Below are 56,951 nucleotides of genomic sequence, written 5' to 3' on the forward strand. Positions count from 1 at the left end.
TGCCCGTGGTCAGCGGCTCCGCCCCGGGCGCGGCGGCGCCCGGCGCCCTCGACGCGGTCGCCGCGGCCGTGCTGCCGAGCGTGGTGTCGGTCGAGGTCCGCGGCGCCCGTGGGGCCGCGGGCGGCTCCGGCTTCGTGATCGACGCCGACGGGCACGTGCTCACCAACGCCCACGTCGTGGAGGGTGGGGCGGTCGTGGAGGTCGTCTACGCCGACGCGCGCCGGGTGAGCGCGCGCGTCGTCGGCACCGACCCGGCGACCGACGTCGCGGTGCTGCGGGTGCCGGCCGAGGGCGCCCCTGCGCCGCTGCCGCTGCGCACCTCCGCCGACCTGCGGGTGGGGGAGACCGTGCTCGCCGTCGGCTCACCGCTCGGCCTGGCCGGCACCGTCACCGCCGGGATCGTCAGCGCCGTCGACCGCGAGGCCCGACTGGGCGACGAGCGCAACCGGCAGACCGCGATCCAGACCGACGCCCCGATCAACCCGGGCAACTCGGGCGGACCGCTGATCGACGCGGCCGGGCAGGTCGTCGGGATCAACACGGCGATCGCGAGCCTCGGCTCGGGCAGCATCGGCATCGGGTTCGCCATCCCGGCCGAGCGGGCCGCCGAGGTCGCCCGCCGCATCGTCGCGCAACGGTGAGCGGCGGCCCCGAGCACGCCCGCGCCGACGCGCCAATACCCTTGTCGGCGCACAGTCCCGACCCAAGGAAAGGGTGTCGTCACCGATGTCGACGGAGACGATCGAGTTCCAGGCGCAGGCCCGCCAGCTGCTCCAGCTGATGATCCACTCGATCTACTCGACGAAGGACGTGTTCCTGCGCGAGCTGATCTCGAACGCCTCGGACGCGCTCGACAAGCTCCGGCTGGCCGCGTACCAGGACAAGGACCTCGAGGTCGACACGACCGACCTGTACATCGCGCTGGAGACCGACCCGGCCGAGCGGACGCTGACCGTCCGCGACAACGGCATCGGCATGACCCGCGAGGAGGTCGTCGACCTGATCGGCACGATCGCCAAGTCGGGCACCGCGGAGATGCTGGGCAGGCTGCAGCAGGCGCGGGAGTCCGGGGCGGCGTCGGAGCAGGCGACCGCGGAGCTGATCGGGCAGTTCGGCGTCGGCTTCTACTCCAGCTTCATGGTGGCCGACCGGGTCGTGCTGGTCACCCGCAAGGCGGGCGCCGGGTCGGGCGTGCGCTGGGAGTCCGACGGCCAGGGCACCTACACCGTCTCCGACGAGCCGGACGCGCCGCAGGGCACCGCGGTGACCCTGCACCTCAAGCCAGAGGACAGCGAGGACGCGCTGCACGACTACGCGAACCCGGCCACGGTCAGGGACATCGTCAAGCGCTACTCCGACTTCATCACCTGGCCGATCCGGATGGCGCCGCAGAGCGGCGAGGGCGACGCGGAGACCGTCAACTCGCGCAAGGCGCTGTGGGCGCGGTCGCCGAAGGACGTCTCCGAGGAGGAGTACGCCGAGTTCTACCGCCACGTCAGCCACGACTGGCGCGAGCCGCTGCAGACGATCCGGCTGTCCGCGGAGGGCACGTTCGAGTACCAGGCGCTGCTGTTCCTGCCCTCGCACGCGCCGATGGACCTGTTCATGCGCGAGTCCAGGCGCGGGGTCCAGCTCTACGTCAAGCGCGTGTTCATCATGGACGACTGCGAGGCGCTCGTCCCGGAGTACCTGCGCTTCGTCAAGGGCGTCGTGGACGCCAACGACCTCTCGCTGAACATCTCCCGGGAGATCCTGCAGCAGGACCGCCAGATCCAGCTGATCCGCAAGCGGCTGGTCAAGAAGGTGCTCTCCACGGTCCGGTCCATGATGGACGACGAGCCGGAGAAGTACGCGACGTTCTGGTCGGAGCTGGGCCGGGCGGTCAAGGAGGGCCTGCTCTCCGACCACGACAACCGCCAGGCGATCCTGGAGATCTGCTCGTTCGCCTCCACCCACGACCCGGAGAAGCCGACCACGCTGCGCGAGTACATCGGGCGGATGCCCGAGGGCCAGGAGGCGATCTACTACGCGACCGGCGAGTCGCGCGCGGCGCTGGAGAACTCCCCGCACCTGGAGGCGTTCCGGGCCAAGGGCTACGAGGTGCTGCTGCTGACCGACCCGGTCGACGAGGTGTGGGTCGACATGGTGCCGGCCTTCGAGGACAAGGCGCTCACCTCGGTCGCGAAGGGCGAGGTCGACCTCGGCGGCGACGACGTCGACGACGACACGAAGAAGGGCTTCGAGGCCCTGCTCGGCTGGCTCGCCACCGCCCTGGAGGACGACGTCAAGGAGGTGCGGCTCTCCCACCGGCTCACGACCTCGGCGGCCTGCCTGGTCGGCGACCCCGGGGACCTCACCCCGACGCTGGAGAAGATGTACCGGGCGATGGGGCAGGAGCCCCCGAAGGTCAAGCGGATCCTGGAGCTGAACCCGGGCCACGCCCTGGTCACCGGCCTGCGCGACGCCCACGAGCAGCGCCCCGACGACGCCGGCCTGCGCGAGACGGCCCAGCTGCTGCACGGCATGGCGCTGCTGGCCGAGGGCGGCGAGCTGGCCGACCCGGCGTCGTTCGTGGCGATCCTGTCGCGGCGGTTGGAGCGGGCGCTGGGCTGATCCGCCCGGTTCCCGGCGGCGCGGCGCCTCCCTGCGGAGTAGGCGCACAACCACCCGTGGGGGGATCCGCCGGCCCCCGGCGCGCGCGAGGATCGGGGGACTCGGGGCGGACGGAGGGCGGAATGCGGGTCGTCGTGGTGGGGGCGGGTATCGCGGGGCTGACGACCGCGCTGATGCTGGACGCGGCCGGGGTCGAGTGCGAGGTGCACGAGCGCAGCGCGTCGGTCGAGGAGCTCGGCGTCGGCATCAACCTGCTGCCGCACGCGGTCGCGCCGCTGGCCGGGCTGGGCCTGCTCGACCGGCTGCGCGAGGTCGGCGTGGAGACGGGGACGCTGGTCTACGCCCACCGGCTGGGCCAGGAGATCCTGCGCCGGCCGTGCGGGCTGGCCGCGGGGGCGGCGCACCCGCAGTTCTCGATCCACCGCGGGGCGCTGGCCGGCCTGCTGCACGCGGCGGTCCGCGAGCGCCTGGGGGAGGGGGCGGTGCACACCGGCCACCGGCTGGTCGACGTCACCCAGGGCGACGACGGCGTCACCGCCACCTTCGTCGACCCGGAGGGCCGCCCGGCCGGCACCGCCACCGGCGACGTGCTCGTCGGGGCCGACGGCATCTGGTCGTCGGTGCGCGCGGCGCTGTACCCGGGGGAGGGCCTGCCGCGCTGGAACGGGGTGCTGATGTGGCGCGGCGCGGCCGACTGGCCGCTCTTCCGCGACGGGCGCACCGTCGTGATCGCCGGTGGCACCGCGGCCAAGCTGGTGCTCTACCCCATCGCGCCGGGCTCCGACCCCGGGCGGCGGCTGACCAACTGGGCGGTGTGCATCGCCGCGGGCCGGGCGGGCGATCCGCCGCCGCGGGTGGTCGACTGGTCGACCCCCGGCAAGCGCGCCGAGCTGGAGCCGCACCTGGCCCGCTTCGGCTGCCCCGACCTCGACCTGCCCGACCTGGTCGCGGCCACCCCGGCGCCACTGGAGTACCCGATGTGCGACCGCGACCCGCTGCCGCGCTGGTCGCACGGGCGCATCACGCTGCTGGGCGACTCGGCCCACCCGATGTACCCGATGGGCTCCAACGGCGCCGCCCAGGCGATCCTGGACGCCGTCGTGCTGGCCCGGTGCCTGTCCTCGGGCATCGATCCGGTGGCCGCGCTGCGCAGCTACGACGACCAGCGCCGCCCCCAGGTCAACCAGGTCGTCCTGCAGAACCGCATCGGCGGACCCGAGCGGGTGATCGACGAGGTGGAGCGCCGGGCGCCGGAGGGCTTCACCCACCGCTCGGACGTCATGGACGACGCCGAGCTGGAGAGCGTGCTCGCCGAGTACGCGCGGGCGTCGGCGGGGCCCGTTCCCCGCTGAGGGGTTTCGAGTCCGCCCGGTGGGCGACTCCGGCGTCGTCCCGCCCACGCGTCGGAGGTGCCGATGACCGCCAAGAAGCCCCCCGAGATCGCCGCCGCGGCCGTCGAGAGCGGGACGGAGAAGGCCCACCTGCGGTGGGACAAGGTGCTGGTCGGCGGCTTCCTGGCCGGGGCGTACATCGCGTTCGGCGGGCTGGTCGCCATCACCGTCTCCTCCGGCCTGGACCCGCGCACCTGGGGCACGCTGCCGACGCTGTTCATGGGCGCGGCGTTCACCCTCGGGCTCGTCCTGGTGCTCATCGCGGGGTCGCACCTGCTGACCGGCAACATGCTGCTGGTGCCGATCAGCGCCATGCAGGGCAGGCTCACCGTGGGCGAGGTGGTCCGCAACCTCACCCTGGTGCTGGTCGGCAACCTGCTGGGGGCGCTGTTCGTGGCCTACTTCCTGGCCGTGCAGACCGGGGTCATCGGCGATGTGGACTCCGAGGCCGGCGCCACGGGCGCGCTGACCTACGAGCGGCTGGCCTCGATCGTGGAGGCCAAGGGCCTGCACGAGACGTCGTGGCAGATCTTCCTGCGGGCCGTGGGCTGCAACTGGCTGGTCTGCCTGGGGGTGTGGCTCTCGCTGGCCGCCGACAGCGTGGGCAGCAAGATCCTCGGGATCTTCTTCCCGATCATGGCGTTCGTGGCGATGGGCTTCGACCACGTCGTGGCCAACATGTTCTTCCTGCCGGCCGGCATCTTCGCCGGCGTGCCCGGCCTCGGGTGGGGCGACACCCTGCACAACTGGGTGTTCGCGTTCCTGGGCAACCTGGTCGGCGCGGTCGTGTTCGTGGCGACGTCGTACTGGTACCTGTTCCTGCGAGAGGACGACGGCGGCGGGCGCGCGCCCGCCGACCGGCGCTGATCGTCGGTCACCGGGTTTGGCCCGGCGGGCCATGGGAAGTAGCGCTAGGGTCCGCCTTGATCGGTCCCGGGGAAAACGGGGAGTGCGCAGTGGGTGTACGGCAGTGGCTGGAGAGCTGGCCGGTCTACCGGCAGCTGACCGGTCCCGACCCGTTGGGCCGGGGCGCTGCGGCGCAGTCGCCGCGGTACGCCGCGATGCGTCCGCGCACCGAGTCCGCCGACCGCGTCGCCGACTCCGTCTGCCCGTTCTGCGCGGTCGGGTGCGGCCAGCGCGTGTTCGTCCGCGACGAGAAGGTCGTGCAGATCGAGGGCGACCCCGACTCGCCGATCTCGCGCGGGCGGCTGTGCCCCAAGGGTTCGGCGAGCCTGCAGCTGGTCACCGGTCCGCAGCGCCAGGAGAAGGTCCGCTACCGGGCGCCCTACGCCACCGAGTGGACCGACCTCGACCTCGACACCGCCATGGACATGGTCGTCGACCGGGTCCTGGACGCCCGCGAGCGCGGCTGGCAGGAGCACGACGAGCACGGCAACCGGCTGCGCCGGACGATGGGCCTGGCCAGCCTGGGCGGCGCGACGCTGGACAACGAGGAGAACTTCCTCATCAAGAAGCTGTTCACCGCGCTGGGCGCGATCCAGATCGAGAACCAGGCCCGTATTTGACACTCCGCCACGGTTCCCGGTCTGGGGACCTCCTTCGGTCGCGGCGGCGCGACGGACTACCAGCAGGACCTGGCCAACTCCGACTGCATCATCATCATGGGCTCGAACATGGCCGAGGCCCATCCGGTGGGGTTCCAGTGGGTGGTGGAGGCGAAGGCGCGCGGCGCCCGCGTGATCCACATCGATCCGCGGTTCACCCGGACCAGCGCGCTGGCCGACACCTACGTGCCGATCCGCGCGGGTAGCGACATCGCCTTCCTCGGCGGCGTCATCAACCACGTGCTGAGCAACGACCTGGACTTCCGCGAGTACGTGGCTGCCTATACCAACGCCTCGTTCCTGGTGCGCGAGGGCTTCCAGGACACCGAGGACCTCGACGGGCTGTTCAGCGGCTACGACGCCGAGACCGGCACCTACGAGCGCGACTGCTGGCAGTACCAGGGCGCCGACGAGGAGCGCGAGGAGCCGGAGGGGGCCAGCCCGGACTCCCCGGCCGGCGACGACGACTCGGGGATGGACAAGGAGCGCACCTCGCCGCTGGGCCACGGCGCGTCCGGCGCCCCGCTGCGCGGGGTCTCCAACATCGCCACCGACCCCACGCTGGAGCACCCGCGGTGCGTGTTCCAGATCCTCAAGCGCCACTACGCCCGCTACACCCCGGAGATGGTGGCCCGGATCTGCGGCACCCCGCTGGAGAAGTTCCGGGCCGTGTGCGAGGCGTGGACGGCCAACTCCAACCGGGAGCGCACCTCGGCGCTGGTCTACAGCGTCGGCTGGACCCAGCACAGCGTGGGCGCGCAGTACATCCGGGCGGGCGCGATCGTGCAGTTGCTGCTGGGCAACGTCGGCCGCCCCGGCGGCGGGGTGTTCGCGCTGCGCGGGCACGCCAGCATCCAGGGCTCCACCGACGTGCCCACGCTGTTCAACCTGCTGCCCGGCTACCTGCCGATGCCGACCGCCGGCTCGCACGAGTCGCTCGACGCCTACCTCGACGACCTGCGCAGCCCGACCCAGAAGGGGTACTGGACCGGCGCCGACGCCTACCTGGTCTCGCTGCTCAAGGAGTACTTCGGCGACAACGCGACCGCGGAGAACGACTTCGGCTACGACTGGCTGCCCAAGATCGACGGCGACCACGGCACGTACCGCACGGTCATGGACATGGTCGACGGCGGCAAGGTGTTCGGCTACTTCCTGCTCGGCCAGAACCCCGCCGTCGGCTCGGCGCACGGCAAGCTGCAGCGCCTGGGCATGGCCAACCTGGACTGGGTGGTCGTGCGCGACCTGGCGATGATCGAGAGCGCCACGTTCTGGAAGGACTCCCCGGAGATCGAGACCGGCGAGATCAGCCCGCAGACCTGCCGCACCGAGGTGTTCTTCTTCCCGGCCGCCTCGCACGTGGAGAAGGAGGGCACCTTCACCCAGACCCAGCGCATGCTGCAGTGGCGGGAGAAGGCCGTCGAGCCGACCGGCGACCAGCGCTCGGAGCTGTGGTTCTTCTACCACCTGGGGCGCAGGCTGCGGGAGCGGCTGGCCGGCTCGACCGACCCGCGCGACGAGCCCGTGCAGAAGCTGGACTGGGACTACCAGGTGCACGGGGACGAGCCCGCGGCGGAGGACGTGCTGCGCCGCATCAACGGCTACGACACCACGACCGGCGAGGCGGTGGACTCCTACCTCGACCTCAAGGCCGACGGCAGCACCGCCTGCGGCTGCTGGATCTACAGCGGCGTCTACGCCGGGGGCGTCAACCAGGCCGCCCGGCGCAAGCCGCACGACGCTCAGGGCGCCTACGACCGCCAGTGGGGCTGGACCTGGCCGGCCAACCGGCGGGTGCTCTACAACCGCTGCTCGGCCGACCTGGAGGGCCGGCCGTGGAGCGAGCGCAAGAAGCTGGTCTGGTGGGACGCCGACGAGGGGAAGTGGACCGGCGACGACGTGCCGGACTTCCCGGCCACCACGCCGCCGGGCTACGAACCGCCGCCCGAAGCGGTCGGCCCGGAGGCGCTGCGCGGCGACGACGCGTTCATCATGCAGGCCGACGGGAAGGCGTGGCTGTTCGCGCCGCACGGGCTGCTCGACGGCCCGATGCCCACGCACTACGAGCCGCACGAGTCGCCGGTGCCCAACATGCTCTACGGCCAGCAGGGCAACCCGACCCGCAAGGTCTACGGCCGCACCGACAACCCGTCGAACCCGGCGCCGCCCGAACAGCACCGCGAGGTGTTCCCGTTCGTGCTGACCGCGGCGCGGCTCACCGAGCACCACACCGCGGGCGGGATGAGCCGCCAGCTGCCCTACCTGGCCGAGCTGCAGCCGGAACTGACCGTCGAGGTGTCGCCGGAGCTGGCCAGGATCCGCGGGCTGACCCACCTCGGCACCGCGCACGTGGTCACCAGCCGTGCCGCCGTGCAGGCCCGGGTCATGGTCACCGACCGGATGGCTCCACTGCACATCGACGGGCAGGTCGTGCACCAGGTGTGGATGCCCTACCACTGGGGCGGCTCTGGCCTGGTCACCGGCGACGTGGTCAACGACCTGCTCGGCGTGGTCGCCGACTCCAACGTGTTCATCCAGGAGAGCAAGGTGGCCACCTGCGACGTCCGGCCGGGCCCGCGACCCCGCGGGGCGGCGCTCACCGCGATGCTGGCCGAGACCCGGGCCAGGGCCGGTGTCACCGTGGAGACCGGCACCCGCATCGCGACCGCGAGTGGCGTGCCGCACGTGGCGCACACCGACGACGACACCGACGACACCGACGACACCGACGACACCGACGACACCGACGACACCGACGACACCGACGACTCCGACGACTCCGACACCGACGGCGACACCGACGAGACCGCCGGGAACAGCGCAGGGGAGCAGCCATGACCGGCAACCGGATCTCCGGACCGCTCCACGACGTCGCGGGCGAGGCCGGGCACGACGACCACCCGCCGCGGGTCGGATTCTTCACCGACACCTCGGTCTGCATCGGCTGCAAGGCCTGCGAGGTGGCCTGCAAGGAGTGGAACGCCGTCCCCGAGGACGGCCTGGACATGCTCGGCATGTCCTACGACAACACCGGCTCGCTGGGCGCCAACTCCTGGCGCCACGTCGCGTTCATCGAGCAGCCGCGCTCGACCGGCCGGCAGGACCCGGGGTTCCTCGGGCTGCCCACCGGCCCCACCGGGACCTCGATCATGGCCGAGGCGGTCGGGCCGCGGCTGCGCGACTCCGAGCGCGGCGGCTCCGAGCTGGGCACCGGCCCGCTGGACGCCCCGAAGGCCGAGTCGGAGCACCCGGTCCAGGAGCTGGGCATGCCGGCGTTCGCCCGCCCCGGCGACGCGACCGGCGCCGAGGGGCGCACCGACTTCCGCTGGCTCATGGCCTCCGACGTGTGCAAGCACTGCACCCACGCCGGTTGCCTCGACGTCTGCCCGACCGGGGCCCTGTTCCGCACCGAGTTCGGCACCGTCGTCGTCCAGCAGGACATCTGCAACGGCTGCGGGTACTGCGTGTCCGGCTGCCCGTACGGGGTGATCGACCGCCGCCCGCACGACGGCCGCGCGCAGAAGTGCACGCTCTGCTACGACCGGCTGCACGGCGGGCTGGAACCTGCCTGCGCGAAGGCCTGCCCGACCGACTCCATCCAGTTCGGCGAGCTCGACGAGCTGCGCGAGCGGGCCGACCGCAGGCTCGCCCAGCTGCACGAGCTGGGCGTCGGCGAGGCGCGGCTCTACGGCCGCGACCCCGACGACGGGGTGGGCGGCGACGGCGCGTTCTTCCTGCTGCTCGACGAGCCCGAGGTCTACGGCCTGCCGCCGGACCCGGTGGTGCCCACCCGCGACGCGCCGTCGATGTGGCGGCGGGCGGGAGCGGCGGCCGCGGCGTTCGCGCTGGCCGGTGTGGGCGCGTTCGTCTCCGCCGCGATCGGGGCCCGCCGGTGACCGAGCGGGAGGGGACCTCGCACTCCGACACCGAGCGGGTCGGCGAGGCGGCCGCGCAGGCCGAGAACCGCGACATCGACCAGCGCGTGGCCCCGCCCGCGGAGCCGCCCGAGCAGTCCAGCGAGGAGGGCTCGATCGGCCGCGAGGCGCAGCTGTTCCAGGGCAGCGGCCTGGGCCGGCGCCGTCGGCGCGGCGGGCGCGGGCGCGGCGAGCCCACGGTGGTGCCGGACGCCGAGTTCCGCTCGTACTACGGCCGCCCGGTGCTCAAGGCGCCGGTGTGGGAGTGGAAGATCGCGGCCTACCTCTTCGCCGGCGGGCTGGCCGCCGGCTCGTCGGTGGTGGCCGCGGGCGCCGACCTCACCGGGCGCCCCGCGCTGCGCCGGGCAGGCTGGCTCGGCTCCTTCGCCGCCCTGCTGGCCAGCCTGTACTTCCTGGTCAGCGACCTGGGCCGGCCGGAGCGGTTCCACCACATGCTGCGGGTGCTCAAGCCGACCTCGCCGATGAGCGTCGGCACCTGGATCCTCAGCGTCTTCGGTCCCGGCGTGGGTGCCGCGGCGGTGCGCGAGCTCGTGCCCCGCCGCTGGCGGCGCACCTGGCCCGCGCGCCTGCTCGACCGGCTGGCCCGCCCGCTCGGGCTCTCCGCCGCGGTCACGGCGCCCGGTGTCGCGTCCTACACCGCGGTGCTGCTGTCGCACACCGCGGTGCCGGGCTGGAACGAGGTCCGCGACGAGCTGCCGTTCGTCTTCGCCGGGTCCGCCGCGGCCAGTGGGGGCGGCTTCGGGATGCTCTGCGCCCCGGTCGAGGAGGCGGCGCCCGCCCGTGTGTTCGCCGCCGTCGGGGCGGCGGGCGAGCTGCTCGCCGCCAAGCGCATGGAGCAGCGCATGGGGCTGATCGGCGAGGTCTACCGGCACGGGAAGGTGCACCGGCTGCGGCGCGCCTCGGAGGTGCTCACGCTGGCCGGGCTGGCCGGGACGGTCCTGGTCGCCGGGCGCAGCCGGTCCGGCGCGGCCGCCTCCGGCCTGGCCCTGCTGGCCGGCAGCGCCCTGCAGCGGTTCGGGGTGTTCGAGGCCGGCATGGAGTCCACGAAGGACCCGAGGTACGTGGTGGTGCCGCAGCGCGAGCGGCTGGCGGCGCGGGAGGCCCGCGCGGCCGTCGCGCCGCCGGACCCCGGCTGATCCCGCACTCGTCGCGCGCCTCGCCGATCGTCGCGAGCAGACCGGGCGTGACGAGGGTGCGCGGTCGGCGTCGGCGCGGACCGGGACTCAGCGGGTGCCGTACTCCAGCACCTCGACGGTCGTCGCCTGTGCCTCGGGCGGCTGGCCGGCCACCGAGGCCACGGTGAACACGCCGGCGACGCCGATGGCGATGCCGAGCGCGACCGCGGTGATGGCGCTGATCAGCAGGCTCCCCCTGGCGGGTGCGGCGTTCATGTCGGGTCCGCTCCTCTCGTCGGGCGCTCGGCGTCGTCGGTGCGCGCCGGGAATGCTACGGGCTCCCGGCCGCCTTTCCGCAATGGAATCCGCGGAAGAGACTCCGAATGCCGATATCGATTGCTCTGCGGTGTTCGCGGGGCGTTCCGGTCAGTGGGATGGGCTCTATTGGAGGGGACTTGCGCGCCGTAACGTGACCGGCCGGTAGGGGACGCGTCGAATAGCGGATGATCATTTCCTACGAGGGGTCGAAAGCATGCGCGCACGGATGGCGGCACTGGCGCTGCTGGTGGTCGGGGCGCTCGCGGTGACGGTCGCGGTCGCGCTGCCGACGTTCCTCGCGCCCGCGCTGGTCAAGCTCCCGCTCGACCAGAAGGCCAGGTCGACGGCCATCGGCCACGACCTCACCGTCTTCTACCCCGGCGACCTCGAGGAGCGCAGCGGCGTCACCGCCACGTCGGTCCGCAACATCGCCGGCGACGCCGGTGCCCCGGAGGCCGGCGCGGACACCGCGGTGTGGACCGTGGGCAACGTGGTCACCGACAGCGAGGGGGTGCTGATCGGGGTCACCGAGATCACCGCCTGCTTCGACCGGCGCACCGGGCTCGCGGTCAACCCGTGCGCCTCCGCGCGGCTCAACGGCGACAACCGGATCACCTACGCGGGTCAGGTCTTCAGCTTTCCGTTCGGCACCGAGCAGCGCGACTACGAATTCTTCGACCCGAACGTGAAGGCGCCGTTCCCCGCGCGATTCGTCGGCGTCGAGGAGATCGAGGGCCTCGAGGTCTACCGCTTCGAGGAGACGATCCCGGAGACGGTCACCATGACCCGCGAGGTCCCCGGGGAACTCGCCGGCGGCGAGGAGGGCACGACCGTCACCGCCGAGGCCGTCTACAGCAACACCCGCACCCTGTGGATCGAGCCGACCGTGGGCAGCATCGTCAACGGCCAGGAGCAGATCCGCCAGGTGTTCCGCGGCCCGGACGGCGAGGAGGGCGTCACGCTGCTGGCCGGCACGCTCGACTTCACCCCGGAGGCGGTCAGCTCCAACGCCGCGCTCGCCCGCGACGGCCGCGCGCTCATCGTGCTGCTCACCGTCACGCTGCCGATCGTGCTCGGGATCGTCGGGCTGCTGCTGCTCGCCGGCGGGGTGTTCCTGCTGGTGCGGCGCCCCGCCGGAGCCGAGCCGGCCACGGCGCCGCTGACCAGGATCGATGCCGGGCCGCGGGCCGCGCAGCGCGGCTGATCCGGCCGGCCCGGCACAACGGCGGGAGCGGGCGTGATCCTCGACCGGTTCTCCGTGCGCGACCGCGTCGCGATCGTCACCGGCGCGGGTCGCGGCATCGGCGCCGCGACCGCGCTGGCGCTGGCCGAGGCCGGCGCCGACGTCGTGCTGTCGGCGCGCACGACCGACGAGCTGGAGAAGGTGGCGGCGCGGATCGAGGCGCTGGGCCGGCGCGCCCTGGTGGTGCCGGCCGACCTGCGCCACCTCGACGCGGTCACGGCGCTGGCCGCGGCCGCCGCCGGGCGCTTCGGCCGGCTCGACGTCGTGGTCAACAACGTCGGCGGCACGTTCCCCAGGGCGCTGCTCGACACCGACGCCGCCTACCTGGAGAAGGCGTTCCACTTCAACGTCAGCACGGCCCACGAGCTCGTGCGGGCCGCGGTCCCGGTCCTGCTCGACAGCGGTGGCGGGGCCGTGGTCAACATCAGCTCGGTGATGGGGCGGGTCTCCGGGCGCGGCTACCTCGCCTACGGCACGGCCAAGGCGGCCCTGGCGCACTACACCCGGCTGGCCGCCCGCGACCTGTCCCCGACCATCAGGGTGAACGCCGTCGCCGTCGGCTCCGTGCGCACCTCGGCGCTGGAGGCGGTGCTGTCCGACGACGCGACCCGCGAGCGGATGGAGGCCGGCACCCCCCTCGGGGTCATCGGCGACCCCGAGGACGTCGCGGCCGCCGTGCTCTACCTCGCCTCGCCGGCCGGGCGGTACGTGACCGGCAAGGTGCTGGAGGTCGACGGCGGCCTCGACCAGCCCAACCTCGACCTCGGACTGCCCGACCTGGGCCGGGAGCGGTGACCCCGCCGGGCCGTCGGGCCCGCCCGGCCCGGCCGCGGCGCAGCGCCGACGTCGGGGCGTGGGCGGGCGAGGCCGACGTGGTGGTCGTCGGGTACGGGGTGGCCGGGGCGAGCGCGGCCGCGGAGGCCGCCGCCCAGGGCGCCGATGTCCTGGTGCTCGAACACACCGGCGGTTGGGGCGGCGCGGCCGCGATGGCGGGCGGCTTCATCTACCTCGGCGGCGGCACCGGGCTGCAGCGCGCCTGCGGGTTCACCGACACCCCGCAGGACATGCACGCCTACCTGCTCGCGGCCATGGGCGACGGCGCCGACGCCGACAAGCTCGCGCTCTACGCCGAGCGCAGCGTGGAGCACTTCGACTGGCTGGTCGCGTGCGGGGTGCCGTTCCGCGCCGCCTTCTTCGACCGGCCCGGCTGGGAGCCGCACGCCGACGAGGGCCTGATGTACTCCGGCGGGGAGAACGCCCACCCGTTCGCCGAGCTGGTGGCCCCTGCCCCGCGCGGGCACCTGCCGCGGATGGCCGACAAGCGCACCGGCGAGCGCGGCGGCGGCTGGATGCTGATGCGCCCCCTGGTCGACACGGCGCGGGCCCGCGGCGTGCGGGTGCGCTACGACACCCGCTTCGAGGCGCTGGTCGTCGAACCCGACGGGCGGGTCCGCGGGGTCGTGGCGCGCAACTACGGCGAGGAGGTCGCCGTCCGGGCCCGGCGGGCGGTGGTGCTGGCCACCGGCAGCTTCGCCTACGACGACGCCATGGTGGCCCGGCACGTCCCGCTGCTGATCGGGCGCCCGGGAGCGTCGGTGGAGCAGCACGACGGCCAGGGCCTGCGCGCCGCCCAGGCGGTCGGCGCCGACGTCGCGCACCTGCACGCCTGCGAGGCGGCGCTGCTGGCCGACCCCGGGCTGATGGTGCGCGGCATCGTGGTCGACGCGCTGGGCCGCAGGGTGATCAACGAGGACACCTACCCGGGGCGGATCGGGCACGCGCTGCTCTCGCACCACGGCAGCCGGGGGTTCCTGGTCGCCGACGAGCCGGCCGTGGACGAGGCCAGGGCCCAGGGCGGACCGCTCGCGCTGCTCATCCCGCCCCGCCCGACCTGGGTCGGCGACGACGTCGGCGAACTGGAGCGCGAGGCCGGGATCCCGCCCGGTGCCCTGGCCGCCACCCTCGGGCTCTACAACTGCCACGCCGAGCGCGGCGAGGACCCGGTGCACCGCAAGGCCGCCCGCTGGGTCCGCCCGCTGCGCGCCCCGTGGGGTGTGTTCGACCTGCGCGAGCACACGGTGGGCTTCCCGCTCGGTGGCCTGCGCACCGACGTCGACGGGGCGGTCCTCGACGTCGACTCCGAGCCGATCCCCGGCCTGCGCGCCGCCGGCCGGGTCGCCGCGGGCCTGTCGGCCGGCGGCTACGCCAGCGGCATCTCCCTCGGCGAGGGCAGCTTCTTCGGCCGCCGGGCCGGGCGCGCCGCGGCCCTGGACGAGCTCAGCTGACCCGGGGAGCGGTCGAGCCGGCCAGCTGCAGGGCCACGTCGATGATCATGTCCTCCTGGCCGCCGACCAGCCCCAGCTCCCCGCAGCGGCGCAGGATCGCGTGCGCGGGCACGCCGTAGCGCTCGGCGGCGGCCTCGGCGTGCAGCAGGAACGACGAGTAGACCCCCGCCCAGCCCTGAACGATCGCGTTGCGGTCGAGCTTCGGCCACCGGGTCAGGTAGGGACGCACCACCTCCTCGGCCGCGTGCAGCAACGCCATCACGTCGAGCCCGGTGCCGATGCCGAGGCGGTCGAAGACCGCGGCGAGCACCTCGGTGGGGGAGTTGCCCGCGCCCGCGCCCAGCGCGCACAGCGAGCCGTCGACGTAGCGCACGCCGACCTCGTGGGCGATGACCGAGTTCGCCACGCCGAAGGACAGGTTCTGGTGGCCGTGGTAGCCCACCCAGGCCTCGTCGCCGACCTCGGCGACCAGCGCCTCGAACCGGGCCCTCGCCTCGTGCATGAGCAGTGCCCCCGCCGAGTCGGTCACGTAGGGGACCTGGCAGCCGGCGTCGACCATGATCCGGGCCTGCTTGGCCAGGTCCTCCGGCGACGTGCGGTGGGCCATCATCAGGAACCCGACGGTCTCCATGCCCAGCTCGCGCGCGGCCGCGAAGTGCTGCGGGGAGACGTCGGCCTCGGTGCAGTGGGTGGCCACCCGGACCACGTCGGCGCCGGCGTCGCGGGCGCGCCGCAGGTCGTCCACGGTGCCGATGCCCGGCACCAGCAGCACCGCGATCCTGGCCCGCGCCGCCTCCTCGCGGGCCGCGGCGATCAGGGTCATCTCGTCGGTGTGCGAGAAGCCGTAGTTGAACGAGGAGCCGCCGAGCCCGTCGCCGTGGGTCACCTCGATGACCTCCACCCCGGCCCGGTCGAGCGCGCGGACGGTGTCGCGCACCTGGGTCTCGGTGAACCGGTGGGCCATGGCGTGGCTGCCGTCGCGCAGCGTGGTGTCGACGATCCGGACGTCGTGGGCCAGCGGCGGGCGGGTCACGCCGACACCTCCCGCCCGGTCCTGACGGGTGCGTCGAGCCGGCGCGCGGCGATGAGCTCGCCGACCCGCGCGGCCGCCGCGGTCATGATGTCCAGGTTGCCGGCGTAGCGCGGCAGGTGGTCGCCGTTGCCCGCGACCTCCAGGAACACCGCGACCCGCGCGCACTGCGCACCGGTGGCGTCGCGCCAGGACGGGCGGGGATCGTCGAACTGCGGTTCGGCGCGCAGGGTGTAGCCGGGCACGTACCGCCGGACCTCGGCGACGACCTCGTGCACCGAGCGGGAGACCGCCTCGCGGTCGGCGTCCGCGCCGATCATGCAGAACACCGTGTCGCGCATGATCATCGGTGGCTCCACCGGGTTCAGGATGATGATCGCCTTGCCCCGGTCGGCCCCGCCGACCTCGGCCACCGCCCGCCCCGTGGTGCGGGTGAACTCGTCGATGTTGGCCCGGGTGCCGGGCCCGGCGCTGCGCGAGGACACCGACGCGACGATCTCGGCGTAGGGGACCGGGGTCACCCGCGACACCGCGTGCACGACCGGGATGGTGGCCTGCCCGCCGCAGGTGATCATCGAGATGTTCGGGGCGTCGACGTGCTCGCCGAGGTTCACCGGCGGGCACACCATCGGGCCCAGGTGCGCCGGGGTGAGGTCGACGGCCTGGATGCCCGCCGCGGCGTAGCGCGGCGCGTTGGCCGCGTGCGCCTTCGCCGAGGTCGCCTCGAACACGATCCGCGGCGGCGGGTCCTGGGCCAGCAGCCAGTCCACGCCCCCGGTGCTGGTGGCGATGCCCAGCTCGCGGGCCGCCGCCAGGCCGGTGGACTCCACCACGCCGACGACGTGGCGCACGTCGATCAGGTCGCTGCGGCGCAGCTTGGCCAGCAGGTCGGTGCCGATGTGGCCCGGTCCGACGATCGCCGCGGGCAGCTTCTTCGTGGGCTTCTTGGCGGGCATGACAACCTCGCGGGCGAGAAGGGTCAGGCGTGGGTGCCGCCGTCGACGCGGATGCCGGTGCCGGTGATGAACCGGCCGTCGTCGGAGACGAGCATGGCCACCACCGCGGCGACCACGCCCGGGTCGGCCATGCCCTTCCCGAGCAGCGGCATCAGCCGGCCGAACAGGGTCCAGTCGACGTCGGTGGGCAGGTCGTCGGCGGTGGCGCGGGTGATCCCGCTGTCGATGCTGCCGGGTTGCAGCGCGACCGCGCGCAGCCCGCGCTTGGCGTACTCGACGGCCAGCGAGTGCGTGAACGCGTCGATCCCGCCCTTGCTGGCCGCGTAGGCCGCCATGTAGGGGTGCCCGAAGTCGGCCGAGGTGGAGCTGAAGTTGACCACCACACCCCTGGCCTCCAGCAAAGCGGGCAGCGCGGCCCTGGTCGTCAGGAACGTCCCGGTCAGGTTGACCGCGATGATCCGCTCCCAGCTGTCGAGCGCGAAGTCGTGGGTGTGCCCGGCGCGCAGGATGCCGGCCGCGTTGACCAGCGCGTCGAGCCCGCCGAGCCGGGCGAGCACCGCCCCGGTGGTCGCGCCCACCGCGGCCTCGTCCGACACGTCGAGCCGCTCGGTGCTCAACCGCGCGCCGGTGCCCGCGACCTCGGCGAGCGCCGCGGTCTCCGTCAGCCCGGTTTCGACGACGTCGGCCCCGCAGACGGTGGCGCCCTCGTCGAGCAGGCGCAGCGCGCAGGCCCGCCCGATCCCGGACGCCGCGCCGGTGACCAGGACCCGGCGCCCGTCGAGCCTGCCGCTCACACCTCCCTGCCGGCGAAGTCCCAGCGGTGCCCCCAGTAGCTGTCGGCGGTGATCTCCTCGGCCGAGTAGTGCTCGTCGTCGACGAGGGCGCCGTCGCAGCCGACCTCCAGGTCCCAACCTCCGGGGGTGCGCACGTAGAACGACACCATCTTGTCGTTGGTGTGGCGCCCCAGCGTCGACGACAGGTGGTAGCGCTTGGCGGTCAGCCGGTCGAGCGCCCGGCCGACCTCGTCGAGCGTCTCGCACTCGACCATGATGTGGACCAGCGCCGGCGGCTTCAGCCCGGGCGACGGCATGATCGCCAGGCTGTGGTGGCGGGGGTTGACGCCCATGAACCGCAGCCGGATCGGCCCGTACTCCGGCGGGGCCGGCAGCCGGAACGCACCGCGGCTGCGGAAGCCGAGGGTGTCGGTGTAGAAGTCGAACGCACCGTTGATGTCGTCGACCGGGACGACGACGTGGCCCAGGCCGAGCTCCCCCGCGACGAACCGGTTGCCGAACGGCGTGGCCAGCGGGGAGTGGTCCAGCGCGGCGCCGTGGAAGACCTCGGTGGGGGTGGAGCCGGGCGCCTCGAAGGCGAACCCGGCCTCGACGCGCCGGACGCCGGTCTCCTCCGCGGTCAGCGCCTTGGCCGCGAGCCCGGCGCCCTCGACCGCGGCCTGCACCCTGGCCAGCGCGGCCCGGTCGCCGACCTCCCAGCCGACGGCCTCGACCCGGTCCTCGTCGCCGGGCAGGATCACCAACCGCGCCGGCCGCTCGTCGATCCGCAGGTAGAGCGCCCCCTCCTCGGGGCCGTCGCCGAGCGCGAAGCCGATGACCTCGCCGGCGAACTCCTTCCAGGCGGTCATGTCGGTGGCGCGCACCCGGACGTACCCGAGTGCCCGGACGTCGCTCATCAGGTCTCCTCCTTGGTGGCCTCGCGGCCGAGGAACTCCAGCACCACCCGCTCGAACTCGACCTGGCGCTCCTGCATGGCCCAGTGCCCGCAGCCGCCGAAGACGTGCAGCTCCGCGTCGCGGATGGCGCGCAGCGGGTGCAGCGCGGTCTCCAGCGGTGTCACCCGGTCGTCGCGGCCGTAGGTGAGCAGCGTCGGCTGCCGGATCTCGCCCAGCCGCGCCCAGACCGGCACCCCCGGCACCCGGTTCGAGCGCATCGCGGCCATGGCCGCGCGGTAGAAGTCGCGCACGAAGTCGACGCCGCCGGGCGCCGACGCCGCGCGCCAGCGCTCCTCGATGCGCTCCTCGGTGAGGAAGCGCTGGTCGCCGACCATCGCCCGCATCCAGCCGACCAGCCGCTCGCGGGTCGGGTCCTCGCAGAACTCGACCAGCAGCCGGATGCCCTCGGTGGGCTGGGGCGCCAGCAGCGGCGGCGCGATGCCGCCGGGCCCCATGAGCACGAGCCGGCGGACGCGGTCGGGGTGGGTCAGGGCGAGCTCGACGGCCACCGACCCGCCCAGCGAGTTGCCCACCACGTCCACCCGGTCGAGCCCCTCGGCGTCGAGCACCCGCAGCGCGGCCGCCGCGGAGGTCCGCATGTACGGGGTGGTCAGGTCGGGGCGGTAGCTGGCGCCGAAGCCGGGCTGGTCGGGGATGACGACGGTGCGCTCGCGGGCGAACGCCGTGACGTTCGGGCCGAAGTTGGCCCAGCCGCTCACCCCCGGCCCGGAGCCGTGCAGCAGCAGCACGCCCGGCGCGGTGCCGCTCTCCGAGCCGGCGCGGTGGTAGTGCATGCGCTCCGGCCCGTCGAGAGTGCGGCTGGTCCCTTCCCGGTCGAGGCCGGGGGCGGTGGTGGAGGTCATCGGCTCTCCGGCGGTCAGGTGGTGATGCGCTGGTGCGGGGCGGGCTCGACGCCCATCCCGACCAACGCCGCGAGGTGGTAGGCCGGGCCGGGCACGTGGATGGCGTGGTGCAGCCCGGCGTGCGAGTCGCGCCAGAACCGCTGCATCGGCTTGTCCAGGCGCAGCGCGTTGCCGCCGGAGCGGGCGAAGATCTCGTCGCCGGCCCGCACCGCCCGCCAGGCGCTGCGCGTCTGGTTGCGCCGGATGATCGCGCGCTGCTCGAAGGTGACCGGTTTGCCCGCCTCGGCCACGTCGTAGGCCCGGGAGATGCCGTCGAGCAGCTGGGTGCGCGCCGCGGCGATCTCGGCCGCCGCTTCGCCGATGGCGTAGAGCGTGTACGGGTCCTCCTTGATCCTGGTCCCGTACACCGAGACGCGGTCGCGCTGGTAGGCGTAGTGCTCGCGCAGCAGGCCCTCGGTGATGCCGATGACCGCGGCGGTGATGCCCAGCGGGAACATCGACCAGAACGGCAGCCGGTACACCGTGTCGGTGCGCCCGGCGCGCTCGGCGGCCAGCTCGCCCTCGGCCACCTCGGCCGCGCTGATGGTGCGGTAGCCGGGGACGAACGCGCCGTCGACGACGACGTCCTTGCTGCCCGTGCCGGAAAGCCCCACAACGTTCCAGGAGTCCTCGACGATCGTGTAATCCGCGCGGGGCAGCACCACGTGCAGCACCTTCGGCGGCCGCAGCGGCTTGCCCTCCGCGTCGCCGACCGCGGCCCCCAGGAAGATCCAGTCGCAGTGGTCGGTGCCGGAGGAGAACTGCCAGTGCCCGGTGAGGAGGTAGCCGCCGTCGGTGGGCACGGCGACCCCGCTGGGCATGTACGGCGAGGCGATCCAGGTGTCCGGGTCGGTGCCCCAGACCTCCTCCTGCAGCCTGCGGTCGCACAGCGCCATCTCCCACGGGTGCAGCCCGCCGACCCCGCACACCCAGCCGGTCGAGCCGCAGTGCGCGGCCACCGCCATGACGGCCTCGGCGAAGTCGCGCGGGTGCGCGGCGAAGCCGCCGAAGTCCTTGGGCTGCAGCAGGCGCATGACGCCCGCCTCCTTGACCACCGCGACCGAGTCGGCCGAGAGCCTGCCCAGCCGTTCGGTCTCGGCGGCGGCCGCGGCCAGGCGGGGGGCGAGTGCCTCCACCTGGTGCACGACTTCGTGCGTCATCGGTGCCTCCCTGCCCGATCCGCGCTCCGGTGCGCCCGCGACGGTCCGGGCGCGGCGGGCGGCGCGACCGACGTTAGGGACCCGCCGCGGGCGAACCCACCGGCGCTCCCACTGACCGGGAGGCCGGATGGCCGCGGTCGAGCGGGGCTCCCTAGCGTCGAGCCGTGACCACGACCCCCGAGCAGGCCGGTACCGCCGGTGTCCGCGGGGGCTGCCGGCTGCGGGTGCGCGAGGTCGTCGTGGAGACGGCCGACGCGCGCTCGGTCGTGCTGGAGGTGCCGCCGGAGCACGCCGAGCGCTTCCGCTACGCCCCCGGCCAGTTCCTCACGGTGCGCGTGCCCGGCAGCGGCGGGCGCACGGCGGCCCGCTGCTACTCGCTGGCCGGCGTGCCCGGGCTCGACGAGCACCTGACCGTCACGGTCAAGCGGGTGGCCGGCGGCGCGGTGTCCAACTGGATCTGCGACAACCTGCGTCCCGGCCACGAGCTGGAGGCACTGCCGCCGGCCGGGCGCTTCACCCCGGCCTCGCTCGACGCCGACCTGCTGCTGTTCGCCGGGGGCAGCGGCATCACGCCGATCATGTCGATCGCCCGGTCGGTGCTGGAGCGCGGCTCCGGGACGGTGGTGCTCTGCTACGCCAACCGCGACGAGCAGTCGGTGATCTTCGCCGACCGGCTGCGGGAGCTGGCCGCGCGCTACCCGGGGCGGATGGTGCTGCGGCACCTGCTGGAGAGCGCGGAGGGGCTGCCCACCGTCGCCCGGCTGCGCGATCTCGCCGAGCCCCACCGCGACCGCGAGGCCGCGTTCGTCTGCGGGCCCGCCCCGTTCATGGCGGCCGTGGTCGCGGCGCTCGCCGAGGCGGGCGTGCCGGCGGACCGGGTGGTCCTGGAGCGGTACCTGTCGCTGTCGTCGGACCCGTTCGCCGAACCGGCCGAGGCCCAGGAGATCGACGCGGCCGCCGACCCCACCGCCCGCCTCGTCGTGACGATCGACGGCGGGCGCCACGAGCTGGACTGGCCGCGCTCGACCCTCCTGCTCGACCTGCTGCGCGAGGCCGGCCTGGACGCCCCCTACTCCTGCCGGGAGGGCGCGTGCAGCGCCTGCTCCTGCAGGCTGCGCTCCGGTGCGGTCGCGATGGCCCACAACGAGGTGCTGGAGCAGGAGGACCTCGACGACGGCTGGGTGCTGGCGTGCCAGTCGAGGCCGGTGTCCGACGAGGTCGAGGTGACCTACGACGACTGAGGCACGCCGCTGCGGGCGCCCCGGCGCCGCTCGGTGAGCCGCCGGGACTTCGCCCGGGTGCCGCAGTCGCCCATCGAGCACCAGCGCCGCGAGCCGTTGCGGCTGCGGTCCAGGAACAGCCAGCCGCAGCCGCCCTCGTCGAGCGGGCACGCCTTGAGCTGGCGGACGTCCAGGGTGCGCAGCAGCGCCACCGCGGCGTGCGCGAGGCGGTCGGGGACGACCAGCTCCGGGTCGGTGCCCACCCGCAGGCGGTCGTCGGTGCTTGCGAAGGACAGCGTCGAGCGCCCCATCGCCCGGCGCCAGTGCCCGACCAGCACGTCGAGCGCGGCGTTCGCCCCGTCGGCGGCACCGAGCTGGGTGAGCAGCACGGCGTAGGTCGCCTCGCGGATCTCCAGGGTCGCCGCGTGGGCGCGGGCGCCGCCGTCGCCGTCCGTCCAGGCCCGGCGCACGCGCTCGGCCTCCTCGTCGTCGAGCAGCGCCCCCCGCACTGCCCACCGCGCCAGGTCGTCGGGGGTCCCGAGGTGGTCCGTGCCCACCGTTCCGCCGGGCACGCGCGGCTCGACGGTGTTCACCAGGTCGAGCGCCACGTGCCCGCCGACGACGTTCAACGGACCCACCCCCAGAAGCTACCACCATGAAACCCCCATGGCGGTAGTGGATTGTCGGTGCTCCCCGGTAACGTCCGAGCTACCATCAAAACGCCATCAAGGGGGAAGCATGTCGCTCGGTCCCGCCCGGTCGGTGATCACGCTGTTCGCGTTGGCGCTGTCCACGTTCGTCTTCGTCACCACCGAGACCCTGCCCATCGGCCTGCTGCCGCTGATGGCCTCCGACCTCGACGTCGCACAGGCCGCCGTGGGGCTGCTGGTCACCGGCTACGGCCTGGTCGTGGTGGTCGCCACGATCCCGCTCACCCGCTGGACCCGGCGCATCCGCCGGCGCCGGCTGCTGGCCGTGCTGCTCGGCGTCTCCGCGGTCGGCACGACCGTGAGCGCGCTCGCCGACGCCTACCCGCTGCTGCTGGCCTCCCGGCTGGTCGTCGCGCTCAGCCAGGCCCTGTTCTGGTCGACGGTCACCCCGACGGCGGCCGCACTGGTCCCGGCGCCTGCCCGCGGCCGCGCGCTGTCGATCCTCTACGCCGGCAGCTCGCTGGCCGCGGTCGTCGGGGTCCCGGCGGGCACGTGGCTCGGGCAGGTGGTCGACTGGCGCGCCGCGTTCCTGGCCGTGGCCGCGCTCGGCCTGGTCCCGCTGCTGGTCGTGGCCACGCTGCTGCCCGACACCGCCCGCGGTGGCGGGTCGGCCGACCGCGGGACGGACCCGGACCGGGGCCGCTACCTCGCCCTGCTGGCCTCCACGGCGCTCGCCGTCGCGGGCGCGCTCACCGCGTTCACCTACGTCAGCCCGTTCCTGGTCGAGGTCGGCGGCTTCGCGCTCGCCGCCGTCGGGCCGCTGCTGCTCGTGCGCGGGGTCTGCGGCGTGCTCGGCGTGCTGGCCGTCGGCGCGGTCGTCGACCGGAACCCGTGGCTGACGATGACCGCCGTGGTCGGCCTGCAGGCGGTCGCGCTCGGCGCGCAGTTCCTGCTGGGGGCGGTGCCCGTCGTCGCGGCGGCGGCCGTCGCGGTCGCCGGCCTGAGCCTGTCGGCGCTGACGGCGGTGCTGGGGGCCCGGGTGCTGGCCGTCGCCCCGGACGGCACGGACATGGCCTCCGCGGGCATGTCGACGGCGTTCAACGTCGGGATCGCCGGCGGCGCCCTGCTCGGCGCCGCGCTCCTGCCGCTCGGGGTGCGTGGCACGGCCCTGGCCGGCGCGCTGCTCAGCCTGGGCGCCCTCGCCGTGCTGCTCGCCGAGCCGCGCCTGTCCTCGGCCCGCCGCCGCGCGCGCCTCGGCGGGCCGGTCCGCGGGTACCCGGCGGTTCAGCCCACCGGTTGAGTCGCCTCCCGCATGGCGGTCGCCGCCCGGTAGGCGAAGACCATGCCGGACCCGAGCGGCACCCCCGGGCCGGGGTAGACGTGCCCGGCGACCGACGCCGCGGAGTTGCCCGCCGCGTACAGCCCGGGGATGGGCCGCCCCTCGCCGTCGAGCACCCGCCCGGAGGGGTCGATGCGGGCCCCGCCCTTCGAGCCGAGGTCGCCGAGCACGATCCGGACCGCGTGCAGCGGGCCCCGCTCCAGCGGCACCAGGGCGGGGTTGGGGCCGGTGCCGGTGGCGAAGAACCGGTCGTAGTCGTCCTCGCCGCGGTGGAAGTCGGCGTCGGCGCCGGCGCGGGCGAAACCGTTGAACCGCTCGACGGTCCCCCGCAGTGCATCCGCCGGCACGCCGATCGCCGCGGCCAGCTCGTGCGCGGTGCCGGCGCTGTGCCACAGGCCCGCGGCCCGGAACCGCTCCGGGTCGGGCATCGGCTGGCAGATCCCGGGCACGCTCGGGGTCCGCGAGTCGAACACCCACCAGAACCCGGCGTCCGGGCCGTGCCGGCGCATCCGCTCGTGCAGCAGGTGGCCCATGCGGTCGTAGGGCAGCGACTCGTTGCCGAAGCGCGCGCCGTCGGGGCCGACGAAGATGCCGCCCTGCAGGCCGAGGGTGAACGCGGCGCGCCCGTTCGGGAACAGCGTCGCCGGGCACCACCAGGCCTCGTCGAGCAGGTCGACGGCGGCCCCGACGCCCTGCAGCGCGGCCAGCGCGTCACCGGTGTTCGACCCCGGGGCGGCGGAGGTCCAGTCCGCGCCGGGCAGGCCGTGCAGCGCCCGGCGGCGCTCGGGATCGCACTCGTAGCCGCCGGCCGCGACGAGCACACCGACCCGGGCGCCGACCGACCCCGCGCCGTCCGGCCCGACGCGCACGCCGGTGACACGTCCGTGGTCCAGGACCAATGAGTGCAGCGCCGCACCGGTGCGGATCGCGGCGTTGCCGGTGCGGTCGAGGGCGAGCAGGAGCCGCCCGACCAGCGCCTGCCCGCCGAACAGCGTGCCGCGCTTGACCGGCTGGTCGTACTGGTCGGCGGCGATCGTGGGGCGCAGCTGGTCGAGCCGGTCGCCGAGGCGGTCGCCGCGCAGGGGCAGCGGGCAGATCCCGCGCCCCATCGGCAGGCCCCGGCCGGGGGCGTCGAAGTAGTCCGGGAAGGCCAGCGCCTCGAACTCGACGTCCGGGTCGCGCTCCAGGAACTCGACGAGCTCGGGCCCGGTGCGCACGTAGGCCTCCCGCAGCTCGGCGGGGGTGCGGTCGCCGACGGTGTGGCGCAGGTACTCCAGGCCGTCCTCGACGGTGTCGGCCACGCCCGAGCGGACCAGCACGCCGTTGCCCGGCAGCCAGATCGTCGCGCCCGAGTAGGCGCTGGTGCCGCCGAGGTACCCGGTCTTCTCCACCACCAGCACCCGCAGGCCCCGCGCGGCCGCGGTGTAGGCGCCGGTCAGGGCGGCGGCCCCGGAGCCGACGACCACGACGTCGGTCTCGGTGGGCAGCGCGACGGTGTCGGCGGAACGGTCCGGCATGGGAGGCCTCTCGTCGTCCGGCCGCGCCCGGTCCGCGGGCGCCATCTGGCCGGGACGCTAGCCAGCCCCGCCCGCCACCGGTACGGGCCGTTCCGCTGAGCAGGACGGGACAGCGCTCAGCCGAGGATCAGCGCGCGCCACCGGGCCAGGTCGTCGTCGGTGGCGCCGTGGCGGCGCAGGTACTCCGCGCTCCCGCCCTCCCCGCGCACGGCGCCCAGCACGGCCCGGATCGGCGCCTCGTCCAGCGGCGCCGACTCGCCGGTGACCGGGATGTTCGCGTACCCGCCGCGGGCCAGCATCGCCCGCCGCACCCGCACCATCCGCAGCCCGGTCGCCGCGTAGTCGGCGGCGATGTCGTCCTCGTCGACGCCGGCCGCGGCCAGCAGCAGCGCCACCGCGATCCCGGTGCGGTCCTTGCCGGCCGCGCAGTGCACGAGCACCGGCACCCGTCCGGGCGCCACGACGAACCGCAGGATCTCGACCAGCGCGGGCCCGGCCCCGGCGAGCATCCGCCCGTAGGCCGCGGTGAAGTCGATCCCGCCGTCCGGGCGCTGCAGCGGCGCGTCGGCGCTGACCCGGGTCAGGTCGACCAGCGGCAGGTGCAGCCGCTCCACCGCCCGCCCCGCCATCCAGCCCCCCGGCTCCGGCCCCTCCTCGACCGCACGCAGGTCGACGACCGCCCGCAGCCCGGTGGCGTCGCACAGCTGGGCGGCCGCGGCGGGCGAGAGGTCTTCGAGGTGGTCGCCGCGCAGGAGTACCCCCGGTCGGACGGTGTGCTGGCCGGCGCGGAGGCCGCCGACGTCGCGGACGTTGTGGGCTCCGTCGAGGTCGAGCCACAGCGGGGGTACCGGTTCGGCGGCGGTGCTCACCGGCGGACGATAACTCGGGGAGGTTGCCGCGGGGGTCTCCGGTTGGGCCGGTGTTCCAGGGGCCTCCGGCGGCTCCTACGCGGAGGGCGACCTCTGATCGAGCAGGGGGCGTGGGGAGGTTCCGGGCTTCCCGTTCGGTCCCGGGCTGGGCTCGGGTTCGTCTTCGCAGGGGCGGTGGGGTCTTCGCAGGTGCTGTGGACTCTGCTCAGACCATGGCGACTCTGCGAAGACGGTCCGCGGAGGTGGGGGCCGGTCCTCGCAGCGCTGGGTGGGTGGCGCAGCGTTGGGTGGGTTGTCGCAGGGCGCCGGCGGGCTGCGAGGACACCGCTGGGTCTGTGAGAACACGCCAGGGCTGCGAGGTACGCCGGGCGGACCGGGCCGCGGCCGGGGCGGCGGGCTAGGAGGTCAGTCCTCGAACGCCGCGTAGCCGTCCAGGAAGATCGAGGCGCAGTCGGCCGCGAGCTGCGAGACGGTGTAGGGCCCCTCGGCCCGGTACCACCGCACCGACAGCCACACGGCATCGCGCACGAACCGGTAGAACACCCGCGGGTCGATGTCGTCGCGGAACGTCCCGTCCGCCCGCCCCTGCTCGATCACCGTCATCCACGTCTGCTGCACCTCGGCCGCGGCCGCCTTCACGGCCTCGTACTGCGGCAGCTCGCGGATGTAGCTCATCTCGTTCTGGTAGATGAGCGTGGCGCTCGGCTCGCTTTCCGCGGTGAGCAGCGACGCGGCGATGAGCTGCTCCAGGCGTTCCCGGGGGGCCCGTTCGCCCCGCATGACCTCGCGGTAGCGGCTCAGGAGCTGGTCGAGGTAGGCGGTCACGATCTCGTTGACGATCGCGTCCTTGGACGGGAAGTGGTGGTAGAGGCTGCCGGAGAGCACTCCCACCTCGTCGGCGATCTGGCGGACCGTCGTGGAGGCCACGCCCTGCTTGGCGAACAGATCGGCGGAGCACCGCAGGATCGCCGACCGGCGGTCCCCCTGTGCTGCCACGGATGCTCCTCGTCGACGGTTGCCAAGCGCTTGCTCGTCGCCGAGGCTACACGGGACCGTCGGGCCGGTGATCGCGCGGCGCTCCAACCAAGCGCTTGCTCGTGTACAGTCCGGCCGACGTCGTCGCGGGGGACGGGGTGGTGGCATGGTCGACAAGCTCATGACCGAGGCGGACGTCGTCGCGCGGCTGAGGTCCGGGATGACGATCGGCATCGGCGGCTGGGGGTCGCGGCGCAAGCCGATGTCGTTGGTCAGGGCACTGCTGCGGTCCGACGTCAGCGACCTCACCCTGGTCACCTACGGCGGCCCGGACGCCGGGCTGCTGCTGGCCGCGGGCAAGGTGCGCCACCTGGTCTACGGCTTCGTGTCGCTGGACTCGATCCCCCTCGAACCGCACTTCCGCGCCGCCCGCGAGCGCGGCGGCGTGCGCTTCACGGAGTACGACGAGGGCATGCTGCAGTGGGGGCTGCGGGCGGCGGCCAACCGGCTGCCCTTCCTGCCGACGCGCGCCGGGCTCGCCTCGGACGTGCGCCGCTTCAACCCCGACCTGCGCACCGTGCGCTCGCCCTACGGCGACGAGGAGCTGCTGGCCATGCCGGCGCTGCGGCTCGACGCCGCGCTGGTCCACATGAACCGCGCCGACGCCGCGGGCAACGCCCAGTACCTGGGCCCCGACCCGTACTTCGACGACCTGTTCTGCCAGGCGGCGGAGCGGGCCTACGTCTCGGCCGAACGGGTCGTGCCGACCGCGGAGCTGATGGCCGGCGGTCCGCCGCAGAGCGTGCTGATCCAGCGCTGGCACACCCACGGGGTGGTGCACGCCCCGCACGGGGCGCACTTCACCTCCTGCGCGCCCGACTACGGCCGCGACGAGGCGTTCCAGAAGGCCTACGCCGACGCGGCGGGCGACCCGGCGGCGTGGGCGGCGTTCGTCGAGCGCTACCTGGCCGGCGACGAGCAGCGCTACCAGCGCGCGGTGGGGGCGACGGCATGACCGACGTCGTGGAGGCCGGTGCCGCCACCGCGACGCTCGCGGAGGTCTGCGCCGTCGCGTGCGCGCGGGCGTGGCGGGACGACGGGGAGATCCTGGCCAGCCCGATCACCGTGATCCCGTCCATCGGTGCCCGGTTGGCCCGCGCCACCACCGACCCCGACCTGCTGCTCACCGACGGCGAGGCGGCGCTGGCGGCGGGCGTGTGGGCGGTCGATGCCGCCCCGGACGAGCTGGAGGGCTGGCTGCCCTACCGGGCGGTGTTCGACATCTGCTGGGCCGGGCGGCGCCACGTCATGATGGGCCCGGTCCAGGTCGACCGCTTCGGCAACGCGAACCTGTCCGCGATCGGCCCGTTCGACCGGCCCACGCGCGCGCTGCTGGGCATGCGCGGTGCGCCGGGCAACACGACCAACCACGCCACCAGCTACTGGGTGCGCCGGCACAGCCCGCGGGTGTTCGTCGAGCGGGTCGACGTCGTGTGCGGCATCGGTCACGACCGCGCCGCGCAGGCCGGGCCGACCGCGGCGGAGTTCCTCGACCTGCGCCGCGTCGTCAGCGACCTCGCGGTGCTCGACTTCGCCGGTCCGGACGGGGCGATGCGGCTGGTCTCGACGCACCCGGGCGTGGGTGTCGACGAGGTCGTCGCGGCCACCGGGTTCGACCTCGCGCTGGCCGAGGACGTGACGACCACCCCGCTGCCCACGGCGGCGGAGCTGGCGCTGATCCGCGAGGTCATCGACCCCCGCGGGTTGCGCGAGCGCGAGGTGCGTCCCCGGTGAGGGCCCTGCGCACCCGCCTCACCGAGCTGGTCGGGGTCCGGTACCCGATCGTGCAGACCGGGATGGGCTGGGTGTCCGGGCCGGAGCTGACCGCGGCGACGGCGAACGCGGGTGCGCTGGGCATCCTGGCCAGCGGCACGATCTCGCGCGCGGAGATGGTCGAGGGCATCCGGGCGGTGCGGGAGCGCACCGGGGCCCCGTTCGGGGTGAACCTGGTGGGCACCGCGCCGGACGTCGAGGAGCGGGCGCGGGCCCTGGTCGAGCACGGGGTGGCGGTGGCCTCGTTCGCGATGGCCCCGAAGCGGCACGTGTTCGGCCTGCTCAAGGACGCCGGGGTCGTGGTCGTCCCGTCGGTCGGGGCGCGCCGGCACGCGGAGAAGGTCGCCGCGTGGGGAGCCGACGCGGTGCTCGTGCAGGGCGGCGAGGGCGGCGGGCACACCGGGCGGGTGCCGACCAGCCTGCTGCTGCCCCAGGTCGTCGACGCCGTCGACATCCCGGTGATCGCCGCCGGCGGGTTCTTCGACGGGCGGGGCCTGGTCGCCGCCCTCGCCTACGGCGCGGACGCGGTCGCGATGGGCACCCGGTTCCTGCTCACCTCCGACAGCACCGTCCCGCCCCGGGTCAAGCAGGCCTACCTGGACGCGGGGATGGACGGCACGGTGGTGACCGACCGGATCGACGGGGTGCCGCAGCGGGTCCTGCGCACCCCGATGGTCGAGCGGCTCATCGCGGGCGGCCGCCCGGGTCCGCGGGCGGTGGTCCGGTCGGTGCGCAGCGCAGTGCAGCTCAAGCGCGCGGTCGGCGCCAGCTGGCCCGAGGTGGTGCGCCAGGGCCTGGCCCTCCGCCGCCGGCGCGACCTGGGCTGGGCGGGCGTGCTGATGGCCGCCAACACGCCGATGATGATCCGCACGGGCATGGTCGAGGGCCGGGTCGAGGTCGGCAGCCTGGCCAGCGGGCAGGTCACCGGCCTGATCGACGAGCTGCCCTCCTGCGCCGAGCTGGTCGAGCGCATCGTGGCCGAGGCCGGCGCGACCCTGGCCCGGCTCGGTGCGACGGGCGCGACGCCATGACCGCGCCCGCGGGCCACGGGTTGCTCACCGGCAAGACCGTGCTGGTCACCGCGGCCGCCGGCACCGGGATCGGGTCGGCCACCGCGCGGCGCTGCCTGCAGGAGGGCGCCCGGGTCGCGATCAGCGACCGGCACGAGCGCCGGCTGGCCGAGACCGCCGAGGCGCTCGCCGAGGTGACCGGGGAGGAGCCCTTCGCGGTCGCCTGCGACGTCACGATCGAGGACCAGGTGCAGCGGATGGTCGCGGCGACCGTGGACACCTTCGGCCGGCTCGACGTCCTGGTCAACAACGCCGGGCTCGGCGGCAGCGCCAGCGTGCTGGAGATGACCGACGAGCAGTGGTCCCGGGTGCTGGACGTGACGCTGACGGGCACGTTCCGCTGCACGCGGGCCGCGCTGCGGGTGATGGCCGAGCAGCGCTCGGGGGTGGTCGTCAACAACTCCTCGGTCGTCGGCTGGCGGGCCCAGAAGGACCAGGCCCACTACGCCGCGGCCAAGGCCGGGGTGATGGCGCTGACCCGCTGCTCCGCGCTCGACGTCGCCCACCTTGGCATCCGGGTCAACGCGGTGGCGCCGAGCATCGCCGCGCACCCGTTCCTGTCGCGGACGGCGTCGCCGGAGCTGCTCGACGAGCTCGCGGCCCGCGAGGCGTTCGGCCGCGCCGCCGAGCCGTGGGAGGTCGCCACCGTGATCGCGTTCCTGGCCAGCGACTACTCGACGTACCTGACCGGGGAGGTCGTCTCGGTCTCCAGCCAGCACCCCTGAGAGGAGACGGCCGTGCACGGGATCAGCACGCGGACCGGCGACAGCGGCATCGAGGGCGGCATCGAGGGCGTCATCGAGGGCGTCGTCGAGGTGGTCATGGACGCGCCCCCGGTCAACGCCCTCACCGCGGCCGGCTGGTTCGCCCTCGCCGACGCGCTCACCGCCGCCGGCGCGGACCCGGCCACCCGCGTCGTCGTGCTGCGCGCGGAGGGTCGCGGCTTCAACGCCGGCGTGGACATCAAGGAGTTGCAGGCCTGCCCGGACGCCTCGGCCATCATCGGGGTGAACCGGGGTTGCGCCGCCGCGTTCGCCGCGGTCTACGAGTGCCCCGTCCCGGTGATCGCGGCGGTGCACGGCTACTGCCTGGGCGGCGGGATCGGGCTGGTCGGCAACGCGGACGTGATCGTGGCCAGCACCGACGCCACCTTCGGGCTGCCCGAGGTCGACCGGGGCGCGCTCGGCGCCGCGACCCACCTGTCGCGGCTGGTGCCCCAGCACCTCGCGCGGGCGATGGTCTACACCGCCAAGCCGGCGACGGCGGCGCAGTTGCACGCCTTCGGGTCGGTGCACAGCGTCGTCGACCGCGCGGAGCTGCGCGCGACCGCGCTCGCCCTGGCCGGGGAGATCGCGGCCAAGTCGCCGGTGATCATCCGCGCGGCCAAGGAGTCGCTCAACGGCATCGACCCGTGGGACGTGCGGCGCAGCTACCGCTACGAGCAGGGCTTCACCTTCGAGCTGAACCTCTCCGGCGTCGCCGACGAGGTCCGCGACACGTTCGGGCGGTGAGCGGTGGACCCGACCTGCAACGGCACGCGACGCGGTGCCGGGAGCCCCGACGAGGAGAGCCGATGACCGCCACCGAACCCGTCGTCCGGTACGAGACCGCCGGTGCCGTCGCGCTGGTCACGATGAACCGCCCGCGCTACGGCAACGCGCAGAACTCGGCGATGACCTACGCCCTCGACGAGGCCTTCTACCGGGCCGCCGAGGACGACGAGGTCCGCGCGATCGTCCTGCGCGGTGCCGGCAAGCACTTCAGCGCCGGGCACGACATCGGCACCCCCGACCGCGACACCGACACCTCGTTCCCGCGCCGGGCCGGGCTGTGGTGGGACCACGTCGGCAAGCCCGGCGCCGAGTCCCGGCTGGCCCGCGAGTCCGAGGTCTACCTCGGCATGTGCCGGCGGTGGCGGGAGCTGCCCAAGCCGGTGATCGCCCAGGTGCACGGGGCCTGCATCGCGGGCGGGTTGATGCTGGCCTGGGTCTGCGACTTCATCGTCGCGGCCGACGACGCCTTCTTCGCCGACCCGGTGGTGCGGATGGGCATCCCCGGCGTCGAGTACTTCGCCCACCCGTGGGTGATGGGGCCGCGCCGGGCCAAGGAGTTCCTGTACCTGGGGGAGCGGATCGACGCGCAGCGGGCGCTGTCCTGGGGGATGGTCAACCACGTCGTGCCGCGCGCCGATCTGGAGGAGTACACGCTCTCGACCGCGCAGCGGATCGCCGCGATGCCCCGGCTGGGGCTGGCGCTGACCAAGAAGGCGGTCAACCAGGCCGAGGACCTGATGGGCCAGGCGGCCGGGATGGACTCGGTGTTCGGGCTGCACCACCTCGCGCACGCGCACAACGCCGAGGTCGGCGCCGACTCGCTGGCCGGGCAGGACGCGCGCAGCATGCGCGACGCCCGGCGCGACTCCGAGGGGGGTTCCTGATGGGCCGGGTCGTCGTCGTCACGGGCGCCGGCCAGGGACTGGGCCGCGCGCACGCGCGCGCCTTCGCGGCCGAGGGCTACGACGTCGTGGTCAACGACGTCGGCCCGGCGGCCGAGGCCGTCGCCGCCGCGATCACCGGGGACGGCGGCTCGGCGATCGCCTCGGTCGGTGACGTGGCCGACTGGGACTACGCCGAAGCGCTCGTCGGGACGGCCGTGGAGCGCTTCGGCGACCTGCACGTCCTGGTCAACAACGCCGGGCTGGTGCGCGACCGGATGCTCGTCGGGATGAGCGAGCGGGAGTGGGACGAGGTCCTTCGGGTCGACCTCAAGGGCCACTTCTGCCCGCTGCGCCACGCCGCCGCGCACTGGCGGGCGCAGGCCAAGGCCGGCCGACCGGTCAGCGGGCGGATCATCAACACCAGCTCCGGAGCGGGCCTCATGGGCAGCGTCGGGCAGGGCAACTACTCGGCGGCCAAGGCCGGGGTGCTCGGGCTGACCTGTGTCGCGGCGGCCGAGCTCGCCCGCTACGGGGTCACCGCCAACGCGCTGGCGCCCTCGGCGCGCACCCCGATGACCGAGACCGTGTTCGCCGAGATGATGGCTCCGCGCGCGGACGGGTTCGACGCGATGGCGCCGGAGAACGTCTCCCCGCTGGTCGTGTGGCTCGGCTCGGAGGAGGCGGGCGGGGTCACCGGTCGGGTCTTCGAGGTCGAGGGCGGGCGCATCGGGCTGGCCGACGGGTGGCGCTACGGCCCGCGCCGCGAGCGGGGGCGGCGCTGGGAGGTCGCCGAGGCGGGCAAGGCGGTTCTCGATCTGATCGCCGAGGCCGAGCCGCCCACCCCGGTCTACGGGGCGGGCTGAGGTGGACCCGCGCTTCGACGACGCCGACGAGGCCTTCCGCCGCGAGGTCGCCGGCTGGCTGGTCCGCGAGCTGGGCGGGGAGTTCGCCGAGCTGGTCGACGCGGGCGGGCCCGGCCGCGAGCACGAGCACGTCGAGGCCCGCAAGGCCTGGGAGCGCCGGCTCGGGCGCGACGGGTGGATCGGGCTCGGCTGGCCGGAGGCCGACGGCGGGCGGGGGCTGTCCTGGCAGCGCCAGGTGATCTTCCACGAGGAGTACGCCCGGGCCGGCGCGCCCGGCCGCGTCGGGCACATCGGCGAGCAGTTGCTCGGACCCACCCTGCTGATGTTCGGCACACCGGGGCAGAAGGCCCACTTCCTGCCCGGGATCCTGGACGGCACGCAGCTGTGGTGCCAGGGCTACTCCGAACCCGGCGCCGGGTCGGACCTGGCCGCGGTGTCGACCCGCGCCGAGCTGCGCGCCGACGGCTGGCACGTCGACGGGCAGAAGGTGTGGACGTCGCTGGCCACCGAGGCCGACCGGTGCTTCGTGCTGGCCCGCACCGAGCCCGGCTCCACCCGGCACCGCGGGCTGTCCTACCTGCTGGTGCCGATGCGCCAGCCCGGCGTCGACGTCCGCCCGATCGTGCAGCTCACCGGCACCTCGGAGTTCAACGAGGTGTTCTTCGACGACGCCCGCGCCCCGGCCGAGGACGTCGTCGGGGCGCCGGGGGAGGGCTGGAAGGTCGCGATGGGCACGCTCGCGGTCGAGCGCGGGGTGTCGACGTTCGGCCAGCAGATGGGCTTCGCGCGGGAGTTCGAACGGGTCCTGGCGGCGGCGCGGGCCGGCGGCGCCGCGGACGACCCGGTGATCGCCGACCGGCTGCTGGACTCCTGGATGCAGCTGCAGGTGCTGCGGCACACCGCCGTCATGACGTTGGGCGCGCCCGCCGGCAGCACCCCCGGCACCGAGGCGAACGTCGCCAAGCTGATGTGGGCGCCATGGCACCGGCGGTTGGGCGAGCTGGCCGTCGACGTCCTCGGTGCCGCGGGCACGGTGACCGCCGGCCCCGAGGTGGACGAGCTGACCCCGGCCCAGCGGCTGTACCTGTTCACCCGCGCCGACACGATCTACGGCGGCTCGGACGAGGTGCAGCGCACCGTCATCGCCCAGCGGATGCTGGGCCTGCCCCGCGGGCCGGCCTGATGGACGCCCTGTTCGGCGACGAGCAGCGCGACCTGCAGCGCACCGTGCGCGACCTGCTGACCCGGGAGGACCCCGGCCCGGCGGTGTGGCAGCGGCTCTGCGGCGAGCTCGGGCTGACCGGGATCACCGTCGGCGAGCGGCACGGCGGGGCGGGCGCCACGACCGTCGAACTCGGGATCGTGCTGGCCGAGCTGGGCCGCGCGCTGACCCCGGTGCCGTTCCTGCAGACGGCCGTGGCGGCGACCGTCCTCGACCGCTCTGACGCGCCGCCGGCGGCCGAGGTGCTGCCGGCGCTCGTCGCGGGCGGTCTCGTCGCCGGCCTCGCGACCCCGGCCCCGCCGACCCGCTGGCCGACCGGGTCGGGCCCCGCGCTGACCGGCGTCCTCGACAACGTCGTCGACGGCCCGCACCTCGACCTGCTGCTCACCCCCGCCGTCGTCGACGGCGCGGCCGTGCTCGTCGCGGTCCGCACCGACGCGCCCGGCGTCACCCGCACGACCCTGCCCACCCTCGACCGCAGCCGCCCGCAGGCCCGGTTCGCGCTGCGGGGCGCCCCGGCCGTGGAGATCGGCGACGCGGCATCGGCCTCCCGTGCGACCGACCTGCTGCTCGCGGCCGTCGCGGTGGAGAGCGCGGGCGCGGCGCGGTTCTGCCTCGACACCACCCTCGCCCACCTGCGGACCCGGGAGCAGTTCGGCCGCCCCCTGGGCACCTTCCAGGCGCTGCAGCACCGCTGCGCCGACCTCGCCGTGCTCGTCGAGTCCGCCTGGGCCACGGCCCGGCACGCGATGTGGGCCGCCGACGCCGACCCCGCCGGTGCCGCCGTCTCGGCCCCGTTGGCCAAGGCCTACTGCGCGGACGCGTTCCGGACGGTGGCCGGGGAGATGATCCAGCTGCACGGGGGGATCGGCTTCACCTGGGAGCACCCGGCGCACCGGTACTTCAAGCGGGCCACGTCGACGGACCTGCTGTTCGGGGGGCGGGCCTGGGTGCGGTCGGTGGTGGCGGAGCGGGCGGGGTTGCCGGCGGTTCGGTGAGGTCCTCGGCCACGTCGCAGGGTTTGCGTACTCCGCGCAGGGTCCCCGGACCTTGCGAGGAGTGGGCAGACTCTGCGAGGACGCGCAGCCGCCGTCAGTCAGCGGCGTCCACCGGCGAAGCGGCCAGGTGGCGGGCCGGGAACTCGCCACCCCCGGTGACGGCGAGATCGGCGCCGCTGACGTAGCCGGCCAGCGGCGACGCCAGGTACAGGCACGCCGCGGCGACGTCGGCGGGGGAGGCCATCCGCCCGGCGGGGATGGTGCGGTCCAGGCGCGCCAGCACCGCCTCCCCGGACTCCGCCGCCGAGGCGTACCAGTCGACCATGCCCGGCGTCGCGACCTGCCCGACGGTCACGTGGTTGACCCGGACCGCGGGCGCCCACTCCAGCGCCAGCGCCCGGGTGAGCATCAGCAGCCCCGCCTTGGCCACCGAGTAGGCGGCGGTGCCGGGGCTGGGGTCGTGGGCGCTGATCGTGCCGATGTTGACGATGCAGCCGCCGCGTTCGTGCATCACCGCGTTCGCGGCCTGGGATGCGTAGAAGGCGCCGTGCAGGTTGAGGGCCAGGACGCGGTCGAAGAAGCGGGTCGACATGGTGGCCGCGGCGGCGGCCGGCGAGCCCCCGGCGTTGTTGACCAGCACGTCGAGCGCGCCGAAGGCCTCGACGGTGCCGTGCACCGCGGCGGCGGCCTGCGCGGCCTCGCGGACGTCGGCGGTGACGAACCGGGCCGTGCGCCCGTCCGCCTCGGGCAGGGTCTCCGGCCGCGAGCGCCCGCAGACCATGACGTGCGCGCCGGCGGCCAGGAAGCGCGTGGCGATGGCGCGGCCGATGCCGCGGCCGCCGCCGGTGACCAGCACCGCGCGTCCGGTGAGGTCCAGGGGGTCGGACGGGTCGGTCACAGGCGCTCGATGATCGTGACGTTGGCCTGGCCGCCGCCCTCGCACATGGTCTGCAGGCCGTAGCGGCCGCCGGTGCGCTCCAGTTCGTGCAGCAGGGTCGTCATCAGGCGGGCGCCGGTGGCGCCCAGGGGGTGGCCGAGCGCGATGGCGCCGCCGTTGACGTTGACCCGCTGCGGGTCGGCGCCCGTCTCGTCCAGCCAGGCCAGCACGACCGGCGCGAACGCCTCGTTGATCTCCACGAGGTCGATCTCGTCCAGCGCCAGCCCGGTGCGCGCCAGCGCGTGGGCGGTGGCCGGGATCGGCGCGGTGAGCATCCAGACGGGGTCGGCGCCGCGGGCGGAGAGGTGGTGGACGCGGGCGCGCGGGGTGAGGCCGTGGCGGCGCACCGCGTCCTCGGACGCGACGAGCAGGGCGGCGGCGCCGTCGGAGATCTGGCTGGACGCGGCCGCGGTGACGGTGCCGCCCTCGCGCACCGGCCGCAGCGAGCGGATCTTGTCCAGGTCGGGCTCCCGCGGGCCCTCGTCGTGCTCGACGCCGGCGACCGGCACGATCTCCCGGTCGAAGCGGCCCTCGGCGCGCGCCCGCAGGGCGCGCTCGTGCGAGGTGACGGCGAAGGCCTCCATGTCGGCCCGGGAGATGCCCCACTTCGCGGCGATCATCTCGGCCGACCGGATCTGGTCGATCTCCTGGTCGCCGTAGCGCTCGCGCCAGCCGGTCGAGCCGGAGAACGGGTCGGCGAAGCCGAGCGGCCGGGCCAGGGTCATCGCGGAGCCGATCGGGATGGCGCTCATGCTCTGCATGCCCCCGGCGACGACGAGATCGGCGGTGCCGCTCATGACGGCCTGGGCGGCGAAGTGCACGGCCTGCTGGGAGGAGCCGCACTGGCGGTCCACCGTGACGCCGGGGACCTCTTCGGGCAGCCCGGCGGCCAGCCAGCAGGTGCGCGCAACGTCGCCGGCCTGCGGGCCGACGGTGTCGACGCAGCCGAGGACCACGTCGTCGACGGCGGCCGGGTCGATCCCGGACCGTTCGACGAGCGCGGTCAGGACGGCGGCCCCGAGGTCGGCCGGGTGCACGCCCGCCAGCCCGCCGCCGCGCCGTCCGACGGGCGACCGCACCGCCTCCACCAGGTACGCCTGCGCCACTGGTCCTCCTCCGGGTCGGGTGGTCGGCCGGGAACGTCAGGGTGTCGCCGGGGCGCGCAGCGCGTCCTTGGCGACCTTGCCGGTGGCCCCCTTGGGCAGTTCGGGCAGCACGACGACCGAGCGCGGAACCTTGAAGTTCGCCAGCCGCTCCCGGCACCACCCGAGCAGCTCCCGCTCGGACCGCCGGCCCGCGCCGTGGCGCAGCACCACGAACGCCCGCCCGACCTCGCCGAGGCGCTCGTCGGGGACCCCGACGACGGCGGCCTCGGACACCGCGGGGTGGCGGCACAGCACCTGCTCCACCTCGGCGGGGGCGACGTTGAAGCCGCCGACGATGAACATGTCGCCCAGCCGGCCGGTGATGTGCAGGTTGCCGGCCCGGTCGAGGTGGCCGACGTCGCCGGTGTGCAGCCAGCCGTCGGCGTCGATCGCGGCGGCGGTGGCGGCGGGGTCGTCGACGTAGCCGGCCATGACGTTGTAGCCGCGGACCAGGATCTCCCCGGCGCCGTCGGCCCCGGCGATCGGGGCGATGTCGACCTCGACGCCCTCGACCGGGCGGCCGCTGGTCGCCTCGATGACCTCGTCCGGGTCGCCGTGGCGGCACATCGTCACGACGCCGGTGGACTCGGTCAGCCCGTAGGCGGTGAGGATCTCGCGCAGGCCCAGGTCGGTGCGCATGCGGCGGATCAGCTCGGAGGGGACGGCGGTGGCCCCGGTGATGGCCAGGCGCAGCGACGACAGGTCGCGGCCGGGGCGGCTCGGGTCGTTCATCAGCGTGGCGTAGAGCGTGGGCGGGCCGGGGATGCCGCTCACCCGCTCGCGCTCGACGAGCTCCAGCACCGCCGGGGCGTCCAGGCGCCGCACCGGCAGCGCGGTGGCGCCGCGCAGCAGGCACGACAGCAGCCCGGCCAGCAGCCCGAAGCTGTGGAAGAAGGGGTTGACCAGCAGGTACCGGTCGCCGGCGCGCAGCCCGAGGTGGCCGGTGTAGGTGGTGTAGAGGCGCACCACCTGCCCGTGCGTGTGCGGCACGGCCTTGGGACGGCCGGTGGTGCCGGAGGTGAACATGACCTGCAGGAGCGTGTCCGGGGTGACCGCGTCGCGGGCCGCCGCGACGCCCGTGGTCCCGGCGGCGCGGAACGCCTCCCAGCCGTCGGGGCCGCTCCCGGCGAGGTCGACCGTCGTGCGCAGGTGCGGCAGCGGACCCGCGGCGCGCAGCTCGGCGGCGGGGTCGCGGTCGAGGAAGCCGCCCTCGACGAACAGCGCGGCCGCGCGGCTGCGCGCCAGCACGTGGTGGGCCTCCTCGCCCAGGTAGCGGGTGTTGACCGGCACCAGGGTGAGGCCGACGTGCAGGCAGCCCAGCGCGGCCAGCGCCCAGCGCGCCGAGTTCGGCGCCCACACGGCCACCGCGTCGCCGGCGCGCAGGCCGCGCGCGAGCAGTGCCGCCGCGACGCGCTCGACCTCGTCGAGCAGCGCGGCGTAGGTCAGGCGCAGCTCGCCGTCGACGACCGCCTCCCGGTCGCGGTGGCGTTCGGCGGCGTCCCGCAGCACCTCGGGCACCGTCGCCGGTGCGGTCATCGCGCCCTCCTCCCCGACGTGCGCGTGGTCAGCCCGTCGAGGACCAGCGCGCTGACGGTCTCGGCGAGGTCCGCGCCCGGGCCGGGCGGCGGGCCGCAGTGGAAGAGCCCGTCGCGGATGAGGCGGTAGGCCACCGGGGCGGGGACGTCGGTGCGGAAGCTGCCGTCGGCGCGCCCGCGCTCCAGCGCGACGAGCCAGCTGCGGGTGACCTCGGCGGCGGCCGCGTCGAGCCGGTCGGCCCCGCCGAACTGGTGGCGGCGCCTGCGCTCGCGGCGGTAGATGTCGGCGGCGTGCGGGTGGCGGGTGGTCGCCGCGACGGACGCGGCAACCAGCTGGCGGACCATCTCGCGCGGCGGCGGATCGCGGCGCAGCACGTCGCGGTAGGCGGCGAGCAGGTCGTCGAGGTAGCCGTCGACGACCTCGTCGACGATCGCGTCCTTGGACGGGAAGTGGTGGTAGAGGCTGCCGGAGAGCACGCCGACGCTGTCGGCGATCTCGCGGACGGTGGTGGCCGCGAAGCCCTTGCGGGCGAACAGCCGGGCGGCGCTGTCCAGGATCACCGCGCGGCGCTGCTGCGCGTCGGTCACGCCGCACCCCCGCAGCGGCGGCGCACTCAGGCGCCGATCGGCTGGCGGGGCGCGGCGGCCCCGTGCAGGCTGCTCGGCGGCGCGGTGCGCCCCGCGCTGAACGACGCCCAGACGGCCTGCGCGGTCGCGCGGACCGGGGCGACCAGGTGCTCCAGGTTGACCCGGGTGATCGGACCGCAGACCGACACCGCGGCCTCGGGGGAGCCGGGCGTGCCGATCGGGGCCGCGACGCAGCCGAGCCCCCACGCGGACTCCTCGCGGTCGAAGGAGATGCCGCGGTCCTGCACGCTGACCAGCTCGGCGCGCAGCCTGCGCTCGGTGCCGATGCTGGCCGGGGTCGGGCGGGGCAGTGGCCGGCGCAGCAGCGCCTCGACGGCGGGCTCGCCGGCGTAGGCGAGCAGCACCTTGCCCACCGCGGTGCAGGTGGCCGGGGCGCGCCCGCCGATGCGGGAGGGCACACGCAGCGAGGACCGGCCGCCGAGCTTGTCCAGGTAGACGATCTCGGGGCCGTCGAGCACGGCCAGGTGCACGGTCATCCCGGTGCTGTGCGCGAGCTCGTAGAGGTGCGCCGACGCCGCCCCACGCAGCTGGTGCTGGTAGCAGGCCAGCGTGCCGAGCTCGAGGATCCGCAGCCCGAGGTGGTAGTGCAGCTGGTCGCGGCGCAGCCAGCCGACCTTGACCAGGTGCTCGAGGATCCGGTGGGCCGACGACCGGGGCAGCCCGGTGCGCGCGACGACCTGGGCCAGCGTGAAGCCCTGCGGCTCGTCGAACGAGTCGAGGATCGTGACGATCCGGTCGATCATCGATGCCGGAGCGGGTGACGCCGTCGTCATGGTCCGACCCTTCCGTCGGGGCGGTTCGGATCGGACACTACGACCGGACCGCCACTTGGTCAAGCGCTTGGTCAAGCTGGTCGGGGCGTCAATCGAGCCACCGGTTCAGGGTCTCCACGACGCAGGCGGGGCGGTCGCGGCCCTCGATCTCGGCGGTGACCAGGATCGTGGCCTGGACGCCGCCGTGGACGTCGGCGCAGGCGGTGATCTCGCCGCGGCCGCGGATCCGGGAGCCCGCCGGCAGCGGCGCCGGGAAGCGCACCCTGTTGGCGCCGTAGTTGATCCCCATGCCCACGTCCTCGACGGTGAGCAGCAGGGGCAGGAAGTAGTTGCACAGCGACAGCGTCAGGTAGCCGTGGGCGATGGTGGAGCCGAACGCCGAGGCGCCGGCGCGCTCCGGGTCGACGTGGATCCACTGGTGGTCGCCGGTGACCTCGGCGAACGCGTCGATGCGGCGCTGGTCGACCCGCAGCCAGTCGGTGGGGCCGAGCACCGCGCCGACGGCGGCCCGCAGCCCCGCCGAGCCGCGCACGACCAGCCGGTCTGCGCGCCCGGTCGGGGCCGGCGGGAGGGTCACCGGTCGCGCGCCGACAGCAGCAGCCGCACGGTGAGCGCGAGGCGGTTCTCCACGTCCTCGGCCGAGGCGCGGTGGGTCACCCAGGCCACCAGGTTGGACAGCCACACGTCGCCGATGACCCGGGCGATGTCCTTGTCCTCCTCGGAGGCCTCCTCGACGCCCATCGCGTGCGTGAGCATCCGCTCGGTGAGCCGACTGACCTGGCGCACCTCCTCGGCCACCGACGTGTCGGCGAACATGAAGGCGCGGGTCATGGCCTCGGTGAGGTGGGGGTCGCGCTGGAGGGCGACGGTGTTGCGGTGCAGCACGAGCAGCACGCGGTCGGCGGCGGTGTCGCCGGCGACGGGCGCGCGTTCGATGCGCTCCAGCACCCTGCCCAGCTCCAGGGCCAGGCCGGCGACCAGCAGGTGCACCTTGGAGGGGAAGTAGCGGTAGAGGGTGCCGAGCGCGACGCCGGCCCGCTCGGCGACGGCGCGCATCTGCACCGCGTCGAAGCCGCCCTTGGTGGCCAGGGCCAGGGTCGCTTCCAGGATGCGCCTGCGGCGGTCGCGCTGGGCGGGTGACCCGGCCTCGACCTCGGCCAGCGACACGACGGGGCGCGGGTGGGCGGGGGTGCGGGGAGCTCGCTCTGCCATGTGGGGTCCTCTGTCCGTGCTGTCCCCGATCGGAGACGAGACCACGTTGTGACGCCCTGACCGGAACCTGTTCTCCTGACCACCGGAACGGTACCTCCCCCTCGTGCCACCCGGCGATGCGACGCTTGCGGGCGATCAGCCCGGGCCCCAATACTAGAACAGGTTGCAATTCTCGTCTCTGGTGAGTCGAAGCTGGGGGAGCGCGTGGACTTCGGTCTGGACGACAGCCAGCGGGAGGTGGTCCGGCTCGCCCGCGAGGTGATCGAGCCCGACGCCGACCCGCCCGCGCTGTGGAAGGCGCTGGGACGCGCGGGGCTGCTCACCCTGGCCGTGCCCGAGGAGCTGGGCGGCGCCGGGCTCGGGGTGCTGGCCGGCACGCTGGTGCTCACCGAGGTCGGCCGGCGCGCGGCCCCGGTCGCGGCGCTGGCCACCGTCGCGCTGGGCGTCCTGCCGGTCGCCCGGGCCGGCACGCCCGAGCAGCGCCGCTCGCTGCTGGGCGCGGTGGTCGAGCAGGACGCGGTCCTCTCGGCCGCGCTGCACGAGCCGTCCACCCCGCTGACCCGCGCGCCGCGCACCCGGGCCGAGCGCGACGGCGCGGGCTGGGTGCTCACCGGCACCAAGATCGGCGTGCCGGACGCCGCCGCGGCCCACCGGATCCTGGTGCCGGCCGAGCTGGTCGGCTCCGGCGTCGGGGTGCTGGTCGTCGATCCCGGCTCCGCCGGGGTCGAGGTCCGTCCGACGCCGTCCTCCGGCGGTCGACCCGAGTGCACCGTCGTGCTGCGCGGGGCGCGCTCCGACGACCTGCTCGGCGACGACACCACCGGCCGCGCGCTCGCCGAGCTGCACCGCTGCGCCGTCGCGGGCGCCACCGCCGTCGGCGACGGGGTGCTCGCCGGCGCGTTGGAGCTGACCGCGGCGCACATCGGGTCGCGGGTCCAGTTCGGCCGGCCGCTGGCCGCCTTCCAGGCCGTCGCCCAGCAGGCCGCCGACGTCTACATCGCGGCGCGGACCCTGCACCTGGCGGCGCGGGCCGCGGCGTGGCGGCTCGACGGCGCGCCCGCCTTCGACCCCGCCGCCGACACCGACCTCGACGTCGCCGCCCACTGGCTCGCCGAGCACGCCCCGCCCGCCCTGCACACCTGCCAGCACCTGCACGGCGGGCTGGGCGTGGACGCCGGCTACCCGCTGCACCGCTACTTCGGCCTCGGCCGCGACCTGGCCCGCGCCGTGGGCGGCGTCGAGCACACCCTGGACCGGCTCGCGGCGCGGGCCGCGGCGCCCTGAGCTGCACCGAGGAGCACCGCGTGGAGATCGGTCTCACCGAGGAGCAGTCGGCCCTGCGGGCCGAGCTGCGCGACTACTTCGCCGGGCTGCTCACCCCCGAGGAGCGCCGGTTGCTGCTCACCGAGCGGTTCGGCCCGGTGTACCGCGACGTCGTGCGCCGGATGGGCGCCGACGGCCGGCTGGGCGTCGGCTGGCCCGTCGAGCACGGCGGGCGCGGCTTCGGCCCGGTCGAGCAGCAGATCTTCGTCGACGAGGCGCTGCGCGCCGACGTGCCGCTGCCGTCGGTCACGCTGCAGACCGTCGGCCCGACGTTGCAGGAGTTCGGCACCCCGGAGCAGAAGGCCCGGTTCCTGCCGGCCATCCTGGCCGGCGAGGTGCACTTCGCCATCGGCTACACCGAGCCGGAGTCGGGCACCGACCTGGCCTCGCTGCGCACGAGGGCGGAGCTGGACGGCGACACCTACGTCGTCAACGGGCAGAAGGTCTACACCACCGGCGCCCACGACGCCGACTTCATCTGGCTCGCCTGCCGCACCGGCCCCCCGCGCCACCACGGCATCTCCATCCTGATCGTCGACACCGCCGACCCCGGCTTCTCCTGGACGCCCATCCGCACCTGCGACGGCGCGCACCACACCAACGCCACCTACTACTCCGACGTGCGGGTGCCGGTCGGGATGCGGGTGGGCGAGGAGAACGGGGGCTGGCGGCTGATCACCACCCAGCTCAACCACGAGCGGGTGATGCTCGGCCCGGCCGGCCGGATCGCCGCCCCGCTCGACCGGGTCCGCGACTGGGCGGCCGCGCGCCGCGCGCCCGACGGCTCGCCGCTGCTGGGCGCCCCGGACGTGCGGCGGGCGCTGGCCTCCGGGTTCGCCGTTCGACGGGTCAACGAGCTGCTGAACTGGCAGGTCGCGGCGTCGGCCGCGGCCGGGCCGGTCACCGTGGCCGACGCGTCGGCGACGAAGGTGTTCGGCTCCGAGGTCACCCAGCGGGTCGGGCGCGAGCTCGCCGAGGTCGTCGGGCGCCACGGCGACCCGGCCGACCCGGCGACCGCCGAGCTGGTCGAGTGGCTGGAGGTGCACGCCCGGCGCAACCTGGTGATCACCTTCGGCGGCGGGGTGAACGAGGTGATGCGCGAGATGATCGCGACCGCGGGTCTGGGGCTGCCGAGGGTGCCGAGGTGAGCGCGGGCGTGGCACCGGTCGCCGATGCCGTGCAGGACCCGGCCGAGCGGATCCGGGAGGCGGCCCGCCGGCTCGTCGAGGCCGGGGACTGCGCGCCGCGCCCGGCCCGCGACCCGGTCAACGAGCCGATGATCAACAACTGGACGGAGGCGCTCGGCGACGCCAACCCGGCCTACCCGGGGATCGCGCCGCCGGCGATGGTGCAGGTCTGGACGATGGGCGGGCTGCACGGGCAGCGCGCCGACGACGACCCGCTCGGTGCCATGACCCGCGTGCTCGACGAGGCCGGCTACACCTCGGTGGTGGCCACCGACTGCGCCCAGACCTACGCCCGCGCGCTGCGGCCCGGGGAGCGCCTGGCGGTCCGGGCGCGGCTCACCGACGTCGCCGGGCCCAAGCGCACCGCGCTGGGCGAGGGCTGGTTCGTGACGACGGTGAGCACCTGGACCGTCGACGGCGAACCGGTCGCCGAGATGATGTTCCGGATCCTGAAGTTCCGGCCCCCGCCGCCACCGCCACCCCCGCGCCAGGTACCGCGCCCGCAGGTCAACCGCGACACCGCCTACTTCTGGGAAGGCACGGCCGTCGGAGAGCTGCGCATCCAGAAGTGCGGGGAGTGCGGGGCGTTGCGGCACCCGCCCGGTCCGATGTGCCCGCGCTGCGGGGCCACCCGGCCCGGGTACGTGGTGGCCTCGGGGCGCGGCGAGGTCTACAGCTTCGTCGTGCACCACCACCCGCCGCTGCCGGGGCGGGAGGTGCCGTTCGTGGTCGCGCTGGTCGAGCTGGAGGAGGGCGTGCGGGTGCTGGGTGAGCTGCGCGGCGCCGATCCGGGGGCCGTCCGGATCGGGGCGCCGGTCGAGGTCGACTTCGACCGCATCGACGACGAGCTGGTGCTGCCGGCATGGCGGCCGCGGTGACGCGCGCCCCCGGGGCCCCGCCCGCCGTCGGCACCGAGCTGCCCGCGCTGCGCCTGGACGTGACCGCGACGTTCGTGGTGGCGACGGCGCTGGCCACCCGCGACTTCCAGGACGTCCACCACGACCGGGTCGCCGCCGTCGCGCGCGGCTCGAAGGACATCTTCCTCAACATCCTCACCACCACGGGGCTGGTGCAGCGCTGCGTCACCGACTGGGCGGGTCCGGCGGCGGTGGTGCGCGCCGTGTCGATCCGGCTCGGGGTGCCCTGCTACGCCGGCGACGAGCTGGTGCTGGGCGGGCGGGTGGCCGCTGTCGAGGCGGCCCACGCCGGTGGACCGGAGGGCGTGGAGGTGCTCGTCGAGGTCGTCGGTCGGTGCGGTCTGGGTGACCACGTCACCGGTACCGTGAAGGTGGTGCTGCCGTGAGCGCGCTGTCCGGGGCGGCGTCGGTGGTCGGGATCGGGGCCACCGAGTTCTCCAAGGACTCCGGGCGCAGCGAGCTGCAACTGGCCGCCGAGGCGGTGCGCGCCGCGCTCGACGACGCCGGCCTGCGACCGTCCGACGTCGACGGGCTCGTGACGTTCTCGATGGACGCCAACGCCGAGATCGCCGTGGCCCGCGAGCTCGGCGTGCCGCGGCTGCGGTTCTTCGGCCAGATCGGTTACGGCGGCGGGGCCGCGTGCGCGACCGTCGGGCACGCCGCCATGGCCGTCGCCACCGGCGTCGCCGACGTCGTGGTCTGCTACCGGGCGTTCAACGAGCGGTCCGGGCACCGGTTCGGGCGGGTGGCCGCGGGTGCCACGGCGGCGCCGACCTCCGGCGGCATCGACAACGGCTGGCAGTACCCGGTGGGCCTGTCCACCCCGGCCGCGACCGTGGCCATGTTCGCCCAGCGCTACCTGCACGAGTTCGGCGCCACCAGCGAGGACTTCGGCCGGGTCGCGGTGGCCATGCGCCGCCACGCCGCGACCAACCCGCGCGCCTGGTTCCACGGCCGGCCCATCACGCTGGCCGAGCACCAGGCCTCGCGCTGGATCGTGGAGCCGCTGCACCTGCTGGACTGCTGCCAGGAGAGCGACGGCGCGGTGGCCGTAGTCGTCACCAGTACCGCGCGCGCCCGGGACCTGCCGCACCCGCCCGCGGTGATCACCGCGGCCGCCCAGGGCAGCGGCGCCGACCAGTTCACGATGACCAGCTACTACCGCGACGACCTCACCGGCCTGCCCGAGCTGGGCCTGGTGGCCCGGCAGCTGTGGGCCCAGGCCGGGATCGGGCCGGCGGACGTGCAGGTCGGCATGCTCTACGACCACTTCACCCCGTTCGTCCTGGTCCAGCTGGAGGAGCTGGGGTTCTGCGGGCGCGGCGAGGCCCGGCACTTCCTCGCCGACGGCGGGATCGAGCTGGACGGCGCGCTGCCGGTCAACCCGCACGGCGGGCAGCTGGGGGAGGCCTACATCCACGGGATGAACGGGCTGGCCGAGGGCGTGCGCCAGATCCGGGGCAGCGCCGTGAACCAGGTCGCCGACGTGCGGAACGTGGTCGTCACGGCCGGGACCGGCGTACCGACGAGCGGTCTGGTGCTGGCCGTCGGCTGAGGCGTGGGGCACCGGCACGGGCGACAAGCCTCACTGGTCGATAACAGTACTGGCACTTGACGAGCGGTGATCGAGAGCGCACACTCGGTGAGTACGCATCGACGTACGAGCGAGGACGGGTAGCTCCGCTCCCAGGCCAACGCCGCGACGATCCCGTCGGCGGCCCTCCCGCCCAATCACGCACCGCAGGTCCCGCGCCACCCGAGCCGCAGTCATCGGCTCGCCGTGACGCAGCGCGGTGCGTCACGGCGCCTCCCGGAACGGGGCGGCCGGTCCGCAGGCTCCGAGCCGACCTCGATCGGCCCGCCGACCCTGCTCCGCCACGACACGGCTCTGCCATGTGCTGACACGGGTCAGCGAAGAAGGAACCCCATGTTTGGAAGAATGCTGACCGCTGCCGCAGCGGCCGGCCTGGTATTCGGCTACGTCAGCACAGCGGCGTGGTCGTCCGAACCACCACCCGAGACCGCCTCGGCCTCCCCGGTCGCGACGGTGCACGCCGAGCCCGCCACCGAGCGGGGAACCGATCCGTTCGTCCCGGTGGCCGCGACCGTGCCCGTCGAGATCTCGGTGGCGCCGGCGAGCGGAGCGGTCCCCGGAAGCGCCCCGGGCCTCTACGGCGGCACCGAGCAGAACGCCTGCGACCGCGCCGCGATGGTGGCGTTCCTCCAGGGGAACGCCGACCGCGCCACCGCGTTCGCCCACGCCGAGGGCATCGGGACGGCCGACATCGCGAGCTACGTCGCCGAACTGACCCCGGTCGCGCTCCGCGCCGACACCGCGGTGACGAACCACGGCTTCGTCGACGGCCGCGCCGCGCCGTTCCAGTCCGTGCTGCAGGCGGGCACCGCCGTGATGGTGGACCGCTTCGGCACGCCCCAGGTGCGCTGCTTCTGCGGCAACCCCCTGGCCGCACCGGCGGCCCCGGCGGCGGCGGTCACGATCACGTACTCGGGCGAGGTGTGGCCGGGTCTGTCGTCCGGGAACGTCGACGTGATCGTCCCGGCGCAGGCGCCCGTGGACGAGTTCACCATCGTGACCGCGACGGGCGGGGCGCTCGACCGCCCGGCCGGTTCCGACGGCGAGCGGGACACGGGCTCCGACCGCGGTGACGGCACCGGCACCGGCGACGGCACCGGCAACGGCGACGGCGACGGCACCGGCGACGGCACCGGCACCGGCACCGGCACCGGCGACGGCGACGGCACCGGCACCGACGGCAACGGTGGCGGCACCGGCAACGGTGGCGGCGGCACGGGCAACGGTGGCGGCGACGGCGGCGGCACGGGTAGTGACGGCGACGACGGGACCGGTCCCGATGACGGTGACGGTGACGGCACCGATCCCGACGACGGAACCGATCCCGACGACGGCACGGGCCCTGGTGACGGCACGGACCCTGGCGACGGCACGGACCCTGGTGACGGCGGCACGGACCCTGACGATGGGACCGACCCTGACGATGGGACCGACCCTGACGATGGGACCGACCCCGACGACGGGACCGACCCCGACGACGGGACCGACCCCGACGACGGGACCGACCCCGACGACGGCACGGACCCTGACGACGGGACCGACCCTGACGACGGGACCGACCCCGATGATGGGACCGACCCCGATGATGGGACCGACCCCGATGATGGGACCGACCCCGACGACGGCACGGACCCTGACGACGGCACGGACCCTGACGACGGCACGGACCCTGACGACGGCACCGATCCCGACGACGGCACCGATCCCGACGACGGCACCGATCCCGACGACGGTGAGCCCGCTTACGTCGCCTGCGTGGTGAGCGAGGGAGTCACCCAGACCGCAACGACGGTGACGGGTACCTCGGCCAACGACACCATCGACTGCACCAACGCGACCGGTGGCAAGACCATCACCGGCGGCGACGGAAACGACACGATCACCGGCACGGTCTACGACGACAACATCAGCGGGGGCGCCGGCAACGACACCCTCACCGGTGGCCCTGGAGAGGACACCATCGACCCCGGCGAGGGCGAGGACACCGTGACGCTGTCCGACCAGACCCCGAACCCGTACCCGGGACCGCCTGCCGTGGCGGCCCGCGTCGCGGCTCCGGCCGCGGTCGAGACACCGGCGGACGTGCCTGCCGACGCTCCGGCCGAGGCGCCCGCTCCGGCCGAGCTCTCCGCCGATGCACCGATCGACGCCCCGGCGCCGGCCGAGGCGCCGGCCGAGGCGCCGGTCGACGCACCAGAGCCGGTCGAGACGGTCGTCGAGGACGAGGACGACCCTGCTCCCCCGACCGAGGAGCAGGTGACTGTGCCCGACGAGGACCAGGTGTCTGTTCCTGAGGAGGACCAGGTGTCTGTTCCTGAGGAGGACGAGGTGTCTGTTCCTGAGGAGGACCAGGTGTCTGTTCCTGAGGAGGAGCAGGTGACTGTGCCCGACGAGGACCAGGCGACTGTTCCTGAGGAGGACGAGGTGTCTGTCCCTGACGAGGACGATTTGACTGTTCCTGACGAGGACGAGGTGACTGTTCCTGATGAGGACCAGGTGACCGGTCCCGACGAGGACGAGGTGTCTGTTCCTGACGAGGACGAGGTGTCTGTTCCCGACGAGGACCAGGTGACCGGTCCCGACGAGGACCAGGTGACCGGTCCCGACGAGGACGAGGTGTCTGTTCCCGACGAGGACCAGGTGACCGGTCCCGACGAGGACCCGGGCACGACCCCGACCGAGGACGAGGAGACCGGACAGGTCGAGGACGAGGCGACCGACACCGCCGACGTCGACAACCCGTAGGGATCGCCGCCCGGTCCGGCGGGATCCTCGCAGGCGAACCGGGCACGCAGTGGCCCCGACCTCCGCGGAGGAGGTCGGGGCCATTGCGCTGCCGCTTCGAACCGCCGCCCGGACCGACCGCGTCCCGGCGGCCGGTAGGCTGCCGGCGATTCTCGGGTCGGCCGCATCCAGTTGAGCGCGCCACCTCCCGACCACGGACGGTGAGGCTGGGTTGTGACGGGTCCGCGCGGCGAGAGCTCGTCCGCCCCGACGCTGCGCCAGCTCATCCGCTCGCGCATGGCCGAGCGCGGGTGGTCCTACGCCGATCTGGAACGCGAGTCCGGGCGGGCGCTGAGCCGCGGTCGGTGGCAGCAGTTGGGGTCGGCGGACGCGCAGCACAAGTTCCCGAACCCGGAGTCGTTGACGATCATCGCGCAGGTGCTGCAGATCGACGTCACCTCGGTCGTCCTCGCTGCCGCCCGCGCGGTCGGCCTGCCCGTGGCCGTGCAGACCAGCGAGCTGGCGAACCTGCTTCCCGCGGGCACCGAGCGGCTCTCCGCACCGATGCGCGACGCCATCCTGGGTCTGGTGCGCGCGGCCGTCGCCGAGGCGGCCGCGGATCCCGTTCGCGGCGAGGTCGGCGGGGTGACCCTGGAGTGGCCGAAGGGATCCGCGCCGTCCCGGCAGGACCCGGACGCCCCGGCCCGCCGCGCGGAAGCCGACCTCTAGTCACGACCCCTCGGCGCGGCCGACTCGATCAGGTGGTGTTCGACGCGGAGGTGGAACGTCCGCGCTGCGCGCAGCGGTACAGACGGTGTACGGCTCTCGCCCCGGTCACCGGTTCGCGCCGGCGGGGCCCTGTCGCAGAGCGCTGCACGTCGCACCGACACCGGCGACCCAGCTCCCCGCGCATCCCGATCGGAAGGAACCGCGCGGTGCCATCCTGGAGTCCCGTCCCCACTCCCCGGAGCGCAGCCGGCACCGACCCGACGGCCGGCGCTGACGTGCGGGCGCTCGTCGCAGGCCTGGAAGGCGCGATCGACGTCGTGGTCACCCCGATGCCGGACGTGGTCGCCCGGCTGTACAGCGGTGGGCGGGTGAAGGTGCTGTACCTGGACCGCGACAGCCCGCCCGAGGACCTCCGCTGGGCGCTGCGGGAGGTGCTCCGGGTCCTGGCGCTGGGACCCGCGGCGGCGATCGCCGCAGTCCCCGTCCCGCGACTGCGCCTGGTCCGCAACTAACGCCTTGGCGGCCCCAGGTGTCTTCGCAGGGGCGGTGTGGTCGGCGCAGAGTCCACAGCATCTGCGAGGACTACGGGGACTCTGCGGAGACGGCGGCGACTCCGACGAGGGGCAGGCGCCCCTGCGCGACCGCGCGGTCGATGTCGCCGCGCAGATCGGGGCAGCCGGTGCGCGGGTCGAAGGCGGGGCAGCGGCGCTGGGCGTCGGCGGTCCACTGGATGCTGGTGTGCTCGGCGCTGGTCTTGCGAACCCGGACCGCCGCTCCACAACGGGTGCAGTCGACGGTGACCAACCCGGATTCGAGGAACTCCCGGCGATCAGCAGCGGTGCTGGTCACGGGGTCGTCGCGGCCTCGCGCCGGCGGAGGTTCTCGGCGACCTCGCGCTCCCAGGCAGCCACCGCGCGGGTCGTGTCGACCTCGAACTCGAACCGCTCGACCATCTCCGGGGTGACGTCCTCGACGTCGACGTAGAACTGCTCGTACCAGCGGCGCAGCTGGTAGACGGGGCCGTCGCCGTCGCAGAGCAGCGGGTTGTCGATGCGGGTCTTGTTCTTCCAGATCGCCACGTCCTGCTCGAAGCCGACGCCGGTGCCCTTGGCGAACTTCGCGGCCATCGCGTCGGCGTCGGCGTCGGAGACGCCCGGTGGCTTCTTCACGATCGCGCCCCACTGCAGGACGAACGAGTCGGGGCTGACCGGGTAGTGGCAGTTGATCAGCACCGTCTCCACGGTGTAGCCGCGCACGGTGTTCCACAGGTAGTCGATCATGTACGAGGGCCCGTAGTAGGACGCCTCGGAGCGCAGGACGCTGTCCTGGCCGGTGTAGGTGGTGCCCGAGCCGATGTCGGGCCGGCCGCGGGAGTCGAGGTACTGGGTGGCGACGTGGCCCTCGAAGACGTTGCGGAACGCCATCGGGAACGCGAAGTGCACGTAGAAGAAGTGGGCCATGTCGACGACGTTGTCGACGATCTCCCGGCAGTTCGCGCCGTCGATGCGGATCGCGTTCCAGGTCCAGTTGCTCCACTCGTCGGAGAACGCGCCCGGGATGCGCGGGATGGACACCTCCGGCGGCGGCGGGTTGCCCTGGGGGTCGTGCCAGACGAACAGCTGGCGGTTCTCCTCCAGGGTCGTCCACGCGCGGGTCCTGGCCCGGGGCGGGACCCGCTTGGCGTAGGGGATGCCCACGCACCGGCCGGTCCCGGCCCAGCGCCAGTCGTGGAAGGGGCAGGCGAGCGCGTCGTCCTTGACGGTGCCCTGGCTGAGGTCGCCGCCCATGTGCCGGCAGTAGGCGTCCAGGACGTGCAGCGCGCCGCGCGAGTCGGCGAAGACCACCAGCTTGGTGCCGAAGGCCTCGACGGCGTGCGGGCGGCCGTCGCGGAAGGTCTCGGCCAGCCCCAGGCAGTGCCATCCCCGGGCGAACCGGGTGGGCGCCCGCCCGACGTCGATGGTGCGCACGGCCTGGTCGGTGCCTGCGTCGGTCACTGCTTCGGACACTGGGTCGGACACTGGGTCGGACACTGCATTCCTCCGTGGAGCTACAGGCGCTCGAGGATCGAGCCGGTCGCCATGGCGCCGCCGGCGCACATCGAGACCAGGGCGGTGGTCGCGTCGCGCCGCTCCAGCTCGTGCAGGGCGGTGGTGATCAGCCGGGCGCCGGTGGCGCCGACGGGGTGGCCGAGCGCGATGGCGCCGCCGTTGACGTTGACCCGCTCCGGGTCGGGTCGGTGCACGCCGCTCCAGGACAGCACGACCGACGCGAACGCCTCGTTGACCTCGCACAGGTCGATGTCGCCGATGCCCATGCCGGCCCGGCGCAGGACCCGCTCGGTGGCCTGGACGGGACCGTCGAGGTGGTAGTAGGGCTCGGCGCCGATCAGGCACTGGGCGATGATCCGCGCGCGGGGGCGCAGCCCCAGCTCCCGGGCGCGGTCGGCGTCCATGATCAGCACGGCGGCGGCGCCGTCGGAGATCTGCGACGACGTCCCGGCGGTGTGCAGGCCGTCCTCCAGCACCGGGCGCAGCCCGGCCAGCGCCTCCGTGCTGGTGGGGCGCAGGCCCTCGTCGCGGGTGACCGTGGCGGTGCCGGTCTCGACCGGCACGATCTCGCGGGCGAACCGGTCCTCGGCCCAGGCCTTGGCCGCCTTCTCCTGCGACGCCAGCCCGAAGGCCTCCAGGTCCGCGCGGGACAGGCCGCGCCGGGCCGCGATGCGGTCGGCGGCCAGGAACTGGTTGGGCATGTCGATGTCCCAGGTGTCGGGCTTGGGGCGCCCGACGTCCTGGCCGACGTTGGCCCCCAGCGGGACCCGGCTCATCGCCTCCACCCCGCAGGCGATGCCGACGTCGATCGCGCCCGCGCTGATCAGCCCGGCAACCAGGTGGCCGGCCTGCTGGGCGGAGCCGCACTGCGCGTCGATGGTGGTGGCACCGGTGGCCTCGGGCAGCCCGGCGTGCAGCCAGGCGGTGCGGGTGACGTTGCTGGACTGCTCGCCGGCCTGCGTGACGCACCCGCCGATCACCTGCTCGACGAGCGCCGGGTCGAGGTCGGCCCGGGACAGCAGCCCGCTCAGCGCCGCGCCGAGGATCTGCGCGGCGTGCAGCCCCGACAGCGCGCCGCGGCGGCGCCCGATCGGGGTGCGGACGGCGCTGACAATCACCGGTTCGCCCATGCGACCCAAACTAGAACACGTTCTCTACCGGGACAAGCGGCCCCTCGTCCCCGGCGGTTCCGCTGGGTCGCGCGCCGTGCTTGACTCGGCTAGAACACGTTCCATTCGGAGGTGCCAGTGACCGCTACCCGCATCCCGGACGGGTTCGACCTCACCGACCCGGACCTCTACACCCGCGGCGTCCCGCTCGCGGAGCTGGCCGAGCTGCGCCGCACGGCGCCGGTCTGGTGGAACAGGCAGCCCCGCGGCACCGCGGGCTTCGACGACGACGGCTTCTGGGCGGTCACCCGGCACGCCGACGTCCGGGCCGTCTCGCTGGACAGCCAGCTGTTCTCCAGCTACGAGAAGTGCGCGCTGATCCGGGTGGGGGAGGGGTCCGGCGAGGACCACCTCGACACCCAGCGGCTGATCCTGCTCAACATCGACCCGCCCCAGCACACCGCGCTGCGCGGCATCATCTCCCGCGGGTTCACCCCGCGCGCGATCAACGGGCTGCGCGATGCGCTCGCCGAGCGGGCCGAGCGCATCGTCGCCGCCGCCATCGCCGAGGGCACCGGCGACTTCGTCTACGACGTGGCCAGCGAGCTGCCCCTGCAGGCCATCGCCGAGCTGCTCGGCATCCCCCAGCACGACCGGCGCAAGATCTTCGCCTGGTCCAACCAGATGATCTCCGGCGACGACCCGGAGAGCACCGACGACCCGCAGCTCGCGGCGGCCGAGCTGCTCGGCTACGCCATGGGCATGGCCGAGCAGCGCAAGGGCTGCCCGATGGACGACATCGTGACCAAGCTCGTGCAGGCCGACGTGGGCGGCTCCGCACTGTCGTCCGACGAGTTCGGCTTCTTCGTCCTGCTGCTGGCCGTGGCCGGCAACGAGACCACCCGCAACGCCATCACCCACGGCATGCTGGCGTTCCTGGACAACCCCGAGCAGTGGGAGCTGTTCAAGGCGCAGCGCCCGGAGACCGCGGCCGACGAGATCGTGCGCTACTCGACCCCGGTTGTGGTGTTCCAGCGCACCGCGATGGCCGACACCGAGCTGGGCGGGCAGCGCATCCGCAAGGGCGAGCGGGTCGGGCTGTTCTACAGCTCGGCCAACTTCGACGAAGAGGTGTTCACCGACCCGCAGCGCTTCGACATCACCCGCAGCCCGAACCCCCACCTGGGCTTCGGCGGGCGCGGGGCGCACTACTGCATCGGGGCCAACCTCGCCCGCCTGGAGATCGGCCTGATCTTCAACGCCATCGCCGACCACATGCCCGACATCGCCCGCGCGGGCGAGCCGGTCCGGCTGCGCTCGGGCTGGCTCAACGGCATCAAGAAGTTCCCGGTCCGCTACGTCCCAGGAGTCTGATCACCGATGAGGACCCGCGCAGCAGCGTTGCTGGAGCAGCCCGGCAAGTGGCAGGTGATCGAGGTCGAGCTGGACGAGCCGCGCGAGCACGAGGTGCTCGTCCGGTTCGTCGCGGCCGGGCTCTGCCACTCCGACGACCATGCCGCCACCGGCGACATGCCGATCGGCAAGCTCCCGCTGATCGGCGGGCACGAGGGCGCCGGGGTGGTGGAGGCGGTCGGGCCCGGGGTGCGGTCGCTGGCCGTCGGCGACCACGTCGTCGCCCAGTTCGTGCCCACCTGCGGGCGCTGCCCGGCGTGCGTCTCCGGCGGCGGCAACCTCTGCGACCTGGGGATGTTCGCGCTGGCCGGCAGCATGCCCGACGGCACCTACCGGGCCCACCGCGACGGCGCCGACGTCGGGCAGATGACGATGGTCGGCACGTTCGCCGAGCACGCCGTCGTGCCCGAGTACTCGCTCACCAAGATCGCTGAGGACATCCCGTTCCGGGTGGCCGCCCTGCTCAGCTGCGGGGTGCCCACCGGCTGGGGCTCGGCCGAGTACGCCGCCGGGGTGAAGGCGGGCGACACCGTCATCGTGATGGGCACCGGCGGCGTCGGGATCAACGCCGTGCAGGGCGCGGCCGCGCGCGGCGCCGCGCACGTCATCGCGGCCGACCCGGTGGCGTTCAAGCGCGAGAAGGCCCAGGAGATGGGCGCCACCCACGCCTTCGCCGGCATCGACGAGGCCGCCGAGTTCGCCCGCTCGGTCACCGGTGGCCAGGGTGCGCACTCGGCGATCGTCACGGTCGGCGTCACCACCGGCGAGCACGTCGCCCAGGCCGTGAACGCGATCGGGAAGATGGGCACGGTGGTCGTCACCGGCATCGGCAACATCGCCGACGAGGGCGCGCCGATCAACTTCTGGCTGCTGTCGATGATGCAGAAGCGGATCCAGGGCGTGATCTTCGGGATGGGCACCCCGCCGCACGAGATCACCCGCCTCGCCGAGCTGTACCGGGCCGGCCGCCTCAAGCTCGACGAGCTGATCACGAACACCTACCGGCTCGACGAGGTCAACCAGGGCTACCAGGACATGCACGAGGGCCGCAACATCCGCGGCGTCGTCCTGCACGACACCTGACCGCCCCCGCCCCGCCCCTTTCCGTCGAGAACGAACTTGTCGTGAATGTGGACCGGTCCAATTCACGACAACGTCGTTCTCGACGGCACTGGACGGTCAGAGGCGGGTGATGACCTCGTCGGCGAAGCGCCGGATGCTGTCGCGCTTGGCGGCGAGGGGGGCGTGGAAGCCGGTGCCGTCCAGGGCCCACGGCATGACGATCGCGTCGGTGACGCCGATGTCGGCCTGCTGGCGGTAGCCGTCGAGGCCGAAGCGGTCGATGCACACGGCCTGGACCTCGAACGGCTCGGCGGCGCGGCCGGCCTCGGCCCGCAGCGCGTGCAGCCGCTCGACCGTGGCCCGCAGGTCGTCGAACGTGATCATCGCCGAGCTCCAGCCGTCGTGGCGGGCGGCGCGGCGCAGGCCGGGGGCGGTGTGGCCGCCGACGTAGATCGGCACGCGCGCGGTCGGGGCCGGGCTCACCTGCAGCTCGTCGAAGTCGAAGAACTCGCCGTGGTGGGCGACCATGCCCCCGCCCAGGATCAGCCGGATCACCTCGATGGCCTCGTCGGCGCGACGTCCGCGGTGGGCGTAAGGCACGCCGCACCACTCGAACTCCTCCGGCGCCCAGCCCAGGCCCACCCCGAACCCGAACCGGTTGCCGGTGATCGTCGCGACCGAGGCCACCTGGCGGGCCAGCGGCACCGGGTAGCGGGAGCCCAGCTTGAGCACCGCGGTGTAGAAGCGGATGCGGCTGGTGACCGCGCCCATCGCGGCGGCGGCGACGAAAGGGTCGATCCACGGCGTGTCCGCGTCCCAGAACCGGCCGCCGTCGGGCGTGTAGGGGTAGCCGGCCGACACCTTCCCGGCGAAGAAGACCGAGTCGGGCAGCGCGATCGAGGCGAAGCCGCACTCCTCGGCCGTGCGGGCCAGCTCCAGCAGCTCGTCGAGCGGGCAGAGGGCGATGGTCAGGCTGAACTTCATGGCTTGTCCGCGCCCACGACCCACATGGAGTAGAACTGCGAGCCGCCGCCGTAGGCGTGCCCGAGCGCGGTGCGCGCGCCCTCGACCTGGTGGTCGCCTGCCCGGCCCATCACCTGCATGGCCGACTCGGCGAACCGCAGCAGGCCGGACGCGCCGATCGGGTTGGACGAGAGCACCCCGCCCGACGGGTTCACCGGCAGCCGCCCGCCGATGGCCGTCTCCCCGGCCTCGACCAGGCGCCACCCCTCGCCCTCCGCGGCGAACCCGAGGTTCTCCAGCCACATCGGCTCGAACCAGGAGAACGGCACGTAGATCTCGGCGACGTCGATCTCGGCGAGCGGGTCGGTGATGCCGGCCTGCGCCCACAGCGCGGCGG

53 protein-coding genes and 1 pseudogene (1 of these 54 running past the window's edge) are annotated in these 56,951 nt (G+C 74.4%); 31 read left to right on the forward strand and 23 right to left on the reverse strand.

Annotated features, from left to right (window positions below; all coding sequences use genetic code 11):
- The 7 genes and pseudogenes from KIK08_RS00005 to nrfD form a co-directional block, all read left to right on the forward strand.
- A partial coding sequence (locus KIK08_RS00005; protein ID WP_214400826.1) for a S1C family serine protease occupies window positions 1–641 on the forward strand: 641 nt, incomplete at its 5' end.
- An 85-nt stretch (window positions 642–726) separates the two neighbouring features.
- The gene (gene htpG, locus KIK08_RS00010; protein ID WP_214400827.1) at window positions 727–2,613 is read left to right on the forward strand and encodes a molecular chaperone HtpG; all 1,887 of its coding nucleotides are present in this window, start codon (window positions 727–729) and stop codon (window positions 2,611–2,613) included.
- A 122-nt stretch (window positions 2,614–2,735) separates the two neighbouring features.
- The gene (locus KIK08_RS00015; protein ID WP_214400828.1) at window positions 2,736–3,965 is read left to right on the forward strand and encodes a flavin-dependent oxidoreductase; all 1,230 of its coding nucleotides are present in this window, start codon (window positions 2,736–2,738) and stop codon (window positions 3,963–3,965) included.
- 63 nt (window positions 3,966–4,028) lie between these two features.
- Entirely contained in the window at window positions 4,029–4,871 is an 843-nt protein-coding gene (locus KIK08_RS00020; RefSeq protein ID WP_214400829.1) for a formate/nitrite transporter family protein, read from the forward strand.
- Between the two features lie 89 nt (window positions 4,872–4,960).
- Window positions 4,961–8,206, forward strand: a pseudogene (fdh, locus tag KIK08_RS00030) (formate dehydrogenase); the annotation flags it as partial.
- A gap of 197 nt (window positions 8,207–8,403) precedes the next feature.
- A complete protein-coding gene (locus KIK08_RS00035) occupies window positions 8,404–9,465 on the forward strand; it encodes a 4Fe-4S dicluster domain-containing protein (RefSeq protein WP_214400831.1) in 1,062 nt (353 codons plus the stop codon).
- 152 nt (window positions 9,466–9,617) lie between these two features.
- The gene (nrfD, locus tag KIK08_RS00040) at window positions 9,618–10,640 is read left to right on the forward strand and encodes an NrfD/PsrC family molybdoenzyme membrane anchor subunit (RefSeq protein ID WP_408004614.1); all 1,023 of its coding nucleotides are present in this window, start codon (window positions 9,618–9,620) and stop codon (window positions 10,638–10,640) included.
- 87 nt (window positions 10,641–10,727) lie between these two features.
- On the opposite strand, the gene KIK08_RS00045 is transcribed toward nrfD, so the two are convergent.
- On the reverse strand, window positions 10,728–10,895 hold the full coding sequence (locus KIK08_RS00045) for a hypothetical protein (RefSeq protein WP_214400832.1): 168 nt from the start codon (window positions 10,893–10,895) through the stop codon (window positions 10,728–10,730).
- 256 nt (window positions 10,896–11,151) lie between these two features.
- On the opposite strand from KIK08_RS00045, the gene pgfA reads away from it, so the two are divergent.
- The 3 genes from pgfA to KIK08_RS00060 are packed head-to-tail and all read left to right on the forward strand — an operon-like array spanning window position 11,152 to window position 14,465.
- Window positions 11,152–12,141, forward strand: coding sequence for a cell envelope lipid trafficking protein PgfA (pgfA, locus tag KIK08_RS00050; RefSeq protein ID WP_214400833.1), 990 nt, complete (start codon window positions 11,152–11,154; stop codon window positions 12,139–12,141).
- A 33-nt stretch (window positions 12,142–12,174) separates the two neighbouring features.
- Window positions 12,175–12,975, forward strand: a complete 801-nt coding sequence (locus KIK08_RS00055) for an SDR family oxidoreductase (protein WP_214400834.1) — start codon at window positions 12,175–12,177, stop codon at window positions 12,973–12,975.
- Window positions 12,972–14,465, forward strand: coding sequence for an FAD-dependent oxidoreductase (locus tag KIK08_RS00060; protein WP_214400835.1), 1,494 nt, complete (start codon window positions 12,972–12,974; stop codon window positions 14,463–14,465). Before KIK08_RS00055 ends, KIK08_RS00060 begins: the two co-directional genes overlap by 4 nt.
- On the opposite strand, the gene dmpG is transcribed toward KIK08_RS00060, so the two are convergent.
- Genes dmpG through KIK08_RS00090 form a run of 6 tightly spaced genes read right to left on the reverse strand, consistent with a single transcriptional unit; the run spans window position 14,458 to window position 20,242 of the window.
- Complete coding sequence (dmpG, locus tag KIK08_RS00065; protein WP_214400836.1) at window positions 14,458–15,498, reverse strand: 4-hydroxy-2-oxovalerate aldolase; 1,041 nt, start codon at window positions 15,496–15,498, stop codon at window positions 14,458–14,460. The genes KIK08_RS00060 and dmpG overlap by 8 nt on opposite strands.
- On the reverse strand, window positions 15,495–16,451 hold the full coding sequence (locus KIK08_RS00070) for an acetaldehyde dehydrogenase (acetylating) (RefSeq protein WP_214400837.1): 957 nt from the start codon (window positions 16,449–16,451) through the stop codon (window positions 15,495–15,497). Before KIK08_RS00070 ends, dmpG begins: the two co-directional genes overlap by 4 nt.
- Window positions 16,452–16,474: 23 nt before the next feature.
- Complete coding sequence (locus KIK08_RS00075) at window positions 16,475–17,245, reverse strand: SDR family NAD(P)-dependent oxidoreductase (protein ID WP_214400838.1); 771 nt, start codon at window positions 17,243–17,245, stop codon at window positions 16,475–16,477.
- Window positions 17,242–18,141 (reverse strand): VOC family protein, encoded by a 900-nt coding sequence (locus KIK08_RS00080; RefSeq protein ID WP_214400839.1) that lies wholly within the window; start codon window positions 18,139–18,141, stop codon window positions 17,242–17,244. Before KIK08_RS00080 ends, KIK08_RS00075 begins: the two co-directional genes overlap by 4 nt.
- The gene (locus tag KIK08_RS00085) at window positions 18,141–19,043 is read right to left on the reverse strand and encodes an alpha/beta fold hydrolase (RefSeq protein WP_214400840.1); all 903 of its coding nucleotides are present in this window, start codon (window positions 19,041–19,043) and stop codon (window positions 18,141–18,143) included. The genes KIK08_RS00080 and KIK08_RS00085 overlap by 1 nt, the downstream gene beginning before the upstream one ends.
- A 14-nt stretch (window positions 19,044–19,057) precedes the next feature.
- On the reverse strand, window positions 19,058–20,242 hold the full coding sequence (locus KIK08_RS00090) for an acyl-CoA dehydrogenase family protein (protein ID WP_214400841.1): 1,185 nt from the start codon (window positions 20,240–20,242) through the stop codon (window positions 19,058–19,060).
- A gap of 164 nt (window positions 20,243–20,406) precedes the next feature.
- Here KIK08_RS00090 and KIK08_RS00095 point away from each other — a divergent pair, with 164 nt between their 5' ends.
- Entirely contained in the window at window positions 20,407–21,483 is a 1,077-nt protein-coding gene (locus KIK08_RS00095) for a ferredoxin--NADP reductase (protein WP_308257277.1), read from the forward strand.
- Here the strand turns inward: KIK08_RS00095 and KIK08_RS39345 are convergent.
- On the reverse strand, window positions 21,471–22,100 hold the full coding sequence (locus tag KIK08_RS39345) for a CGNR zinc finger domain-containing protein (RefSeq protein WP_308257278.1): 630 nt from the start codon (window positions 22,098–22,100) through the stop codon (window positions 21,471–21,473). The genes KIK08_RS00095 and KIK08_RS39345 overlap by 13 nt on opposite strands.
- 100 nt (window positions 22,101–22,200) lie before the next feature.
- On the opposite strand from KIK08_RS39345, the gene KIK08_RS00105 reads away from it, so the two are divergent.
- Window positions 22,201–23,412 (forward strand): MFS transporter, encoded by a 1,212-nt coding sequence (locus KIK08_RS00105; RefSeq protein ID WP_214400842.1) that lies wholly within the window; start codon window positions 22,201–22,203, stop codon window positions 23,410–23,412.
- Here KIK08_RS00105 and KIK08_RS00110 read toward each other — a convergent pair.
- From KIK08_RS00110 to KIK08_RS00120, 3 genes are all read right to left on the reverse strand, one after another.
- Complete coding sequence (locus KIK08_RS00110; protein WP_214400843.1) at window positions 23,397–24,968, reverse strand: FAD-binding protein; 1,572 nt, start codon at window positions 24,966–24,968, stop codon at window positions 23,397–23,399. The two genes, KIK08_RS00105 and KIK08_RS00110, sit on opposite strands and share 16 nt — an antisense overlap.
- Before the next feature lie 116 nt (window positions 24,969–25,084).
- On the reverse strand, window positions 25,085–25,837 hold the full coding sequence (locus KIK08_RS00115) for a tyrosine-protein phosphatase (RefSeq protein WP_214400844.1): 753 nt from the start codon (window positions 25,835–25,837) through the stop codon (window positions 25,085–25,087).
- 405 nt (window positions 25,838–26,242) lie between these two features.
- Window positions 26,243–26,833, reverse strand: a complete 591-nt coding sequence (locus KIK08_RS00120) for a TetR/AcrR family transcriptional regulator (protein WP_214400845.1) — start codon at window positions 26,831–26,833, stop codon at window positions 26,243–26,245.
- A 145-nt stretch (window positions 26,834–26,978) separates the two neighbouring features.
- Here KIK08_RS00120 and KIK08_RS00125 point away from each other — a divergent pair, with 145 nt between their 5' ends.
- From KIK08_RS00125 to KIK08_RS00165, 9 genes are all read left to right on the forward strand, one after another.
- On the forward strand, window positions 26,979–27,827 hold the full coding sequence (locus KIK08_RS00125; protein ID WP_214400846.1) for a CoA transferase subunit A: 849 nt from the start codon (window positions 26,979–26,981) through the stop codon (window positions 27,825–27,827).
- Window positions 27,824–28,606 (forward strand): CoA-transferase subunit beta, encoded by a 783-nt coding sequence (locus KIK08_RS00130; protein ID WP_214400847.1) that lies wholly within the window; start codon window positions 27,824–27,826, stop codon window positions 28,604–28,606. Before KIK08_RS00125 ends, KIK08_RS00130 begins: the two co-directional genes overlap by 4 nt.
- Before the next feature lie 5 nt (window positions 28,607–28,611).
- The gene (locus KIK08_RS00135) at window positions 28,612–29,676 is read left to right on the forward strand and encodes an NAD(P)H-dependent flavin oxidoreductase (RefSeq protein ID WP_214400937.1); all 1,065 of its coding nucleotides are present in this window, start codon (window positions 28,612–28,614) and stop codon (window positions 29,674–29,676) included.
- Entirely contained in the window at window positions 29,673–30,440 is a 768-nt protein-coding gene (locus KIK08_RS00140; protein ID WP_214400848.1) for an SDR family oxidoreductase, read from the forward strand. The genes KIK08_RS00135 and KIK08_RS00140 overlap by 4 nt, the downstream gene beginning before the upstream one ends.
- A 60-nt stretch (window positions 30,441–30,500) precedes the next feature.
- The gene (locus tag KIK08_RS00145) at window positions 30,501–31,226 is read left to right on the forward strand and encodes an enoyl-CoA hydratase family protein (RefSeq protein WP_308257293.1); all 726 of its coding nucleotides are present in this window, start codon (window positions 30,501–30,503) and stop codon (window positions 31,224–31,226) included.
- 62 nt (window positions 31,227–31,288) lie between these two features.
- Window positions 31,289–32,152, forward strand: a complete 864-nt coding sequence (locus KIK08_RS00150) for an enoyl-CoA hydratase (protein WP_214400849.1) — start codon at window positions 31,289–31,291, stop codon at window positions 32,150–32,152.
- Window positions 32,152–33,015, forward strand: a complete 864-nt coding sequence (locus tag KIK08_RS00155; protein WP_214400850.1) for an SDR family oxidoreductase — start codon at window positions 32,152–32,154, stop codon at window positions 33,013–33,015. Before KIK08_RS00150 ends, KIK08_RS00155 begins: the two co-directional genes overlap by 1 nt.
- 1 nt (window position 33,016) lies before the next feature.
- Window positions 33,017–34,198, forward strand: a complete 1,182-nt coding sequence (locus KIK08_RS00160) for an acyl-CoA dehydrogenase family protein (protein ID WP_214400851.1) — start codon at window positions 33,017–33,019, stop codon at window positions 34,196–34,198.
- Window positions 34,198–35,235 carry an acyl-CoA dehydrogenase family protein gene (locus tag KIK08_RS00165; RefSeq protein WP_214400852.1) on the forward strand — a complete coding sequence of 346 codons (1,038 nt, stop codon included), beginning with the start codon at window positions 34,198–34,200 and terminating at the stop codon, window positions 35,233–35,235. Before KIK08_RS00160 ends, KIK08_RS00165 begins: the two co-directional genes overlap by 1 nt.
- Before the next feature lie 94 nt (window positions 35,236–35,329).
- Here the strand turns inward: KIK08_RS00165 and KIK08_RS00170 are convergent, their stop codons facing one another.
- The 7 genes from KIK08_RS00170 to kstR form a co-directional block, all read right to left on the reverse strand.
- Window positions 35,330–36,133: an SDR family oxidoreductase gene (locus KIK08_RS00170; RefSeq protein ID WP_214400853.1), complete on the reverse strand. Its 804-nt coding sequence runs from the start codon at window positions 36,131–36,133 to the stop codon at window positions 35,330–35,332.
- Window positions 36,130–37,278, reverse strand: coding sequence for an acetyl-CoA C-acetyltransferase (locus tag KIK08_RS00175; RefSeq protein WP_214400854.1), 1,149 nt, complete (start codon window positions 37,276–37,278; stop codon window positions 36,130–36,132). The genes KIK08_RS00170 and KIK08_RS00175 overlap by 4 nt, the downstream gene beginning before the upstream one ends.
- A gap of 36 nt (window positions 37,279–37,314) precedes the next feature.
- A complete protein-coding gene (locus KIK08_RS00180; RefSeq protein WP_214400855.1) occupies window positions 37,315–38,853 on the reverse strand; it encodes a FadD3 family acyl-CoA ligase in 1,539 nt (512 codons plus the stop codon).
- On the reverse strand, window positions 38,850–39,440 hold the full coding sequence (locus KIK08_RS40785; RefSeq protein WP_308257279.1) for a TetR/AcrR family transcriptional regulator: 591 nt from the start codon (window positions 39,438–39,440) through the stop codon (window positions 38,850–38,852). The genes KIK08_RS00180 and KIK08_RS40785 overlap by 4 nt, the downstream gene beginning before the upstream one ends.
- Before the next feature lie 26 nt (window positions 39,441–39,466).
- Complete coding sequence (locus KIK08_RS00190; RefSeq protein WP_214400856.1) at window positions 39,467–40,273, reverse strand: IclR family transcriptional regulator; 807 nt, start codon at window positions 40,271–40,273, stop codon at window positions 39,467–39,469.
- 88 nt (window positions 40,274–40,361) lie between these two features.
- Complete coding sequence (locus KIK08_RS00195; RefSeq protein WP_308257280.1) at window positions 40,362–40,850, reverse strand: MaoC family dehydratase; 489 nt, start codon at window positions 40,848–40,850, stop codon at window positions 40,362–40,364.
- Entirely contained in the window at window positions 40,847–41,485 is a 639-nt protein-coding gene (gene kstR / locus KIK08_RS00200; protein WP_214400857.1) for a cholesterol catabolism transcriptional regulator KstR, read from the reverse strand. The genes KIK08_RS00195 and kstR overlap by 4 nt, the downstream gene beginning before the upstream one ends.
- A gap of 204 nt (window positions 41,486–41,689) precedes the next feature.
- Here kstR and KIK08_RS00205 point away from each other — a divergent pair, with 204 nt between their 5' ends.
- From KIK08_RS00205 to KIK08_RS00240, 8 genes are all read left to right on the forward strand, one after another.
- Entirely contained in the window at window positions 41,690–42,769 is a 1,080-nt protein-coding gene (locus tag KIK08_RS00205) for an acyl-CoA dehydrogenase family protein (protein WP_214400858.1), read from the forward strand.
- A gap of 20 nt (window positions 42,770–42,789) precedes the next feature.
- Window positions 42,790–43,956, forward strand: a complete 1,167-nt coding sequence (locus KIK08_RS00210; protein WP_214400859.1) for an acyl-CoA dehydrogenase family protein — start codon at window positions 42,790–42,792, stop codon at window positions 43,954–43,956.
- Window positions 43,953–44,873: a bifunctional MaoC family dehydratase N-terminal/OB-fold nucleic acid binding domain-containing protein gene (locus KIK08_RS00215; RefSeq protein WP_408004612.1), complete on the forward strand. Its 921-nt coding sequence runs from the start codon at window positions 43,953–43,955 to the stop codon at window positions 44,871–44,873. Before KIK08_RS00210 ends, KIK08_RS00215 begins: the two co-directional genes overlap by 4 nt.
- Entirely contained in the window at window positions 44,870–45,298 is a 429-nt protein-coding gene (locus KIK08_RS00220) for a hotdog family protein (RefSeq protein WP_308257281.1), read from the forward strand. The genes KIK08_RS00215 and KIK08_RS00220 overlap by 4 nt, the downstream gene beginning before the upstream one ends.
- Window positions 45,295–46,467, forward strand: a complete 1,173-nt coding sequence (locus tag KIK08_RS00225; protein WP_214400861.1) for a lipid-transfer protein — start codon at window positions 45,295–45,297, stop codon at window positions 46,465–46,467. The genes KIK08_RS00220 and KIK08_RS00225 overlap by 4 nt, the downstream gene beginning before the upstream one ends.
- 384 nt (window positions 46,468–46,851) lie before the next feature.
- Window positions 46,852–49,251, forward strand: a complete 2,400-nt coding sequence (locus KIK08_RS00230; protein ID WP_214400862.1) for a DUF6777 domain-containing protein — start codon at window positions 46,852–46,854, stop codon at window positions 49,249–49,251.
- Window positions 49,252–49,464: 213 nt separating this feature from the next.
- Window positions 49,465–49,959 (forward strand): hypothetical protein, encoded by a 495-nt coding sequence (locus tag KIK08_RS00235; RefSeq protein WP_214400863.1) that lies wholly within the window; start codon window positions 49,465–49,467, stop codon window positions 49,957–49,959.
- Between the two features lie 206 nt (window positions 49,960–50,165).
- A complete protein-coding gene (locus KIK08_RS00240) occupies window positions 50,166–50,471 on the forward strand; it encodes a hypothetical protein (RefSeq protein ID WP_214400864.1) in 306 nt (101 codons plus the stop codon).
- A gap of 70 nt (window positions 50,472–50,541) precedes the next feature.
- Here KIK08_RS00240 and KIK08_RS00245 read toward each other — a convergent pair whose 3' ends face one another.
- The 3 genes from KIK08_RS00245 to KIK08_RS00255 are packed head-to-tail and all read right to left on the reverse strand — an operon-like array spanning window position 50,542 to window position 53,137.
- Window positions 50,542–50,808 carry a hypothetical protein gene (locus tag KIK08_RS00245; protein ID WP_214400865.1) on the reverse strand — a complete coding sequence of 89 codons (267 nt, stop codon included), beginning with the start codon at window positions 50,806–50,808 and terminating at the stop codon, window positions 50,542–50,544.
- A complete protein-coding gene (locus tag KIK08_RS00250; protein WP_214400866.1) occupies window positions 50,805–51,953 on the reverse strand; it encodes a 3-ketosteroid-9-alpha-monooxygenase, oxygenase component in 1,149 nt (382 codons plus the stop codon). Before KIK08_RS00250 ends, KIK08_RS00245 begins: the two co-directional genes overlap by 4 nt.
- A gap of 53 nt (window positions 51,954–52,006) precedes the next feature.
- Window positions 52,007–53,137: a steroid 3-ketoacyl-CoA thiolase gene (locus KIK08_RS00255; RefSeq protein WP_214400867.1), complete on the reverse strand. Its 1,131-nt coding sequence runs from the start codon at window positions 53,135–53,137 to the stop codon at window positions 52,007–52,009.
- A gap of 117 nt (window positions 53,138–53,254) precedes the next feature.
- Between KIK08_RS00255 and KIK08_RS00260 the strand changes: the two genes are divergently transcribed.
- Both KIK08_RS00260 and KIK08_RS00265 read left to right on the forward strand, forming a co-directional pair.
- A complete protein-coding gene (locus tag KIK08_RS00260; protein WP_214400942.1) occupies window positions 53,255–54,490 on the forward strand; it encodes a cytochrome P450 in 1,236 nt (411 codons plus the stop codon).
- A 6-nt stretch (window positions 54,491–54,496) separates the two neighbouring features.
- Window positions 54,497–55,612, forward strand: a complete 1,116-nt coding sequence (locus KIK08_RS00265) for an NDMA-dependent alcohol dehydrogenase (RefSeq protein ID WP_214400868.1) — start codon at window positions 54,497–54,499, stop codon at window positions 55,610–55,612.
- Window positions 55,613–55,708: 96 nt separating this feature from the next.
- On the opposite strand, the gene KIK08_RS00270 is transcribed toward KIK08_RS00265, so the two are convergent.
- Together KIK08_RS00270 and KIK08_RS00275 are read right to left on the reverse strand one after the other, a co-directional pair.
- Window positions 55,709–56,575 carry a TIGR03619 family F420-dependent LLM class oxidoreductase gene (locus KIK08_RS00270; protein ID WP_214400869.1) on the reverse strand — a complete coding sequence of 289 codons (867 nt, stop codon included), beginning with the start codon at window positions 56,573–56,575 and terminating at the stop codon, window positions 55,709–55,711.
- Window positions 56,572–56,951, reverse strand: partial view of a thiolase family protein gene (locus tag KIK08_RS00275; protein ID WP_214400870.1) — the 3' portion only. Its footprint extends 799 nt past the window's final position; only the last 380 of its 1,179 coding nucleotides appear in the window; its start codon lies off the right edge, out of view — the gene reads right to left on this strand; its stop codon occupies window positions 56,572–56,574. Before KIK08_RS00275 ends, KIK08_RS00270 begins: the two co-directional genes overlap by 4 nt.

This window comes from Pseudonocardia lacus (assembly GCF_018531445.1).
Lineage (GTDB): Bacteria > Actinomycetota > Actinomycetes > Mycobacteriales > Pseudonocardiaceae > Pseudonocardia > Pseudonocardia lacus.

Excerpts from the sequence above, each read along its gene's own strand:
- htpG (WP_214400827.1), top strand. The coding sequence starts at position 727 with ATGTCGACGGAGACGATCGAGTTCCAGGCGCAGGCCCGCCAGCTGCTC.
- KIK08_RS00015 (WP_214400828.1), top strand. The coding sequence starts at position 2,736 with ATGCGGGTCGTCGTGGTGGGGGCGGGTATCGCGGGGCTGACGACCGCG.
- KIK08_RS00020 (WP_214400829.1), top strand. The coding sequence starts at position 4,029 with ATGACCGCCAAGAAGCCCCCCGAGATCGCCGCCGCGGCCGTCGAGAGC.
- KIK08_RS00035 (WP_214400831.1), top strand. The coding sequence starts at position 8,404 with ATGACCGGCAACCGGATCTCCGGACCGCTCCACGACGTCGCGGGCGAG.
- KIK08_RS00045 (WP_214400832.1), bottom strand. The coding sequence starts at position 10,895 with ATGAACGCCGCACCCGCCAGGGGGAGCCTGCTGATCAGCGCCATCACC.
- pgfA (WP_214400833.1), top strand. The coding sequence starts at position 11,152 with ATGCGCGCACGGATGGCGGCACTGGCGCTGCTGGTGGTCGGGGCGCTC.
- KIK08_RS00070 (WP_214400837.1), bottom strand. The coding sequence starts at position 16,451 with ATGCCCGCCAAGAAGCCCACGAAGAAGCTGCCCGCGGCGATCGTCGGA.
- KIK08_RS00080 (WP_214400839.1), bottom strand. The coding sequence starts at position 18,141 with ATGAGCGACGTCCGGGCACTCGGGTACGTCCGGGTGCGCGCCACCGAC.
- KIK08_RS00085 (WP_214400840.1), bottom strand. The coding sequence starts at position 19,043 with ATGACCTCCACCACCGCCCCCGGCCTCGACCGGGAAGGGACCAGCCGC.
- KIK08_RS00090 (WP_214400841.1), bottom strand. The coding sequence starts at position 20,242 with ATGACGCACGAAGTCGTGCACCAGGTGGAGGCACTCGCCCCCCGCCTG.
- KIK08_RS00105 (WP_214400842.1), top strand. The coding sequence starts at position 22,201 with ATGTCGCTCGGTCCCGCCCGGTCGGTGATCACGCTGTTCGCGTTGGCG.
- KIK08_RS00110 (WP_214400843.1), bottom strand. The coding sequence starts at position 24,968 with ATGCCGGACCGTTCCGCCGACACCGTCGCGCTGCCCACCGAGACCGAC.
- KIK08_RS00125 (WP_214400846.1), top strand. The coding sequence starts at position 26,979 with ATGGTCGACAAGCTCATGACCGAGGCGGACGTCGTCGCGCGGCTGAGG.
- KIK08_RS00130 (WP_214400847.1), top strand. The coding sequence starts at position 27,824 with ATGACCGACGTCGTGGAGGCCGGTGCCGCCACCGCGACGCTCGCGGAG.
- KIK08_RS00140 (WP_214400848.1), top strand. The coding sequence starts at position 29,673 with ATGACCGCGCCCGCGGGCCACGGGTTGCTCACCGGCAAGACCGTGCTG.
- KIK08_RS00150 (WP_214400849.1), top strand. The coding sequence starts at position 31,289 with ATGACCGCCACCGAACCCGTCGTCCGGTACGAGACCGCCGGTGCCGTC.
- KIK08_RS00155 (WP_214400850.1), top strand. The coding sequence starts at position 32,152 with ATGGGCCGGGTCGTCGTCGTCACGGGCGCCGGCCAGGGACTGGGCCGC.
- KIK08_RS00165 (WP_214400852.1), top strand. The coding sequence starts at position 34,198 with ATGGACGCCCTGTTCGGCGACGAGCAGCGCGACCTGCAGCGCACCGTG.
- KIK08_RS00180 (WP_214400855.1), bottom strand. The coding sequence starts at position 38,853 with ATGACCGCACCGGCGACGGTGCCCGAGGTGCTGCGGGACGCCGCCGAA.
- KIK08_RS00190 (WP_214400856.1), bottom strand. The coding sequence starts at position 40,273 with ATGACGACGGCGTCACCCGCTCCGGCATCGATGATCGACCGGATCGTC.
- kstR (WP_214400857.1), bottom strand. The coding sequence starts at position 41,485 with ATGGCAGAGCGAGCTCCCCGCACCCCCGCCCACCCGCGCCCCGTCGTG.
- KIK08_RS00230 (WP_214400862.1), top strand. The coding sequence starts at position 46,852 with ATGCTGACCGCTGCCGCAGCGGCCGGCCTGGTATTCGGCTACGTCAGC.
- KIK08_RS00255 (WP_214400867.1), bottom strand. The coding sequence starts at position 53,137 with ATGGGCGAACCGGTGATTGTCAGCGCCGTCCGCACCCCGATCGGGCGC.
- KIK08_RS00265 (WP_214400868.1), top strand. The coding sequence starts at position 54,497 with ATGAGGACCCGCGCAGCAGCGTTGCTGGAGCAGCCCGGCAAGTGGCAG.
- KIK08_RS00270 (WP_214400869.1), bottom strand. The coding sequence starts at position 56,575 with ATGAAGTTCAGCCTGACCATCGCCCTCTGCCCGCTCGACGAGCTGCTG.